The organism is Trichlorobacter sp., from assembly GCF_034008105.1.
GTDB lineage: Bacteria > Desulfobacterota > Desulfuromonadia > Geobacterales > Pseudopelobacteraceae > Trichlorobacter.
Window position 1 is genome coordinate 1 of record NZ_JAVEPN010000015.1, and the last position, 57520, is coordinate 57520.

52 protein-coding genes and 1 tRNA gene (1 of these 53 cut by a window edge) are annotated in these 57520 nt (G+C 59.8%); 34 read left to right on the top strand and 19 right to left on the bottom strand.

Annotated elements, in window-relative coordinates:
* Positions 1-89: 89 nt before the first annotated feature.
* Positions 90-461 (bottom strand): hypothetical protein, encoded by a 372-nt coding sequence (locus tag RBQ93_RS09755; protein WP_320371926.1) that lies wholly within the window; start codon positions 459-461, stop codon positions 90-92.
* A gap of 196 nt (positions 462-657) precedes the next feature.
* Between RBQ93_RS09755 and RBQ93_RS09760 the strand changes: the two genes are divergently transcribed.
* Genes RBQ93_RS09760 through RBQ93_RS09775 form a run of 4 tightly spaced genes read left to right on the top strand, consistent with a single transcriptional unit; the run spans position 658 to position 2830 of the window.
* Positions 658-978, top strand: a complete 321-nt coding sequence (locus RBQ93_RS09760) for a helix-turn-helix transcriptional regulator (RefSeq protein ID WP_320371927.1) — start codon at positions 658-660, stop codon at positions 976-978.
* 57 nt (positions 979-1035) lie between these two features.
* On the top strand, positions 1036-1314 hold the full coding sequence (locus RBQ93_RS09765; RefSeq protein WP_320371928.1) for a DUF6516 family protein: 279 nt from the start codon (positions 1036-1038) through the stop codon (positions 1312-1314).
* Positions 1315-1319: 5 nt separating this feature from the next.
* The gene (locus RBQ93_RS09770; RefSeq protein WP_320371929.1) at positions 1320-1688 is read left to right on the top strand and encodes a MarR family transcriptional regulator; all 369 of its coding nucleotides are present in this window, start codon (positions 1320-1322) and stop codon (positions 1686-1688) included.
* A 32-nt stretch (positions 1689-1720) separates the two neighbouring features.
* A complete protein-coding gene (locus tag RBQ93_RS09775) occupies positions 1721-2830 on the top strand; it encodes a 3'-5' exoribonuclease YhaM family protein (RefSeq protein ID WP_320371930.1) in 1110 nt (369 codons plus the stop codon).
* A 3-nt stretch (positions 2831-2833) separates the two neighbouring features.
* Here the strand turns inward: RBQ93_RS09775 and RBQ93_RS09780 are convergent, their stop codons facing one another.
* Genes RBQ93_RS09780 through RBQ93_RS09805 form a run of 6 tightly spaced genes read right to left on the bottom strand, consistent with a single transcriptional unit; the run spans position 2834 to position 9610 of the window.
* Positions 2834-4852 (bottom strand): AsmA family protein, encoded by a 2019-nt coding sequence (locus RBQ93_RS09780; protein ID WP_320371931.1) that lies wholly within the window; start codon positions 4850-4852, stop codon positions 2834-2836.
* 22 nt (positions 4853-4874) lie between these two features.
* Complete coding sequence (locus tag RBQ93_RS09785) at positions 4875-5189, bottom strand: hypothetical protein (protein ID WP_320371932.1); 315 nt, start codon at positions 5187-5189, stop codon at positions 4875-4877.
* The gene (gene dtd, locus RBQ93_RS09790; protein ID WP_320371933.1) at positions 5190-5630 is read right to left on the bottom strand and encodes a D-aminoacyl-tRNA deacylase; all 441 of its coding nucleotides are present in this window, start codon (positions 5628-5630) and stop codon (positions 5190-5192) included.
* The gene (locus RBQ93_RS09795; RefSeq protein ID WP_320371934.1) at positions 5627-7624 is read right to left on the bottom strand and encodes a putative bifunctional diguanylate cyclase/phosphodiesterase; all 1998 of its coding nucleotides are present in this window, start codon (positions 7622-7624) and stop codon (positions 5627-5629) included. Before RBQ93_RS09795 ends, dtd begins: the two co-directional genes overlap by 4 nt.
* Positions 7625-7627: 3 nt before the next feature.
* Positions 7628-8494, bottom strand: coding sequence for a phosphate/phosphite/phosphonate ABC transporter substrate-binding protein (locus tag RBQ93_RS09800; RefSeq protein ID WP_320371935.1), 867 nt, complete (start codon positions 8492-8494; stop codon positions 7628-7630).
* 12 nt (positions 8495-8506) lie between these two features.
* On the bottom strand, positions 8507-9610 hold the full coding sequence (locus RBQ93_RS09805) for a DUF362 domain-containing protein (protein WP_413818376.1): 1104 nt from the start codon (positions 9608-9610) through the stop codon (positions 8507-8509).
* A gap of 138 nt (positions 9611-9748) precedes the next feature.
* Here RBQ93_RS09805 and hcp point away from each other — a divergent pair, with 138 nt between their 5' ends.
* From hcp to RBQ93_RS09855, 10 genes are all read left to right on the top strand, one after another.
* Positions 9749-11353 carry a hydroxylamine reductase gene (gene hcp, locus RBQ93_RS09810; RefSeq protein ID WP_413818377.1) on the top strand — a complete coding sequence of 535 codons (1605 nt, stop codon included), beginning with the start codon at positions 9749-9751 and terminating at the stop codon, positions 11351-11353.
* 157 nt (positions 11354-11510) lie between these two features.
* Positions 11511-13193, top strand: a complete 1683-nt coding sequence (locus RBQ93_RS09815; RefSeq protein WP_320371937.1) for a Na/Pi cotransporter family protein — start codon at positions 11511-11513, stop codon at positions 13191-13193.
* A gap of 246 nt (positions 13194-13439) precedes the next feature.
* Positions 13440-14123 (top strand): winged helix-turn-helix domain-containing protein, encoded by a 684-nt coding sequence (locus RBQ93_RS09820; protein ID WP_320371938.1) that lies wholly within the window; start codon positions 13440-13442, stop codon positions 14121-14123.
* On the top strand, positions 14120-15859 hold the full coding sequence (gene pnpS, locus RBQ93_RS09825; RefSeq protein WP_320371939.1) for a two-component system histidine kinase PnpS: 1740 nt from the start codon (positions 14120-14122) through the stop codon (positions 15857-15859). The genes RBQ93_RS09820 and pnpS overlap by 4 nt, the downstream gene beginning before the upstream one ends.
* A 97-nt stretch (positions 15860-15956) precedes the next feature.
* Positions 15957-16574: a DUF47 domain-containing protein gene (locus RBQ93_RS09830; protein WP_320371940.1), complete on the top strand. Its 618-nt coding sequence runs from the start codon at positions 15957-15959 to the stop codon at positions 16572-16574.
* Entirely contained in the window at positions 16567-17568 is a 1002-nt protein-coding gene (locus tag RBQ93_RS09835; protein WP_320371941.1) for an inorganic phosphate transporter, read from the top strand. The genes RBQ93_RS09830 and RBQ93_RS09835 overlap by 8 nt, the downstream gene beginning before the upstream one ends.
* A gap of 175 nt (positions 17569-17743) precedes the next feature.
* Positions 17744-18259 (top strand): phosphohistidine phosphatase SixA, encoded by a 516-nt coding sequence (gene sixA, locus RBQ93_RS09840; protein WP_320371942.1) that lies wholly within the window; start codon positions 17744-17746, stop codon positions 18257-18259.
* Between the two features lie 4 nt (positions 18260-18263).
* On the top strand, positions 18264-19115 hold the full coding sequence (locus tag RBQ93_RS09845) for a CHAD domain-containing protein (protein ID WP_320371943.1): 852 nt from the start codon (positions 18264-18266) through the stop codon (positions 19113-19115).
* A gap of 13 nt (positions 19116-19128) precedes the next feature.
* Positions 19129-20673: a Ppx/GppA phosphatase family protein gene (locus RBQ93_RS09850; RefSeq protein ID WP_320371944.1), complete on the top strand. Its 1545-nt coding sequence runs from the start codon at positions 19129-19131 to the stop codon at positions 20671-20673.
* 3 nt (positions 20674-20676) lie between these two features.
* Positions 20677-21495, top strand: coding sequence for an RMD1 family protein (locus RBQ93_RS09855; RefSeq protein WP_320371945.1), 819 nt, complete (start codon positions 20677-20679; stop codon positions 21493-21495).
* A 16-nt stretch (positions 21496-21511) separates the two neighbouring features.
* Here the strand turns inward: RBQ93_RS09855 and RBQ93_RS09860 are convergent, their stop codons facing one another.
* The gene (locus tag RBQ93_RS09860) at positions 21512-22555 is read right to left on the bottom strand and encodes an acyl-CoA thioesterase (RefSeq protein ID WP_320371946.1); all 1044 of its coding nucleotides are present in this window, start codon (positions 22553-22555) and stop codon (positions 21512-21514) included.
* A 169-nt stretch (positions 22556-22724) separates the two neighbouring features.
* Between RBQ93_RS09860 and RBQ93_RS09865 the strand changes: the two genes are divergently transcribed.
* Entirely contained in the window at positions 22725-22919 is a 195-nt protein-coding gene (locus RBQ93_RS09865; RefSeq protein WP_320371947.1) for a hypothetical protein, read from the top strand.
* Here the strand turns inward: RBQ93_RS09865 and RBQ93_RS09870 are convergent.
* Positions 22916-23380, bottom strand: coding sequence for a methylglyoxal synthase (locus RBQ93_RS09870; RefSeq protein WP_320371948.1), 465 nt, complete (start codon positions 23378-23380; stop codon positions 22916-22918). The genes RBQ93_RS09865 and RBQ93_RS09870 overlap by 4 nt on opposite strands.
* 142 nt (positions 23381-23522) lie before the next feature.
* On the opposite strand from RBQ93_RS09870, the gene RBQ93_RS09875 reads away from it, so the two are divergent.
* From RBQ93_RS09875 to RBQ93_RS09910, 8 genes are all read left to right on the top strand, one after another.
* Positions 23523-23711: a hypothetical protein gene (locus tag RBQ93_RS09875; protein WP_320371949.1), complete on the top strand. Its 189-nt coding sequence runs from the start codon at positions 23523-23525 to the stop codon at positions 23709-23711.
* Between the two features lie 117 nt (positions 23712-23828).
* Entirely contained in the window at positions 23829-24794 is a 966-nt protein-coding gene (locus RBQ93_RS09880; RefSeq protein ID WP_320371950.1) for a phosphate ABC transporter substrate-binding protein, read from the top strand.
* Positions 24795-24874: 80 nt separating this feature from the next.
* A complete protein-coding gene (locus RBQ93_RS09885) occupies positions 24875-26800 on the top strand; it encodes an ABC transporter permease subunit (RefSeq protein ID WP_320371951.1) in 1926 nt (641 codons plus the stop codon).
* Between the two features lie 9 nt (positions 26801-26809).
* Entirely contained in the window at positions 26810-28402 is a 1593-nt protein-coding gene (gene pstA / locus RBQ93_RS09890; RefSeq protein WP_320371952.1) for a phosphate ABC transporter permease PstA, read from the top strand.
* A 21-nt stretch (positions 28403-28423) separates the two neighbouring features.
* Positions 28424-29206, top strand: coding sequence for a phosphate ABC transporter ATP-binding protein PstB (gene pstB, locus RBQ93_RS09895; RefSeq protein WP_320371953.1), 783 nt, complete (start codon positions 28424-28426; stop codon positions 29204-29206).
* A 6-nt stretch (positions 29207-29212) separates the two neighbouring features.
* The gene (phoU, locus tag RBQ93_RS09900) at positions 29213-29884 is read left to right on the top strand and encodes a phosphate signaling complex protein PhoU (protein ID WP_320371954.1); all 672 of its coding nucleotides are present in this window, start codon (positions 29213-29215) and stop codon (positions 29882-29884) included.
* Positions 29885-30027: 143 nt separating this feature from the next.
* On the top strand, positions 30028-32340 hold the full coding sequence (locus tag RBQ93_RS09905; RefSeq protein WP_320371955.1) for a sigma 54-interacting transcriptional regulator: 2313 nt from the start codon (positions 30028-30030) through the stop codon (positions 32338-32340).
* A 211-nt stretch (positions 32341-32551) separates the two neighbouring features.
* Positions 32552-32734: a ribbon-helix-helix protein, CopG family gene (locus RBQ93_RS09910; protein WP_320371956.1), complete on the top strand. Its 183-nt coding sequence runs from the start codon at positions 32552-32554 to the stop codon at positions 32732-32734.
* Positions 32735-32826: 92 nt separating this feature from the next.
* Here RBQ93_RS09910 and RBQ93_RS09915 read toward each other — a convergent pair whose 3' ends face one another.
* From RBQ93_RS09915 to RBQ93_RS09925, 3 genes are all read right to left on the bottom strand, one after another.
* Positions 32827-34347, bottom strand: a complete 1521-nt coding sequence (locus tag RBQ93_RS09915; RefSeq protein ID WP_320371957.1) for an Rne/Rng family ribonuclease — start codon at positions 34345-34347, stop codon at positions 32827-32829.
* Between the two features lie 17 nt (positions 34348-34364).
* Positions 34365-36845 (bottom strand): TIGR03960 family B12-binding radical SAM protein, encoded by a 2481-nt coding sequence (locus RBQ93_RS09920; protein ID WP_320371958.1) that lies wholly within the window; start codon positions 36843-36845, stop codon positions 34365-34367.
* Positions 36846-36910: 65 nt separating this feature from the next.
* Positions 36911-36997 (bottom strand) — tRNA-Leu (locus RBQ93_RS09925).
* 132 nt (positions 36998-37129) lie between these two features.
* Between RBQ93_RS09925 and RBQ93_RS09930 the strand changes: the two genes are divergently transcribed.
* Positions 37130-37366 (top strand): hypothetical protein, encoded by a 237-nt coding sequence (locus RBQ93_RS09930; protein WP_320371959.1) that lies wholly within the window; start codon positions 37130-37132, stop codon positions 37364-37366.
* On the opposite strand, the gene RBQ93_RS09935 is transcribed toward RBQ93_RS09930, so the two are convergent.
* The 7 genes from RBQ93_RS09935 to dnaA form a co-directional block, all read right to left on the bottom strand.
* Entirely contained in the window at positions 37282-38289 is a 1008-nt protein-coding gene (locus RBQ93_RS09935) for an NAD(P)H-dependent glycerol-3-phosphate dehydrogenase (protein WP_320371960.1), read from the bottom strand. The two genes, RBQ93_RS09930 and RBQ93_RS09935, sit on opposite strands and share 85 nt — an antisense overlap.
* Entirely contained in the window at positions 38280-39863 is a 1584-nt protein-coding gene (locus RBQ93_RS09940; RefSeq protein ID WP_320371961.1) for a hypothetical protein, read from the bottom strand. The genes RBQ93_RS09935 and RBQ93_RS09940 overlap by 10 nt, the downstream gene beginning before the upstream one ends.
* 12 nt (positions 39864-39875) lie before the next feature.
* Positions 39876-42422 (bottom strand): DNA gyrase subunit A, encoded by a 2547-nt coding sequence (gyrA, locus tag RBQ93_RS09945; protein ID WP_320371962.1) that lies wholly within the window; start codon positions 42420-42422, stop codon positions 39876-39878.
* Between the two features lie 18 nt (positions 42423-42440).
* On the bottom strand, positions 42441-44840 hold the full coding sequence (gyrB, locus tag RBQ93_RS09950) for a DNA topoisomerase (ATP-hydrolyzing) subunit B (RefSeq protein ID WP_320371963.1): 2400 nt from the start codon (positions 44838-44840) through the stop codon (positions 42441-42443).
* Entirely contained in the window at positions 44837-45919 is a 1083-nt protein-coding gene (gene recF, locus RBQ93_RS09955) for a DNA replication/repair protein RecF (RefSeq protein ID WP_320371964.1), read from the bottom strand. Before recF ends, gyrB begins: the two co-directional genes overlap by 4 nt.
* Positions 45919-47037, bottom strand: a complete 1119-nt coding sequence (gene dnaN / locus RBQ93_RS09960) for a DNA polymerase III subunit beta (protein ID WP_320371965.1) — start codon at positions 47035-47037, stop codon at positions 45919-45921. Before dnaN ends, recF begins: the two co-directional genes overlap by 1 nt.
* A 250-nt stretch (positions 47038-47287) precedes the next feature.
* Complete coding sequence (gene dnaA / locus RBQ93_RS09965; RefSeq protein ID WP_320371966.1) at positions 47288-48640, bottom strand: chromosomal replication initiator protein DnaA; 1353 nt, start codon at positions 48638-48640, stop codon at positions 47288-47290.
* Between the two features lie 411 nt (positions 48641-49051).
* Here dnaA and rpmH point away from each other — a divergent pair, with 411 nt between their 5' ends.
* The 10 genes from rpmH to RBQ93_RS10015 all read left to right on the top strand — a co-directional run.
* The gene (rpmH, locus tag RBQ93_RS09970) at positions 49052-49201 is read left to right on the top strand and encodes a 50S ribosomal protein L34 (protein WP_320371967.1); all 150 of its coding nucleotides are present in this window, start codon (positions 49052-49054) and stop codon (positions 49199-49201) included.
* A 21-nt stretch (positions 49202-49222) separates the two neighbouring features.
* Entirely contained in the window at positions 49223-49573 is a 351-nt protein-coding gene (gene rnpA / locus RBQ93_RS09975) for a ribonuclease P protein component (RefSeq protein WP_320371968.1), read from the top strand.
* A complete protein-coding gene (gene yidD, locus RBQ93_RS09980) occupies positions 49573-49785 on the top strand; it encodes a membrane protein insertion efficiency factor YidD (RefSeq protein WP_320371969.1) in 213 nt (70 codons plus the stop codon). Before rnpA ends, yidD begins: the two co-directional genes overlap by 1 nt.
* A 23-nt stretch (positions 49786-49808) precedes the next feature.
* Positions 49809-51401, top strand: coding sequence for a membrane protein insertase YidC (gene yidC / locus RBQ93_RS09985; RefSeq protein ID WP_320371970.1), 1593 nt, complete (start codon positions 49809-49811; stop codon positions 51399-51401).
* 10 nt (positions 51402-51411) lie between these two features.
* Entirely contained in the window at positions 51412-52785 is a 1374-nt protein-coding gene (mnmE, locus tag RBQ93_RS09990) for a tRNA uridine-5-carboxymethylaminomethyl(34) synthesis GTPase MnmE (protein ID WP_320371971.1), read from the top strand.
* A gap of 32 nt (positions 52786-52817) precedes the next feature.
* Positions 52818-54695 (top strand): tRNA uridine-5-carboxymethylaminomethyl(34) synthesis enzyme MnmG, encoded by a 1878-nt coding sequence (gene mnmG / locus RBQ93_RS09995; RefSeq protein ID WP_320371972.1) that lies wholly within the window; start codon positions 52818-52820, stop codon positions 54693-54695.
* Complete coding sequence (gene rsmG, locus RBQ93_RS10000) at positions 54692-55342, top strand: 16S rRNA (guanine(527)-N(7))-methyltransferase RsmG (protein WP_320371973.1); 651 nt, start codon at positions 54692-54694, stop codon at positions 55340-55342. The genes mnmG and rsmG overlap by 4 nt, the downstream gene beginning before the upstream one ends.
* Before the next feature lie 228 nt (positions 55343-55570).
* A complete protein-coding gene (locus RBQ93_RS10005; protein ID WP_320371974.1) occupies positions 55571-55969 on the top strand; it encodes a YbgC/FadM family acyl-CoA thioesterase in 399 nt (132 codons plus the stop codon).
* A complete protein-coding gene (gene mqnC / locus RBQ93_RS10010; RefSeq protein ID WP_320371975.1) occupies positions 55966-57009 on the top strand; it encodes a cyclic dehypoxanthinyl futalosine synthase in 1044 nt (347 codons plus the stop codon). Before RBQ93_RS10005 ends, mqnC begins: the two co-directional genes overlap by 4 nt.
* A 5-nt stretch (positions 57010-57014) precedes the next feature.
* Positions 57015-57520: the 5' end (the start) of a ribonuclease D gene (locus RBQ93_RS10015; RefSeq protein ID WP_320371976.1), read on the top strand. The gene runs 631 nt beyond the window's last position; 506 of the gene's 1137 nt are visible here — the first part of the coding sequence; it begins with the start codon at positions 57015-57017; its stop codon lies off the right edge, out of view.

Sequence of the window (57520 nt, forward strand, 5' to 3'; positions counted from 1 at the left end):
CAGCCAAGGCGCGGGCACGAGGATATCGCAACCCCAAGAATCTGATTACCATGGCCTACATCATTGCAGGCAAGCTCAGATTCAACTCGCTATACCCTCAACCCACTTGAAACGACGAGGAACCTTGTGTTATTGGTAGCGTACTCCATGCTGATATCCAAAGTCAGCGTTTCTAGCGGCTTGGATCGCAGGCCAAATCTAACCCTGTTGTCATAAGTCATGGAATGATCGATTCCGGGATAATCTGCTAGTCGCTCGTTAAGCTTGTTGTATCCAACCACAAGACTGTAATCACCCCAAACCGATAACCACTTGCCGATCTGGCTGTCTCGGAGCTGCTGTGTCAATGGTTTTAGCTCGTTAGCTGGTTCGACAATTCCGGTACTGCTATTGGCATACAACTCAGTGGACAGCAAATAACAGAGCGCAACAGTTAGTGTGATGTGTTTGAATATGGCCATCTGCAACTCCTTATAGGTAGCTGCAAATTTCGCAGCAATTCACTTTTTGCTAACTTAAATAATGAATGAGATACCTAAAAACTAACTCAAAGTCACCACAAAATAATAATTTGTTAGATTTCATCTATAATAAACTAATAATTTGTCGGTTATAGAAAAAGCCCTTCGCGCCAATCATGGCTTGCGGAGGGTGGATATGGATACGACCAAGAAACTTTTCGGTGCCAGAGTGAAGGAGTTGCGCAAAATACGCGGGTTGTCACAGGAGCAACTATCAGAGCTGGTTATGGTAGACCCAAAATACATCAGTTTTATCGAATGCGGGCGTAATACTCCCTCATTTGAAACCATGGAAAAGATCGCAATCGCCCTGCAGGTAGAGATCAAGGACCTGTTCGAGTTTCAGCATCTGCAAGCGGGTGGGGTAAAAGAGGGAGAATTGGAACAGTTGCTGGCCGGGGCTGATGAGGAGAAGCGCAAGACCTTGCTGAAGATCGTCAGGGCGGTAGTGAGATAGGGGTTGCTGAAGTCGGCCAGCTATGTTATTAGACAACATATAGCCTGCGAGGTGTAAGTGGGGACTGCCAGAGAGATCATCAGATACCGGAAAGAGAAGAATGGTCGGATCATTGAGGTGGTGATCTGGCACCTTTCCGAATCGGTTGCAGGTAGTCTGCACCCTTTTAAATATCGCCTGTACTGTGGTTTAACTGACGGCACCTGCATTGTCCGTTACGATAATGAGCGCGGCAAGGGTGATCACCGGCATGTCGGACCGGTGGAAGAGACCTATCGCTTCACCACCCTGCGCAAGCTGGTGGAAGATTTTGAAGCGGATGTGGAGAGGATGTGATCGTTATGAAAGCAAAACGTGACTTAAAAATCGGCATAAAAAGTGACAGCGAATTTTTCGATGAGTTAAAGCTGATTGCCGACCGGCTTGATGACGGTTGGTTGCCAGAAAAGACGATCGAACGGCTCTATTTTGATAACCTGCCCATGCTGCTCAAGCATCTGACACCGAAACGGTTCGAACTGCTGACAGAACTACGCCGCATGGGACATGCCAGTATCAATGCATTGGCAAAGCACCTCCACCGCCAGTATCGCAACGTGTTCGATGATGTAAAGGCCATGGAGCGTCTGGGCCTGGTTGAAAAGGATGCCAGCGGTCATTTTTACGTGCCATGGGATGAGATTGACGCCACCTTCCGCTTGGCAGCCTGACAGCTCAACATTTTAAAAACGAAAGAGCCACCATGCCCAAACAGTACCTCGCCGACCTGAAGGATAGAGACGTCGTTGAATCGGTGTTCATGGTCAAGGAAAAGACCATGGCCATGGCCAAGAACGGCAAGCCCTACATGAACCTGAAGTTCATGGATAAGAGCGGCGAGATGGACGGCAAGCTGTGGGATAAGGTGGACGAGCTGGACAAGGCCTTCCAGAAGGGCGACTTCGTGCAGATCCGTGGCACGGCCTCGCTCTACATGGGCAAGATGCAGCTGGTGGCTAAGGAGATCAGGCGGCTGGAGGAGGAGGGGGTTGATCTGGTTGATTTCGTGCCGGTCTCAGCAGTACCACTGGCTGAGATGAAAAACGAATTGGCCCATCAGGTGGCATCACTGACCAACCCGCACCTGAAAGCGCTGATGGAAAGCTTCCTGAGCGACGAGCAGTTCATGGCCGGTTACTGCAAGGCCCCGGCTGCCAAGGGGATGCACCATGTCTATCTGGGGGGGTTGCTGGAACACTCCCTGGCGGTGGCGCGGCTGGTGGACGCGGTGGTGCCGCTGTATGCCGGTCTAAATCGCGATCTGCTGCTGGTGGGGGCGCTCTTGCACGATGTCGGCAAGGTGGCCGAGCTGTGCTACGAGCGGGCCTTCGAGTACACCGACGAGGGGCGCCTGATCGGCCATATCAGCATCGGCGTGGAGCTGCTGAGCGAGCGGATCGCCACGCTTCCCGGCTTTCCCCGTGAGCTGGCCCTGCTGCTGAAGCATATGCTGCTCTCCCACCACGGCCAGTATGACTACGGCTCCCCCAAACGGCCCAAAACGGTGGAGGCCACCGTGCTGCACTACCTGGACGACATGGATTCCAAGATCAACGGCATCCAGGCCCACATGGCCCGCGATACTGCCCAGAATAGCCGCTGGACCGGCCACCACCGGCTCTATAATCTGTACTTCTTCACCGGCAACGGCAACGATCAGCAGGAAGAGCTAAACGCCCTGGCCGAACCGCTGGCCGCGGCTGCCCCCGAGCAGGACAAAAAAGAGCCGAAGCAGGCCTCGCCTAAGGCCGGCTTCGGCAATCAACCGTTCGCTGCGCTGCAGAGCCTGCAGCTGGCTCCCGAAGGAGAGTAAGCCCTACCTGCCGAACAGTCCCTTCAGCCCCTGCTCCAGCAGCTGCTTTTCCGGCCGCGGCTGGCCCTGCTTGTCCTTCAGCAGCCGTCTGCTCAGCTCTTCCTGCAGCTTGCCCTTGAGATGCTCTCCGGCCTGGGCGCTGTCGAGGGTGAAGCGGGGCGAGCCGACCGTACCCACCACCTTGAGCGGCAGGATACCCCAACCCTGGCTGTCGGTCAGGAAACGTCCCGCACTGCCCCGCACCACCTGACCGGTGATGGCCGGCGACAGACGCAGATCGAGCCCCATGGCGATGCTCTTGTCAAAGCCGGCGGTGCCGCTGGTCTTGAACTTGGCATCGCTGCCGTCCAGGGCCGAATTGAGCGTCACAATCCCACCCTTAATAGCGAAATCCCCCGCGTAGCGACTGAAACGCAGGATACGCAGCGCATCGGCCTTGAGATAGCTGGCCAGTTGCGGCATGAAACCACTGCCGGTCAGCTTACCGTCGCTGATGGCAAAACTGCCGTTACCGCCCAGGTTGCGTTTGATCGCCTCGGGCTGGGTGCCGCTGCCCTGCAGTTGCGCCGTCAGCACCATGCTGCCGAAGGTGCTGCCGCTGGCCTTGGGAGCAAAGGCGGAGACCAGCTGGTCGGCCTGCACCCCCTGCACCGTCAGTTGGGTGCTGTAGCTGAAGCCCTTGACCCCCAGGTTGACCCGGGCCGTGTCGCTGAAGCTGCCGCCGGCCAGGCCCCCTTTTAGGCTATCCACCGTCAGCAGGTTGTCGGCCAGCCGCCATGACAGCGACGGTTTGCTGATGGTCAGGGTACGGAAGAGCAGGCTGTTAAGCGTGACCGTGCCGTTGGCAACCAGCGGCAGGTTGAGCGGCCCTGGCTCAGGCTTGGCAACGGCCTTCGGTGCTGCGGACGGGCCGGCCAGCGCCGTCGATCCGGCTGGTGCCGCCGTTGCCTTGGCCTTGGCCGGCAGGAGCTTGTTCAGGTCCAGCGTGTCGCCGCTGACCGCCACGCTCAACTTGATCGGCTTGGCCAGCAGGTTGGCGGCCTTGAGGCCGATGGCCAGCTTTTGTTCTTTGACGGTCAGGGTCAGTCCCTTTGATTCAAGACTGTCCTTGCCCAGCAGCAACTGGCCGCCAATGCTGGGGCGCTGACCACCGGCGGTCAGCTGCATGGCGTTGAGCGTAATCTCGCCCCCCTGCAGCAGTTCTTTGGGCTGCTTGGTAGCGCCGGCCAGCTTCAGGTTCAGCTCCATGCCGCCAGCCAGATCGAATCTGGTGATCTTCTCAGCCAGTGAGGGCGGCAGGCCAGCTGCCAGTTTGCTTAGATCCTTGGCGATCAGCCTGGCAGCCAGGGCCACCGTGGGACCGCTGCCCACCGCGGTGGCGGTACCGGACAGATCGAACTGCATGCCACCCGGCAGGGCCGCCTGCAATGAGATCGGAAACGTGCCATCCAGCGAGATCTGCTGCGCGCTAAACTGGATGGCGCTGATCTCGGCCTGATACGGCTTACCCCCCAGCCCCTTGCGGTCGTCAAAGATCAGCCGACCGTCGCTGACAACCACCTCGGAGACAGACAGATCGATCGGACTCTTGGCCTTGGGTTCCGCCGGTGCCGCCGGCGGCTGCTTCTTGACCAGCAGATCGCTGAAGTTGAAGCTGCCATCGGCATTGCGCACCACCCGCACCAGCGGTGATTCAAGACGGATCTGCTCAATCTCGACCCGTTTGCGCAACAGCGGCCAGAAGCGATAGTCGAGCCGGATGGCCCCGGCCTTGACAAACGGCTCGCTGCCTTCGCGGTCCAGCACCACCAGATCGTGCAACCGGATACCGGAAAAGATACTGACCGAGACATCACCCAGGCTGACCTGACGGTTGATGGCGGCGGAGATCTTGGGCAGCACGGTCTTTTTAACCAGTTCCGGCGAAATGATCAGCTTGACCAGGATGGTCAGACCAACCAGCAGGGCCACGACAATGCCAGCCGAAACGCCGGCGATCTTGAGCAATTTCTGACGGTTCATACTAATCTCCTTCTGTGGGCCATCAACGGGCTGCCGGCGGCTTGACGTCTGCAGGCGCCGGCTGGCTGCGCTGCTTGGTGAAGTACGGGTCGTTTTGGGCCTTGTCCACCAGCGACACCGCCAGTAATACCCCCAGCAACAGGGCCACCCCGGCGCTGATCCGCTGGCGCGTAGAACCAAAGGCCAGTGGCAGCACGGCACAGCTTACCGACAGGAAGGCCATACCGAACCCGGCCGTGGGTGAGCCGATCAGGCCTGCGCCAACCAGCAACAACCAGGCCAGCCAGAAGCCGCCGCTGGCTGCCGCCTGTTTCAGACTGCCAAGCTGCATACGCATCTACCTCCGTTCCAGGATAAAGGTTACCGGGCCGTCGTTAACCAGCGCCACCTGCATATCAGCCTGGAAGATGCCGGTCTGCACCGGTACCTGCTGCCGCCGCAGGGCGTTAACAAAAAAGTCGTACAGCCGCTTGCCCTCCTCGGCCGGGGCCGCACTGTCAAAGGAGGGGCGGCGCCCTTTGTCACAGGTGCCGGCCAGGGTAAACTGCGATACCGCCAACAGCGCGCCGCCGATGTCAATCAACGAGCGGTTCATCTTTCCGTCGTCATCCTCAAAGATACGCAGACCGACGATCTTTTCCGCCAGCCAGTCGGCCGCCGCCTCGCTATCGCCCTTTTCGACCCCCAGCAGCACCATGATCCCTTGCCCGATCTGACCGACGACTGCACCATCCACCGTCACCGAAGCCGAGCTGACCCGCTGAATCACGGCTTTCATGGCTTCTTCAGCCAGGGGGCCAGACTGCTCAGCTGGTCCGGTTCAACGGCCGGCGAATAGAGGAAGCCTTGTCCCTCATGACAGCCCCAGGATTTAAGCGCCGTTGCGTGGCGCTCCTGCTCGACCCCCTCGCCGATCACGGTCAGACCCAGAGTACGCCCCAGATCAACCACCGCCTGGGCCACCATGGCCGCCCGCGAGGTGGTACCGATCTCCTGCACAAAGGATTTGTCGATCTTGAGCCGGTCGATCGGCAGCCGGTGCAGATAGGAGAGCGAGGAAAAACCGGTGCCGAAGTCATCGATGGCGATCGAAACTCCCAGGTCCCGCAGCTGCTGCAGGGTCTCCACGGCCCGCTCGGTCTCCTGCAGGATGTAGCCTTCGGTGATCTCCAGCTCCAGGCAGTTGGCCGGCAGTCCGGTATGATCCAGTGCCCGGCGCACCAGATTGACGATGTCGCCACGCTGAATCTGCAGCGCTGACAGGTTGACCGCCATCCGCTGCAGGCCCAGCTTTTCGGTACGCCACTGCTGCATCTGGGCGCAGGCGTCGAACAGTATCCACTCTCCCAGCGGGATGATCAGGCCGCTCTCCTCGGCAATCGGGATGAACTTGGACGGCTTGACCAGGCCAAACTCCGGGCTGCTCCAGCGGGCCAGCGCCTCCACCCCCACCGCGGTATCGCTGCTGAAGTCGATCTGCGGCTGGTAGTGCAGTCGCAATTCGCCCCGTTCAACGGCCCGCCGCAGCCGTGATTCCATCGAGACCCGCTCCCGCAGTGTGGTGGTCTGCTCCCGGGAGTAGAGACGGTAGCCGCCGCGTCCCGACGCCTTGGCGCGGTACATGGCGGTGTCGGCGTTGCGCAGCAGCTTGGTGACATCGTCGCCGTCCTGGGGGAAAAAGCAGATGCCGATACTGGCGGCCAGGAAAAACTCATGCTGCTCGCAGGATAACGGCGCTGCCAACGCATCCAGCACTGATTGAGCCAGGTCGATGGCCTCCTGTTCGTTGCTGAGCTGCTCGATCAGCACACAGAACTCGTCACCACCCAGGCGGGCGATCAGGTACTGATCCTTGAGCACCATCGTCAGGCGGGCCGCCACGTCCCGCAGCACACAGTCACCCACCTGGTGGCCATAGCTGTCGTTGATATTCTTGAAATGATCCAGGTCCATGAACAGCAGCGCCACCTGGCTCCTCTCCTGCCGGGCAGCCTCAAGGGCCTGACCGCAACGCAGGTCAAACAGGGTCCGGTTGGGCAGGCCCGACAGCGGGTCATGGTGGGCCTGAAAGGCGAGTTCCTGCTGAATCTGCTGTAATTCCACAAACTGTGAACGCAGGCTGGTGGACATCTCGTTAAAGACCTGGGCCAACCGGCCAATCTCATCATTGCCAGGGATAGAAACCGTTACTTCCATATCACCGGCCCCCACCCGCTGGGTTGCCTGCTCCAGCTTCTTGAGACGGCGGGTCAGCAGGGTACCCAGCCCCAGTCCGGTCAGTGCGCTCAGCAGGATACCGGCACAGGCCACCGGAATACCCCGCGCCAGTAGCAGGTCGGTACGGTCAACCAGCTCCTGGCGGGAAAACTGAACCGCAATGCTGCCTAACTGTTCAGTGGCATTCTCGATCCGCTTGACCTTCCAGAGCAACGGTAACGTGTCGACCATCGCGGGGTTGCTGTTCCCCAGATCCTGGGGGGTGGTGCTGGCCACCACCCGGCCGGTCTGATCCAGCAGCATGACCCGCTTGATGTGGGGAGCGTTGGTGAAGGGGGTGATGAAGAGCTGAAAATCGGCCGGTTCATTGGTCAACAGGGCGTTACGGCCCATCTCGCTGATCAGGCCGAGAAACACCTCTTCACGGGTCACCAGCTGGTTAAGGTCGGACTCACGGCTGGCACTGAAGGTGTGCCAGAGCTGCAGGCTTAAGACCAGCAACTGAAACAGAAACACCACCAGGGCGATGCGGTATTTGAGCGACAGACGCACCATCGGTCAGTATCCGAGCTGTTGCATGATACGCCGTGCCTGGTTGTAGTCACGATCGGTGACCGGCTGGAAATAGCGGCCTGGTGTGGCGCTGCCCGGATCAATGAACAGGGCCCGCAGCTTGGGATCCATGGTTTCCAGTTTGGTGGCGATCAGGCTCTTCTTAATCCGCTCGCGATCAGCTGCCGGAACCCGCTTGTGAACGGCGAACAGGGCATGGGTGATGGTCTGAGAACGCCCGATATGCTGCAACTTGAGCCCCAGCTGAGCCTCAAATACCCGGGCCGCCGGGGCGCTGGTGGCGCAAGCATCCACGCTGCCGATCTGCAGCTGCTGCAGACAGGCCAGATGGTTGGGGAAGTTGCGGATCGTGATTTCATCAGGTCTGATGCCTGCCTGCTGCAAGGCCGCCCGGGCCAGATAGGTAACCGAGCCGGTACTGGGGGGCGTTCCTATCTGCTTGCCGCGCAAGTCTGATAGCCGCTTGAGCGGCGACCCCTCCTTGACTGAAAATTCAGCATACAGTCCTTCGGTTCTGGCAACCAGCGGTTGATACCCGATGGCCTGGCCAAATTGAACATAATCAAAGGGGTGAATATGGACGATGTCGAACTTCTTTTCTTTCAGCGCCGCAATAAAGGCATCATAGGTCGGGGTGACCCGAAAGCGGACCGGCTTGCCGAGCTCACGGGACAACTCCGCCGCAATCGGCGCGAAGATCCCCTCCAGGTTGCCGGTGGGTAAGAAGGGAAAGACCGCCAGGGTGTACTCACGGGGAGCCGGGCTGGACGGCGTTGCAACGGCGCGAGCCGTGCCAACCTGCAGGCAACACAACAGACATCCCAGCAGCAGGGTAACGATACGACGGTCCATACAGTTCTCTCCCTACAGCTTCACCAATTCGTAGCTGCGGCTGCCCAGGCCGACCTTTTCGGCATGCTCCAGTTGCACCTGCCAGGGGATCTCGGGCCAGACGCCGTGGAACTTGTCGCCCCCCGGCTCATGGCCACTCTTCAAGGCCGAATCCTGATTACCCCGCGCTGCATTGACCAGATCGGCGCAGGCCTGATCCAGGGCCACCGGATCGGTGGAGGCACAGATGCCGATGTCGTTCACGATCGGCGCGTCGCAGTGGCCGTAGCAGTCGCAGGCCGGCGAAACCTGGGTGATGAAGTTCACAAAGACCAGCTTACCCTGCTTGCCCGCCACCGCACCCAGGGCGTATTCGGCCATCTTCTTCATCACCAGGTCGGCGGCCTCGTTCCACTGGATGTTGATCGCCTTGACTGGGCAGACCGTGATGCAGCGCGAGCAGCCGGCGCACATGTCGGCGTCGATCAGCGCCTTGCCGTCAACCATGGCAATGGCGTCGTGGGCGCAGGACTTCAGGCAGAGCCTGCAGCCGGTGCAGTGCTTGGCCGATACCACCGGCGCCACGGTGGAGTGCTGCACCAGCTTGCCCTTGCGGGAGGCGCAGCCCATGCCCAAGTTCTTGATGGCGCCGCCGAAGCCGGTCAGTTCGTGGCACTTGAAGTGGGACAGCGCCACCAGGGCGTCGGCCTCCACGATCTCGGTGCCGATGTAGACCTCTTTGAGCAACTGACCCGCGATCGGCACCGTCACCTCGCTCACCCCCCGCAGGCCGTCGCTGATGATCAAAGGCGCGTTGACCACCGCGTAGGCAAAGCCGTTCTCGATGCCGCAAGCCAGCGCCGAAACCGCCTCTTTGCGCTCGCCGGGATAGAGGGTGGAGGAATCGGTCAGAAACGGCTTGGCACCCAGTTTTTTCAGCTCATCCACCACCCGCCGGGCAAAGATCGGCCGGATAAAGGCACTGTTACCCTTCTCACCGAAGTGGATCTTGACTGCGGCCAGGTCACCCTCGACCACCCGTTGCGCCAGACCGCACAGGGCCAGCAGCTTGGTGATCTTATCGAACAGGTTTTCCTTGTGACTGGCCCGCATATCGGCAAAAAACACCTTGGCCATGATTCCCTCCCTAAAAGCGCACTTTTTTTGACCACGGTCATGCAATTGGTCGAAACGCTGCTATACTCTCCATACCATACAAACGTCCAAAACGCATCTCTCTGGATGCCACTACCAAAGGAGGATTAGACTATGAGCATGTTCTGTAACCAGTGCGAGCAGGCCGCCAACGGGACCGGTTGCAATATTTCCGGCGTCTGCGGCAAGAAACCCGAGGTAGCCACCCTGCAGGATCACCTGATCTACGGCCTGAAGTCGCTGGCCCTGTACGCCGACAAGTTGGGCCGCGACAAGGAGATCGACCGCTTTACCATCGAAGGCCTGTTCACCACCGTCACCAACGTCGACTTCGACCCGGCCGTGATCGGCCAGCTGATCCAGCGCTGCTACCAGCTGAAAGAAAAGGCCAAGGCCGCCTGCGCCACCAAGGGCATTACCCTGTCCGGCCCGGTTGCCGACTGGAAACCGGCCGCCGATCTGGCCGGCATGATCGCCCAGGGTGAGCAGTATGGTATCAACAGCCAGCACGTTAACGAAGATATCCGCTCCACCATCGAGATCCTGATGTACGGCCTGAAAGGCATGGCGGCCTACATGGATCACGCCATGATCCTGGGCAAGAGTAACGACGAGGTAATGGCCTTCTTCCAGAAGGCGCTGGCCGCCACCACCGACGCCTCCTTAGGCCTGATGGACTTCGTGGGTCTCTGCATGGAGTGCGGCAAGCAGAACCTGACCACCATGGGCCTGTTGGACGCCGTCCACAACGAGACCTACGGCAGCCCGACCCCCACCGCCGTCAACCTGGGCACCAAGGCCGGCAAGGGGATCCTGGTCACCGGCCACGACCTGAAGATGCTGGAAGAACTGCTCAAGCAGACCGAGGGCAAGGGGATCAACATCTACACCCACGGCGAGATGTTGCCGGCCCACGGCTACCCCGGCCTCAAAAAATACCCGCACCTGGTGGGCAACTTCGGCGGCGCCTGGCAGGATCAGGCCAAGGAATTCCCCCACTTCCCCGGCGCGATCATCTTCAACACCAACTGCATCCAGCGCCCGGCCGATTCCTACAAGGACCGCCTCTACACCTGGGGTCTGGTGCAGTGGCCCGACGTCAAGCATATAAGCGGCTGGGACTTCTCCGAGGTGATCAACAAGGCCCTGGCATGCCCGAGCCTGCCGGAAAACCCGGGCCAGGAGATCCTGGTGGGCTTCGGCCACAACGCCGTACTGGGCGTGGCCGACAAGGTGATCGCCGCGGTCAAGGCCGGCCAGATCAAGCACTTCTTCCTGGTGGGCGGTTGCGACGGCGCCAAATCGGGCCGTAACTACTACACCGAGTTTGCCGAAAAGGCCCCCCAGGATACCGTCATCCTGACCCTGGCCTGCGGCAAGTACCGTTTCAACAAGCTGGAGTTCGGCGACATCGGCGGCATCCCGCGCCTCTTGGATGTGGGCCAGTGCAACGATGCCTACTCGGCGATCCAGATCGCCGTGGCCCTGGCCAACGCCTTTGAGTGCGGCGTCAACGACCTGCCGCTGTCGCTGGTACTCTCCTGGTACGAGCAGAAGGCCGTCGTCATCCTGCTGACCCTGCTGTCGCTGGGTATCAAGGATATCCGCCTGGGACCCTCACTGCCGGCCTTCATCACCCCCAACGTGCTGAACTTCCTGGTGGAGAACTTCAACATCATGCCGATCACCACGGCTGAGGAAGACCTCAAGGCGATCCTGGGCTAAGCGCTCCAGACGCACAAACGGCAGCAACAAGGCGGGCAGTCCCCAGTGGGGGCTGCCCGCCTTTGCGTCTGCAACAAAACCGATGCTTTACAGGACTGTTGCATAACGGTAACATACACCCCCTTGGTATGCATCTATTCACGTATAAGGTCGGGCAATGATCGAACCATTCAAGATGACGTATACAGCCCTAGGCGGACTTGGTGTCTTCGTCCTCGGCATGAAGTATCTCTCCGACAGCCTGCAAATGCTTTCGGGCGGCCTGATCCGTAAAGCAATTGCATCAATGACGACCAACCGCTTCCTCGCGGTGCTGGTCGGCATTTTTGTGACCTGCTTTGTCCAGTCGTCCTCAATCACCACGGTCATGGTCGTCGGTCTGACCAACGCCGGCCTGATGCACTTGACCCAGGCCATCGGCGTCATTCTTGGGGCCAACATCGGCACCACCATTACCGGCTGGATCCTCGCGATCCAGGTCGGCAAGTACGGTCTGCTGCTGATTGCCCTGGGCGTCTTTCCGATGCTCTTTTCGAAAAACGATACCATTTCCGGCATAGCCAAGGTGCTGGTGGCCCTCGGCCTGATCTTCTTCGGCCTTGAGATCATGAGCGATGCCTTCAAGCCCCTGCGTAAAGACGAAGGCTTCATGAACCTGATGCTGGCACTGGATGGCCGCACGCTGCTCAGTGTGCTCGGCTGCGTGGCGATCGGCTGCCTGATGACCATGGTGGTGCAGAGCAGTTCCGCCATGCTCGGCATCACCATCGCCCTGGCAACAACCGGAGCGATTCCCCTCTACACGGCCATTGCTCTGGTCATGGGCGAAAATATCGGCACCACCATCACCGCCCAGTTCGCCGGCATCGGCGGGTCCATTACCGCACGCCGCGCCGCCATGGCCCACACCGTCTTTAACGTGCTGGGAGTCATGATCATCGTCACCTTCTTTTCAACCTATGTCGAACTGATTGAAAGATTCGTGCCGGGCGAGGCCGGGTTTGCCGATGCCCAGGGGACCTACCCCTACATTGCCGCCCATATCGCCATGGCCCATACCGCTTTCAACGTCACTGCCACCCTGGTAATGCTCCCGTTTCTCGGTCAGCTGGCAAAGCTGGTGACCAGGCTGGTACCGGAACGGGAAGGGGCGGCGCGGGGCGCCTTCAAATATATCGGGTCGCCCGGCACTATTCCGGTCTCCATGGGTATTCCGATGGTCTTTGAAGAACTCAAGCGGATGCAGGCCCGGGTACACAAGGCCCTGCGTCACGCCGGCAGCTATCTGCAGCAAGACCTGAAAGGCCGTGACCGTTTCTACCGCAAGGTGACGGCGCTTGAAGATGAAACCGATATCATGCAGCATGAGATCACCACCTTTGTCGTCACCATGATGCAGGCAGGCAGCGCCAGCAACAGCCAGTCAGATCGCGCCTACAGCTATGTACGAGCCGCCGATGAACTGGAATCGATCGCCGATTACGCCGCTTCGCTCTGTTCGTACATGAAACGGCTTACCAAACATGAACTCGACTTCAGTGAGGAGGCCTGGAAGGACCTGCACCATTTCCACCGCGAGGTTTTTGCCTTTTTCATGCTGGTCAGCACTGATTTCAAAAGCCCAGATACCGTCAGCAACACCAAAATCTATGACGAGGCCCATCGCCTGAACGACCTGGCCGATGAGATCCGCAACCGGCACGTACAGCGGATGAAGTCAGGTTGCTGTGGCGCGCTGCCTGCCCTGACCTTCAGCGACATGGCGGTCGCCCTGCGACGGATCAAGAACCACACCGTCAACCTGCACGAGGCGCTCTATGCGAAGCCTCCGGCATCCTGATGCAGACACAGCACCTCAGAACGGGAAGGTTGCTGTTTCCGTCACACCAGTGCTTGCCGACTGCTGGTGGCATGTGGTGACCGCACGGTCTAGATCAGAGGCTGTCTCCAGAGCGGGGGCAGCCTTTTGGTTATGGCGCCACAAAGCAGTTGCCTGCATGTAACAAGGCTGTAACGTTTTGCTGGTAGCGTAACGACCTGGAATACGCTGCCTGAAACAGGCTGTGCGACGCAGGAGTATGACCGCATGAAAAAAATACTGATCGTGGAAGATGAGAAGGACCTGGCAGATCTGCTGGCCTTCAACCTTGAAAAAGAAGGCTTTCGGCCGCTATGCGCCCTGACCGGCCCTGACGGCCTGACACTGGCCCGCGAGGAACTGCCGGATCTGATCCTGCTGGACCTGATGCTGCCCGGTATGATGGGCACCGAGGTCTGCACCGCACTGCGCCGGGAACCGAAGACCGCCGCCATTCCGGTGCTGATGCTGACCGCTCGCGGCGAGGAGATCGACCGGGTGGTCGGTTTCGAGGTGGGGGCCGACGACTACATCGTCAAGCCATTTTCAATGCGCGAACTGCTGTTGCGGGTGCGGGCCATCCTGCGGCGCAGCAGCCACGAGCCTGAATCGGCCGCGCTGCTACAGGCAGGCCCGCTGACTATCGATATCGAGCGACACCAGGTGCTGCTTGAAGGCCAACCAGTGGAGCTGACCGGCACCGAGTTCAAACTGCTGCAGTACCTGGCCGAGCGGGTGGGGCGGGTACTGGGCCGCGAACTGCTGCTGCAGCAGGTCTGGGGCTACAACTATGTGGGCGACACCCGTACCGTGGACACCCACGTCACCCGGCTGCGGGGCAAACTTGGCCCGGCCGGCGAGATGATCAAGACCGTGCGCGGCTTCGGCTACAAACTGGAGATTACGCCATGACCTTTCGCTGGAAGCTGTTTCTTTCCTATGCCCTGCTGTCGCTTATGATGGCCGGCGCCCTCTACTTCCAGACCAACCGACTACTGGAAGGGCGGCTGGTGGATGAAAGCCGCAACCACCTGCTGAACGAGGCCCGGTTGGCCCGCATGACCTACCAGCACCTGCACACTGGCCAGCACCCCCAACGGATAGCCGAGCAGCTGGGCAGCGCCACCCGCTCGCGGGTAACCCTGATCGCCGCCGACGGACGGGTGCTGGGCGACTCTGACGTGCGTGACGACCAGGTGGCCAGTCTGGAGAACCACCGCAGCCGACCCGAGGTGCAGGAGGCGCTGGCCAGCGGCAGCGGCAGCACGCTGCGCTATTCTGAGACGCTGCGGGCAACCATGCTCTACGTGGCGGTGGCCAGCAGCGCTGCTGACGGCGTGGTGCTGCGGCTGGCCCTGCCGCTGGAATACCTGGACAGCGCCAAACGCTCACTCAACACCCTGCTGGGAGGCGCTGGCGCTGCTTTGCTGGTGCTGGCCCTGATCTTCTCGGCAGCATTATCCAACCTGACCGCACGTCCGCTGCGGGCCATAGCCGAGGCAGCGGCGCGTTTCGGAGCCGGCGAGCGCGGCGTGCGCATGCCAGCACAGGGCAGCGACGAGATCGGCTACTTGGGCAAGGTGCTCAACGAGATGGCCGAACGGATCGAGGGCCAGGTACAGACCCTGGCCGGTGAGCAGCGTCGGCTGGATACCATCCTGCGCGGCATGGGCGAAGGGGTGATGGTGCTTGACTCCCAGGGGGTAATCACCCTGGTCAACCCCGCCTTTCGCCGTCAGTTCCAATTGAGCGGACAGGTGGAGGGTCGTCCCCTGGCCGAGGTCTGCCGGCATCCCGACCTGCTGGAGGCCCTCGAAGAACATCAGCAGAGCGGCGCCGAAGTAGTGCGCGAGGTGCACCTGCAGCTGCCTGAGCTGGTGCTGTCCACCCACTGGGTGCCACTGGGCGACCAGCAGGGTGCGGTGGCGGTCTTCCACGACATCAGCGACCTGAAACGGATAGAAGCGGTGCGACGCGACTTTGTGGCCAACGCCTCCCACGAGTTGCGCACACCGGTGGCGGTGATCAAGGGCTACGCCGAGACCCTGCTGGACGGTGGTCTGCAGGACGCCGGGCGCAGCCACCAGTTTGTGCAGATCATCGCCAGCCACGCCGAACGGCTGACCAACCTGATCAACGACATCCTGACCCTCTCCAAGCTGGAATCCAAAGAAACGGCGCTGGAACGCCACCCGTTTGACGTCTGCGGCCTGATCCGCAAGGCGGGCTTGTTGATGGGAGAGCACGCGCGGCAGCAGGGCATCAACCTGGTTATTGACTGCCCTGAACAGGGGTTGCCCAAGGTGCCGGCTGATCACGGCCGCCTGGAGCAGGTGCTGCTCAACCTGCTGGATAACGCCATTAAATACACCCCCTCCGGTGGCACGGTGACCATCGCGGCCGAGCAACGTGGTCAGCAAGTGGCGCTGGTGGTCAGCGACACCGGTGTCGGCATCCCGGCCAAGGACCTGCCACGGATCTTCGAGCGCTTCTACCGGGTGGACGAGGCTCGCAGCAGGGAACAGGGCGGCACCGGCCTGGGACTGGCCATCGTCAAGCATATCGTGCAACTGCACGGCGGCGAGGTGCAGGTCAGCAGCGAACCGGGCCGCGGCAGCCGCTTTACGGTCCTGTTACAGCAGGCCTGACCACAAAACTGTTGCAGTAAACCGTCTGTCTCAGTAAGGTAGCCCGGTTGTAACATGAGCGTTACAACCGGGTTATTTTGTAGATCAGGAGACAGACATGTTCGGATTGATTCCCAAGGATGAAAAGTTTTTCGAGATGTTCCGCGAGATGGGCACCATCATCACCGAAGGTGCCGAGGCCCTCTGCGAAATGATGAACGACTTCAGCGACCCGGTGGCCAGCCAGCGCAAAATCAAGGATATCGAACACAAGGGCGATCACCAGACCCACGCCATTATCAACAAACTCAACAAGACCTTTGTCACCCCCTTCGACCGTGAAGACATCTACGCCCTGGCCTCCGGCCTGGACGATATCCTGGACCTGATCGATGCCTCGGCCCAACGGTTCGTGATGTACCGGGTCGACGCCCCCACCCCGGCCGCCAAGGAACTGGCCGACATCATCCTGCGCTCCTGTCAGGCCGTGGAATGCTCGCTCAAGCACCTGGGCGGCAAAAACGAGGATATCTGTTCCTGCTGCGTCGATATCAACGCCCTTGAGAACGAGGCTGACCGGGCCTGCCGCGAGGCGATCAGCAAGCTGTTTGATGAGGAGCAGGACCCGATCCAGCTGATCAAGTGGAAAGAGATCTACGAGACCCTGGAAAAGGCCACCGACAAGTGTGAAGACGCAGCCAACGTCCTGGAAAGCGTGGTCATGAAAAATGCTTGATCTGTCGCTTGTGTTGCTGATCCTGGTGATTGTTGCGGCCCTGGCCTTCGACTACATCAACGGCTTCCACGATACCGCCAACGCCATTGCCACCTGTGTCTCCACCCGGGCCCTGTCGGTCAAGGCTGCCATCCTGATGGCCGCTTTCTTAAACTTCGCTGGCGCCATGGTCTCCACCAAGGTGGCCACCACCATCGGCAAGGGGATCGTGGATGCCAGCAGCATCACCCAGATGGTGGTGCTGGCCGGCGTGATGGGGGCCATCATCTGGAACCTGATCACCTGGTACTACGGCATGCCCTCCTCATCCTCCCACGCCATCATCGGCGGCATCATGGGGGCCGTGATCGCCCATTCCGGCCCGGCCTTGCTGCATTGGCAAGGTCTCAAAAAGATCGTGCTGGCGCTGGTGCTCTCACCCATCGTGGGTACTATCATCGGCTTCATCTTCATGGTGATCGTACTCTGGATCTTCCGCAACCACAGCCCAGGGCCCCTCAACAAGGGTTTTCGCAAACTACAGGTGGCATCGGCCGCCTTTATGGCCTTCTCCCACGGTTCGGCCGATGCCCAGAAATCGATGGGCGTCATCACCATGGCGCTGTTGTCCTACGGCCTGATCCCCAGCTTTGAGGTGCCGACCTGGGTCAAGATCGCCTGCGCCGTGGCCATGGCCTTAGGGACCGCCGCCGGCGGCTGGCGGATCATCAAGACCCTGGGCCGCGACTTCGTCAAGCTGCAGCCGGTGCACGGTTTCTGCGTCGAGACCGCCGCCGCCAGCGTTATCATGGGCGCCGCCACCATCGGTATGCCGGTCAGCACCACCCACGTCATCACCTCCTCCATCCTGGGGGTCGGCATCTCCAAACGGCTGACCGCCGTCAACTGGGGCGTGGCCTACCGTATCCTCTGGGCCTGGGTGCTGACCATTCCCGCCTCGGCCCTGATGGCCTTTATCACCTATCAGGGCCTGACCCCCCTGTTCGGTAAATAGCCGCAGTAATCGGACGGCAACCCCGTGTTGCCGTCCGTTCGTTCCCTGCCACTTCCCACCCGTTTTTGCCCCTCAAGGTTTGCTACAATTCCGTTACAATGCCATCACACACTTGATTCTGCCCGACTCTGCCGTACACTTACGGGAGGTGTAGAGTCTGGCCGAGGAGGTGTTCATGCAACTTTATCTGGTACGACATGCAGAGGCAATCGAACGCAGCGAAGGGCTGGCCGAGGAGCTGCGTCACCTGACCCGACGCGGACGCAAGCAGGCCGCCAAACAGGCCAAACGGCTCAAAAAGAACAGGCTGCGCCCCGGCCTGATCATTACCAGTCCGCTGATACGGGCGGTGCAGACCGCCGAGTTGCTGGCCGTTGACATCGGCAAGGAGACCGTTGTGGCAGCAGATGCCTGCCTGGCCGCCGGAGCCGATACGGATGCGGTGATGACCCTGCTGCGTGGAGCCGCCAACAAGATGTCGATCATGCTGGTGGGGCACGAGCCGCAGCTTTCCGCGCTTGCGGCACAGCTGCTGGGGTATGAACATGTCGCCCCGCTGGCAAAGGGTAGTTGCCTGGCACTTTCCTGGCGCCCCGACAAACCGGAACGCCCGGCAGCTTTTGACTGGTACATCGAGCCCGGCAAAAAGCTGGTCACCTCGGCCCGCAAGGCGCTGCTCAGGCCAGCCTGATACCATGGGCACCATCGCCCTGCCTGCAGCCCGACTGCTGCTGGAGCGCCTGGAACAGGCACTGCATGACCAGTGGCGCGAACTGCTGCAACAGCGGCAGCTGGTGCTTGACCAGTTCGAGGCTGAGGCGATTCACGACCTGCGGGTTACCAGCCGCCGCTTGCGCACCATGATCGAGCTACTGGCCCCCCGGATCGGCCAGGACCAGGTACGGCGTCTGCGGCGTCCGGTCCGACGGCTGACCCGTGAGCTGGGCCAGCTACGCAACCTTGACGAGGCACACCACTACCTGAGCGGGCTTGAGGATGACGGCCTGACGCCACTGCTGACGCAGCTGGAGCAGCAGCGCCGGCAGGAGCACAGACGGATCAGGCGTCTGCTAGCGGAGCTGCCGCACAAACGCCTGCACAAGCTGCTTGAGCTGGCTGGCCAGCAGCTGCACACCCCGGAAACAGCTGCGCCGCTTGAGGTGGTCAGCTGGCTCGCGGATCGCAATCTGACGCTGTACCGTCCCATCCACCAGCTGCTGCAGTTGCCGGAACTTGCCGAACGGGCAGAAGAGCGGCATACTCTCCGTATCGCTGTTAAAAAATGGCGCTATTTCAACGAACTGCTGGCGCAGTTGTGGCTACGGCGGAACGACCGGCAGGTGGCCTTGCTCAAGCGCTATCAGGGGCTGCTGGGGGAGCTGAACGACCGTGAGGTTTTTCTGGCCTTGGTCAAGGGAGCATCCGGGCTTGAACCGCAGGTGCGTGAACGGGTTACGCTGGTGATCGCTGCCCAGCACCGGCAGCTGATCAACGATTTCAAACAGCTGCTGAGCCAGCAGCCACTAAGGTACCAGCTGCAAATCTAAGAGAGGGAACGTAATGAAAAACGAGCGTCTGGCCGCCATCGACATCGGCACCAACTCCATCCGCTGCATCGTGGTCGAGGCCTCCAAAAACGGCACCTACCGCATCCTTGATGACGAAAAGGAAACCGTGCGGCTGGGGGAAGGCATCGCCTCCTCCGGCGCCATCAGCAATGCCGCCATCACGCGGGCCGAACAGGCAGTCAGCCGCATGGCCAAGCTGGTCAAGGGCCTGGGTGTCAAGGGGGTCGAGGCGGTGGCCACCAGCGCGGTGCGCAGCGCAAGCAACGGACCGGACCTGGTGGCACGGCTGGAGGCGATCCTGGGGGTTGCGATCCAGGTGATCAGCGGCGAAGAGGAGGCCGGACTGGCGGCCCAGTCAGCCCTGCGCAATTTTGATATGCAGGGTCAGCGCTACGGTGTACTGGATGTGGGCGGCGGTAGCGTCGAGCTGACCTCGGCCCAGGGACAGCTGGTGGAAGAACACTACTCCCTGGAACTGGGGGCGGTGGTCATGACGGAGCGCTTCCTGAAAAGCGACCCGATCAAGGGCAGCGAGATGGAGAAGCTGCGGCGCCACATCCGCGCTGAACTGAAAAAGCGGTTTGGCGGCGGCAAGCTGCAGCTGCCGGTGCTGGTGGGCTCGGGCGGCACCATCACCGCCATCGCCCAGATGGTATTGCAGTACCGCCGCGAAGAACTGCCTTCTGTGCATGGCGTCACGGTCTTGCGTACCGAGGTGGTGCATATCCTGGCCATGCTGCAGCGCAAAATCCTGGAAGAACGCAAGACCCTGCCGGGGCTCTCCCCGGATCGGGCCGACATCATCGTGGCCGGTGTAGCCCTGGTGGACTGCATGATGGACTACTTCGGCGCCAACTCCCTGCTGGTGAATGGCCGCGGTATCCGCGAAGGGGTGATCCTGCAGGCACTGCAACGTCACGGCCTGGCCCGCCAGACATCAAACCACCGCACCTGGCGCGATGCCGTACTGGAGTTCGGCCATAGCTGCCAGATCGAGGAAGGGCACGCCCTGCAGGTCTCTCGGCTGTCGCTGGCGCTGTTCGACGACCTGGCCAAACCCTGCAACCTGAAGAAACGTGAGCGGGTGGTCCTTGAAGCGGCGGCCCTGCTGCACGACTGCGGCGCATGGATCAGCTACGAGAGCCACCACAAACACTCCTACCACCTGATCCGCCACGCCGACCTGTTTGGTCTGACCCCCCGTGAGCGGGAACTGGCGGCGCAGATCGCCCGTTACCACCGCAAGGCGCTGCCCAAGAAAAAACACGAGCCGTTCCAGAAGCTGTCCGCCAAGGAGCAGGGGCTGGTCAGCCGGCTGGGCGGCATCCTGCGGCTGGCCGATGGCCTGGACCGACGCCGCTGCAGCGCGGTAGAGCAAATCAGCTGCCAGCTGCAAGACCGGGTTGCCCGGATCGGCCTGAGCGGCTCCGACGACCTGGTAGTGGAGGTGTTTGGCGGCAGCGCCAAGAAAGAACTATTCGAGAAGGCCTTTGATCTGCAGGTAGTCTTTGCGGTGCAACCGGAGGCCAGGGGGTAAACGATGCAGCCGACCCGTTTTACGGCCTTTGCGCTGGATGGCGAACTGGAGCTGAACCGGCTGGCCGGCCGGCTGAACATCAGCCGCAAATACCGCTGGGAAGAGCCGATGCGACTCAACCCGGTCACCCTCACCCCCAGCACCGACGGCGACAGCCTGCAGGTCTACCTGTATTCCTTTGGCGGCCTGGTCTTTGTGAATGGCGATGACGAGCTGGTGGGACGTTTTCTGGAGGGGATCGGCCACTACGCCGAGACCCTCAAAGGCAGACCCCAACTGCGCTACCGTGAGGAATACCGCCTGGAGATCGAGCCGCAGCGGCCGGCGTCGATCAGCAATGATGCCGCGCTGCTGCCGGCCTTCAGTCAGGTCAGTCAGGATATCATCTGTCTGGTGCTGGCCCAGTCGGTGGCCCTGGAGCGGATCGAGGAGCGCACCGATGCGGTGCTGGACGAGGTGGAGGGGCTGATCGCCCAGCTGAAAAAGGGCAAGCTGGAACTGCCGGACCGTGATCTGGCCCGGCTGGCCTCCATCGTGCTGGGCTTCAAGTACGCCTCAGTGGCCCAGATCATGGTGTTGGACAAACCGGACATCACCTGGGACAACGCCGAGGCCGAGCGCTTCTATCTGACCATGGCCGGCCTGTTTGAGCTGCGGCCCCGCTACCAGGAGATCAAGCATAAATCCGAGACCCTGTTGGATGTGAACGAGGTCTTTACCAGCCTGTCCCACGCCCGCCGCTCGGCCCGGCTGGAATGGATCATCATCCTGCTGATCGCCTTCGAGATTGTGATGACCCTCTGGGAGAAATTCTGGGGTTGATCTTCGATACGGCTCGCTACAGCAGCGTGTAATGCTGCTGCATGGCGCGGTGGCTGCGGTAGGCGGCCAGGTAGCGCGCATCCTCGGCATAGGTGCCGGGATAGATCGGCGGTACCGGCTGGTGCCGCTGTTCACGATCCACATTCACAAAGGTAAACAGGCAGGAGTTGGAGAGCGCCTTGCTGGTACGATCACGGCTGATCCGCTCAATACTGGCCTCAACACAGATAAAACTGTCGCAGGTGTAGACCACCCGGCAGGTGTAGTGCAGCTTATCCCCCAACCGCACCGGATGAAAGAAGTTGATCCGGTTGACCGCCGCGATGATCGGTCGGTGCGGCGCGATCAGCTCGGCGCAGATCGCTGACAGTTCGTAGGCCCGGCGGATGATGTAACCGCCGAAGATACGATGGGGCACATACTCCTGCTCCGGGTACATCCGCTCCCAGCCATCCACCACCAGCCGATCCGCCTTTACCCCGTTAAAGCCCGCTTCATCCTGAGCCGTATGCAACTGTTGTAGCAGCTGATACTCTTCGCGGCTGGGCGGTTCCTGCTGGGCTGCCTGCTGCTGCCGGTACTGTTCCCGTTCCTGGAGCGACTTTTCGGCCCGGCGCCGTTCCAACTGGTCCTGATACTCCAGCGGCGGCAGGGTCCGGCTCTCCTCGGCCGCCTCACCGCCGCGTGCCACCATGGTGAAGTAGCAGGAGGCGATATGGGTAGCCGGATCGCCGACATGCTCCACCCGCATCCCCACCACCATCGATGAGCGGCCCACATGATTGATCCGCGCATCGATCTGAATGTCCCGACTATTATCGACCACATGACGCACAATGATGTTGTCGATAGCGGCAGTCACCACCTTGGCGTCGGGGTGGGCGCGGCGGGCGTAGCCCAGGGCCACCTGTTCGGCCATGATGTCCAGATCTTCCAACAGCAGTCCGAACCTGAAGTTGCCGACAATCGGTTCATCAACCACCAGATAACGCCGTTGAGCCGCCGGATCGGTGGCCAACGGGATCGTTTTGTAAAGCGAGGTCTGCTGAGGTGTCGTCATGATCTGCCTCCGTTGGGGTACAGACATACCGCCTGACTCTCGTGTCTTCGCCATCTCTTTGTAACGCAACCGTCGCACCGCAGCCATCTTGATCAATTAGTATCTGAGTAAGAAGCCGTAAAACAGATTACCACCCGGAAAACCGTTCCAATCAGTTTTGGAGAAAGCCATGGCAACCACCAGCATTACTAAGGAAAAAGAGGCCCGCATGCAACGCTCTCGCACCATCCTGGCCACACAACAGCGACCGGTCAGCTACAGCTGGGAAGAATTCATCACCCGTCTGGCACAGCTTGATGACCCCAGGCTGCGGACGTTTGGCCAGCAAGAGCTGGCTAAACTTTCCCGGCAACAGCGGAGCTAGGCACCTTGCTTAAGACGTTGGCGGTACTCCTCATAGTCAGGTAACACCCGGTCATAGCAATCATGGATCAGGCTTGACGAAATCATAAAATCAGCCGTGGAGCGGTTACAGGCCACCGGGATATTCCAGACCACCGCGATCCGCAGCAGCGCCTTGACGTCCGGGTCGTGGGGCTGCGGCTCCAGCGGATCCCAAAAAAAGATCACTAGATCGATCTCACCCTCGGCGATCTTGGCGCCGATCTGCTGATCCCCTCCCAGCGGGCCACTCTGTAGCCGGGTCACCGCCAGACCCAACTCCTCCTGTACCAGGCTGCCGGTGGTACCGGTGGCACACAGGTCATGTTCCACCAACACAGCCCGGTTATAACGAGCCCACTCCAGCAGATCCCGCTTCTTGTGATCATGGGCCACCAGCGCGATCCGCTTGCGTCCCTGCATCTCAACAGTCTTGTAGTTCATAATCCCTCCTCGTCTGCACGCCACAATACCGTCCTCTCGTAGCAAGTTCAACCCTGTTGCCCGGTTTTAAGGCTGCTGTCACCTGTTTGCAACACGGGCAGGCTAGATTGGCGCTGCACAACGGCATGAAAGGAGCTTAGCCATGAAATTCAGAACGCTTGATGATTATTACACCTGGACCTGCGACTGGTGCGACAGCGACAACCGGACCCTGTGGGTACGGGTGGCACAAGGCGACGTAATCTGTGGCGCCTGCCACCGGACCAACAGCGATATCTCTTCATCCGTTGCACCCCAGCCACTGCACCGGATGATGGCCGGGTTGTGTTGACCGGCGGGTCATTTCACCCAGATTTTCCCAACCTGTAACCTGATTGTCACACTGTGGCCGTATGGTGCAAGTACTGAACTGATTATCTAACCAACCATCTCATTGGAGGACGTACCCATGTTGAAAACGACGATCCTGGCAGCTGTCGCCACCCTTTGCATCACCACCGCGGCCCAGGCCGAGAAAGTAACGGTCGATGCCAAACTGCCCAGCTACAAGGCCACCTCGGGCGTATCCGGCAACCTGAGCAGCATCGGTTCCGACACCCTGAACAACCTGATGACCTACTGGGCTGAAGGCTTCAAGAAGAAGTACCCCAACGTCAACATCCAGATCGAGGGCAAGGGTTCCTCAACCGCACCGCCGGCCCTGATCGCCGGCACCGCCCAGCTGGCCCCCATGTCCCGCGAGATGAAGGGCAAGGAGATTGAAGACTTCGAGAAGAAGTACGGCTACAAGCCGACCAAGATCGGCGTGGCCCTGGACTCGCTGGCCGTGTTTGTCAACAAGGACAACCCGATCAAGGCCCTCTCGCTGGATGAGGTGGATGCCATCTTCTCCAAGAACCACAAGCGTGGTCTGGCCGATATCGCCACCTGGGGTCAGGCAGGCGTAACCGGCCCGCTGGCTGCCAAGCCGATCTCACTGTTCGGCCGTAACTCCGCCTCAGGCACCTACGGTTACTTCAAGGAGCACGCCCTGAACAAAGGCGACTTCAAGAGCACCGTCAAGGAGCAGCCCGGTTCCGCCTCGGTGGTGGAAGGGGTGGCCAAGGATGTCAGCGCCATCGGCTACTCCGGCATCGGCTATGCCACCTCCGGCGTGAAGGCCCTGGCACTGTCCGACAAGAAGGGCGGCACCATCTACGAGGCCAACTACGCCAACGTGCTGTCTGGCAAGTACCCGCTCTCCCGGATGCTCTACATCTACGTCGCCAAGAAGCCGGGCGAGCCGCTGCCCAAGGTGGTGGAAGAGTTCCTGAAGTACGCCCTGTCCAAGGAAGGCCAGCAGGTCGTGGTTAAGGACGGCTACGATCCGCTGCCGGCAGCTGCCGCAGCCAACCAGCTGAAGGCACTGAAGTAACCTGCTGAAAACAGTAGCTGACAGGGGTGTGGCCGACGCCACACCCCTGCTTGTATCTTAACGCCCGACTAGGATTCAACATGCCGAAAGCAACTGTAGACACATCTCGCCGCAATGACCGCCTGGCAGCCTGGCTGATCAAGGGCTGCGGCCTGTTGGTGATCGTGGCCGTGATCGGGATCCTGCTGCTGATCGCCAAGGTGGCCCTGCCGCTGTTTTTTGCCCCCAGCGCCGAACGCCTGGCCCAGGCACCGACCGAGTTTTCTGATGGCGTCAGTGTTGAGCGGGCTGCCGTCAGCCAGACACGCCAACTTGACGATAGCGGCTCCATCACCGTGCAACTGGTGGCCGGCAACCAGCTGGCGGTACAGCGCAGCAGCGTTGCAACCGATATCCTGGGTAACGAGGCCCGCAGTGAACAGCAGTATCGCCTGAGCGACCCGCTGCCCGGCCCGATAACCGTCTTCTGGTTGGGACGCAAAGGTCAAAATCTGTATGCCGGCACCGACAACGGCTGGCTGGTGCGCTGGGACCTGTCCGCTGAGGGCGAAGGACGGCTGGTGGATACGGTGGAGGCATTCAAGGACCACCGCCGGATAACCGCCCTGACCACGCTGCTGGGTGACAACTCACTGGCGGTGGGTGATGCCCAGGGCGGGGTCACCACCTGGATGCCGGTCACCACCCCCGGCAGGGGTGAAGACAAACAACTGACCCTGATCCACCGTCTGCCCAGCAGCAACGGTCCGGTTAGCCTGCTGTTGGCCTCGCCGCGGGACAAGTCGCTGGCCGCCATCGACAGCCACGGCACCATCCGCCTGGTGCATATGACCACCGAACGGCTACTGCTGACCCTGAAGGCGGCCATGCCGGTCGAAAGCGCCAGTTTCGTGGATCGTGGGCGTCAGCTGGTGGTTGCCGGCGCCGATGGCACACAGGTGGCCTGGAAGCTGTCCGTTCCCCATCCGGAGACCTCGTTGGGCACCCTGTTCGGCAAGGTCTGGTATGAGGGCTACAGCAAACCGGAGTATGTCTGGCAGTCCTCAGCCGCCACCGACGATTTCGAGCCCAAACTGTCGCTGGTGCCGCTGATCTTCGGTACCTTCAAGGCCACCCTGTTCGCCATGCTGTTCGCCGTGCCGCTGGCCCTGTTCGGCGCCCTGTACACCAGCCAGTTCATGGCCCCCAGCCTCAAGGGGCGGATCAAGCCGGCGGTGGAGATCATGGCGGCGGTGCCGTCGGTGGTAGTCGGCTTCCTGGCCGGCCTGTGGCTGGCGCCGCTCTTGGACACCCACCTGCTGGGCCTGTTCCTGGCTGCCCTGCTGGTGCCGAGCATGCTGCTGCTTACGATTATTGCCTGGCGACCACTGGCGGAAAACACCCGTATCGGCCGCCGGCTGAAGGGTTACGAATTTCTGGGGCTGTTGCCGGTGGTGGTGCTGGGGTTGTGGCTGTCCGGCCAACTGGCACCGCTGATCGAGGCCACCCTGTTCGGCGGCGACCTGAAACAGTGGCTCTACTCAGTGCTGGGGGTGCGTTATGACCAGCGTAACAGCATCGTGATCGCCATTGCGCTAGGCTTTGCGGTGATTCCGATCATCTTCACGATTGCCGAGGACGCACTCTCCAATGTGCCCCGCAACCTGTCGGCCGCCTCGCTGGCCCTGGGTGCCAGCCGTTGGCAGACCGCCTGGCGGGTAGTGCTGCCCTCTGCCCTGCCGGGCGTCTTCTCGGCCATCATGATCGGCTTTGGCCGGGCGGTGGGCGAGACCATGATCGTGCTGATGGCCACCGGCAACACGCCGATTACCAGCTGGTCGCTGTTTAACGGCCTGCGCTCGCTGGCAGCCAACATCGCAGTGGAGATCCCTGAGGCCCCGCTGGGGGGCACCCTCTATCGCACCCTGTTCCTGTCGGCAGTGCTGCTGTTTGTGCTGACCTTCATCATCAACACTGCGGCAGAGCTGCTGCGGCAGCGTTTCCGCAAAAAGTACGGGAGATATTAAGGGTATACCGTGAAAAATTACTTCAAACGTGGCGAACCGATGGTCCTGGTGTCCGGCGCAACCCTGGCCGTGATCCTGTTCATGACTCTGACCCTGATGGCGGTGATTCTGGGTAATTCCCTGGGTTATTTCTGGGTCAAGGGGCTGGTGCGCCTGCAACTGACTGACGGCAGCCTGGTGATGGGCCAGCTGACCGACACTGAGCGCCACGCATTGACCGACGCCAAGCGGCAGCAGCTTAAGGTGGGCAACCGCGACCTCTATGCCCAGGACTTCCGTTGGGTGGACGAAGCTGAGATCAGCGGCCGTGATATTCCTGAGGATGCCTATCTGTTGGAGCGCCGCGAACACGGCAACTTCTTTGGGTTCCTCAAGGAGCTGAAGGACATCAACGGCGCACCGGTTGCCGCTGACCACGCCAGCCTGCTGAAGCTGCACCGCGAGGTGCTTACCCAAAAGGAAGATCTTGCGCCGATCAAGAGCGAGATGTCCCGCCTCAACCAGGCCTCGGAGCGGCTGCGGCTCAAGATTCTGAAGCTGGAGTACCACGATGCCGAGGCCAACAGCGCAACCATCGCCCGTCTCAGTGAGCAGCGCGAACAGCTGACCGTGGCCTTTGATCAGCTGCTTGAGCAGCTCAACCAGCGTCAGTCCGTGATTAACCAGGCCAGCGCTGTCTTCAGTGACGCCAACGGCACCACCAAGGAACTGGCGCTGCAGGAGCTGGTGCGGATCTACCAGCCCAACCGCATGTCGGTGGTCGCCAAGGCAGGGGCCTATCTGGTCAAGATAAAGGAACTGCTGCTGGATGACCCCCGCGAGTCCAATACCGAAGGGGGGCTGTTCCCGGCCATCTTCGGCACCGTCATGATGGTGCTGCTGATGTCCGTTTTCTCGCTGCCCTTCGGCGTGATCGCCGCCATCTACCTGCGTGAGTATGCCAAAGAGGGCAAGCTGGTGCAGCTGGTGCGGATCGCGGTCAACAACCTGGCCGGGGTACCCTCCATCGTCTACGGTGTGTTCGGCCTGGGCTTCTTCGTCTACGGCATCGGCGGCTCGCTGGACAAACTGTTCTTTCCCGAGCGGCTGCCGACCCCGGTCTTCGGCACCGGCGGTATCCTCTGGGCCTCGCTGACCCTGGCGCTGTTGACCGTGCCGGTGGTGATTGTGGCCACCGAAGAGTCGCTGGCCTCGATTCCCAAGGGAATCCGCGAAGGCTCGCTGGCCTTGGGGGCCACCAAGTTCCAGACCCTGACCCGCGTGCTACTGCCGATGGCCACACCCGGTATCATGACCGGTCTGGTGCTCTCCATGGCCCGTGCCGTGGGCGAGGTGGCGCCGCTGATGATGGTGGGGGTGGTCAAGCTGGCCCCCACGCTCCCCTTTGACGGCCAGTTTCCCTTTTTTCACATGGACCGCAAGTTCATGCACCTGGGGTTCCATATCTTCGACGTCGGTTTCCAGTCCCCCAACGTGGAGGCGGCCAAACCGATGGTCTATGTTACCACCCTGCTGCTGCTGTTGATCGTGATCGCCGCCAGCAGTCTGGCGATCCGTTTCCGCAACCAGATGCGGCGCAAGTACACCAGCTCGCACTTCTAAACCATAAAGGAACAGATGACGATGAGCCCTGAATCTGAAGTAACCAGCAGACAACCGATTGTGACCGTAGAGAGCCTGAACCTGCACTACGGCGCTGCCCATGCCCTGAAGGATATCTCCCTGTCGGTGGCCCGCAACCAGGTGACCGCCTTCATCGGCCCCTCAGGCTGCGGCAAGTCCACCTTGCTGCGCTGCCTGAACCGGATGAACGACCTGATTGACTCGGTCGCTATCTCCGGCAGCATCAAGCTGGACGGCCAGGAGATCACCGGCAACGCCACTGACGTGATCTCGCTGCGACGCAGGGTGGGAATGGTCTTTCAGCAATCCAACCCGTTTCCCAAGTCGATCTATGAAAACATCGTCTATGGTCTTCGGATCGCCGGGGTTAAAGACAAGGCGCTATTGGACGAGACCGTTGAAAAGAGCCTGAAAGGCGCCGCCATCTGGGACGAGGTCAAGGACCGGCTGCATGAATCGGCCCTGGGGCTGTCCGGCGGTCAGGCCCAGCGGATCTGCATCGCCCGGGCCATTGCCACCAACCCGGAGGTGATCCTGATGGACGAGCCCTGTTCTGCCCTCGACCCGCTCTCGACCCTCAAGATTGAGGAGTTGATTGACGAGCTGAAAGAACAGTACACTATCGTCATCGTGACCCACAACATGCAGCAGGCGGCCCGGGTTTCCGATGCCACCGCCTTTTTCTATCTGGGCGAACTGATCGAGATGGGCGAGACCAAGAAGATCTTTACCAACCCCGAAAAAAAGCAAACTGAAGACTATATAACAGGAAGGTTTGGGTAATTAACTATGGAACGACAGCATATCAGCGCAGCCTTTGATGCCGAGCTGCACGACCTGCGGCAGCGGATTCTGACCATGGGAGGTCTGGTGGAGGTGATGATTGCCGACGCCATCAAGGCCCTGGTGGAACGGGACACCCCGCTGGCCGAGCGGGTAATCGCCCAGGACCACCTGGTGAACGGCCACGAGGTGGCCATTGATGAAAAGTGCCTTGAGCTGTTGGCCCGTCGCCAGCCGGCAGCGCGGGACCTGCGCTTCATCACCCTGGCCTTAAAGATCGTCACCGACCTGGAACGGATCGGCGACCAGTGTGCCAACCTGGGCAAACGGGTGCGGGAAATCAATACCGAACCACCCTTGAAGCCGTACATCGATATTCCCCGCATGGCCCACTGGGCCTCGGTCATGGTCAAGGAGTCGCTGGACGCCTTTGTGCGCGGTGACGACGAGCTGGCCATCAAGGTCTGCCAGGATGATCAGATGGTTGACGACCTGAACCAGCAGATACAGCGCGAGCTCTACACCTTTATGCTGGAGGACCCCAGCACCATCAGCCGTGCCATGAAGCTGACCTATGTCTCGAAATCATTGGAGCGGATTGCCGACCATGCCACCAACATTGCTGAGATGGTGATCTTCATGGTCAAAGGCAAGGATATCCGCCACACCATCGCCTAACTATTCAATATAATTATATTTTGTTTGCATCATTGGGGGCCTGGCGCCCCCTTTTTTTGTGAATACAGAATGGTGTGCCATTTTTAGCACACTTTTTTAATGATTGTCTGTATGATGGCTCAAGCATTGCGCAAGGAGCCGTCATGGAACCGATTGTTACCTATAAAGAACGCTGTCGCACCTGCTATTCCTGCGTCCGCACCTGCCCGGTCAAGGCGATCAAGGTCGATAGCGGCTATGCCGAGATCATCTACGAACGCTGTATCGGCTGCGGCAACTGCCTAAACTGCCCCCAGAAGGCCAAGGTGATCGTGGACCGGATGGTCAAGACCCAAGAACTGCTGGCCTCGGGCGACCCGGTGGTGGCGGTGCTGGGCTGTTCCTTTCCGGCCTTCTTCCATAACTACACCCCTGGCCAGCTGGTGGCTGGCCTGAAAAGCCTCGGCTTCCACGAAGTGCATGAGGGTGCCTACGGCGCACGGCTTGTCGCACCACACTATGCGCGGGCCATCGCCGATGCCGAGCAACCGCTGATCTCCTCCCATTGCTCGGCGGTGGTGGACCTGATCGAGCGCCACTACCCCAAGCTGTTGCCCAATCTGGTACCGGTGGTCTCCCCCATGATGGCCATGGCGCGCTACATCAAGGAAAACCTCGGGCCCGAGACCAAGGTGATCTATCTCAGTACCTGTATCGCCGCCAAGTTCGAGATCCAGTCACCAGAGCTTGCCGGGCTGGTGGATGTGGTGCTGACCTACAGCGAGATCGAACTATTCTTCCGCCGGCGCGGCATCAACCCCACCGTGCTGACCGAGGCGGCCTTTGATGGCATTGACCCCCAGCACGGACGCATGTTTACCCTTTCGGGCGGACCGTTTCGCGCCCTGGACATTAAAACCGATTTTCTGGATACTGAGACCGTTTCCGGCGAAGGAGAAGTACATACCCTCGACATCGTGCGCGACCTGGCTGCCGGACGCATCAAGCCGCGCTATGTAGACCTGCGCTTCTGTGATGGCGGTTGTGTGGACGGTCCCGGTAAAAACCGCGAGCTGACCCTGATCTCCAAACGCAACCTGATCATTCGCTACAATAGCAGCACGATTCCGTACCGCACCGCTGCCCACTATCAGGATGCCCAGCCACCCCAGCAACTAACCCGCAGCTTCAGCGACAAGTCGCGCCGGCTGCCGGCCCCCAAGCCTGATGATGTCCGCCGTATCCTGCACTCCACCGGCAAGTTCACCCAGGGCGACGAGCTTAACTGCCGGGCCTGCGGCTACAACAGTTGCCGCGAACATGCTGTGGCGGTCTTTCAGGGCCTGGCCGATCTGGGAATGTGCCTGCCATTCAACCTGCGCAGCATGGAAGAGGACCGGGGCCGGTTGATGCAGAAGTACGAGCTGGTGACCCGCGAGCTGAACAAGCAGTTGGGCGAGGATATGATCATCGGTGATGACCGTGATAACGACGAGGTGGTGGCCCTGATCCGGCAAGTGGGGCCAACCCCCACCACAGTGCTGATCCGTGGCGAGACCGGGACCGGCAAGGAATTGACCGCCCGGGCCATCCACCGCCTGAGCGCACGGGCCGACAAGCCGTTGGTGACGGTCAACTGTACCACCCTGACCGATTCCTTGCTGGAAAGCGAGCTGTTTGGCCACAAAAAAGGCGCCTTTACAGGTGCCATAGCCGACCGCAAAGGTCTGTTCGAGGCAGCCGATGGCGGCACCATCTTCCTGGACGAGATCGGCGACATCACCCCCAAGCTGCAGGCCGAACTGCTGCGCCTGCTGGACCAGGGCGAGGTGCGACCGGTAGGCGGCACCAGCGCCAAGCGGGTCGATGTGCGCCTGATCGCCGCCACCAACAAGGACCTGGAGGCCGGCGTGCGGGACGGCTGGTTCCGCGAAGATCTCTACTACCGCCTGAACGTCTTCACCATCCAGCTACCGCCGCTGCGCGAGCGTGAGGACTCGATCCCGATCCTGGCCCGCCACTTCCTGGGTAAGGCCCGTAAAAAACTCAACAAGCCACTGGACGGCATTGAAGAACGGGCCCTGGCCGCCATGCGCCACTATCGCTGGCCCGGCAATGTGCGTGAGATGCAGAACATCATCGAGCGGGCCGCCGTTCTGACCCAGGACGGCGTGATCAGGCTGGAAAACCTGCCGTCGGTCTTCCGCGACATCTACGGCGAGCGGGCCGGCGCACTGCCTGGGGTGCGGCGCACCTCCTTCAAGGCAGAACGTGAAACCCACTTGGGACGACTGGAACGGAACCTTATCCTGCGCTACCTGGAGGAATCAGGTGGCAACGTCTCCAAGGCTGCCCGCCTGGCCGAGGTGCCGCGACGCACCTTTTACCGTCTACTGGAGCGCTACGGCATCACCCTGCAACGCTCCCTGTCCAAACAGCCTGCATCCGACAGCGGGAGCCAACCGAACGTTCTATAATAGTGTATACTTTTGTCTAAAGTGTGTCATTCGAGACACACTTTACACACTCATTTAATGCATGTTTTTATTGCTCATAAAAAAAACAACGTATTTTCAGCGGTTTGTTGTATACGACTTTTTTGGCACGCTATTGGCAATAGTTAGATACCAATCGCACCTTATTATCTACGGCATCTACTAACCAATAGCGAAAAAAGGAGAACAAACCATGGGCAGAATGAGAGAGAACCCCCGCTACAACGTGATCTCGATGCGCGTCAGCGACGAAGAGCGTGAGCAACTGGAAAGCCTGGTGCGCCGGACCCACAAGAGCGTGTCCGACATCATGCGCGAGGCGATGGAGGTCTTCACCCTGCAGCTTGAGCGTCAGGAGATGCGCAAGGCCGCCTGATCAAGTAACCAAGCCAACATCACAACGAGAAACGGCGCGGGAAGATTCCCGCGCCGTTTCTCGCTTCAAAAGGCCCCTGCACTGAGCCGCAATCAGTTAATTACCACCTCGAACTGCTCCTGGTGAAAGCCCGGCTTGGCCCGCACGGTGACCCGCTTCTTGAAGATCTTCTCCAGCTCCTCCAGCCCCCGCCGCTCCTCGTCATACAGCAGATCAGCCACCTGGGGATGCACGGTCAACAGCACCTTGGTGCCGCGAATATCCAGCATCTCACGCCGCAGCTCGCGGAAGATCTCGTGGCAGACGGTGGTCTTGGACTTGACATAGCCACGCCCCTCGCAGTAGGGGCACGGTTCGCACATCATCCGGCCGATGCTCTCCCGCACCCGCTTGCGGGTCATCTCCACCAGGCCCAGCTCAGAGATCTTGAGGATGTTGGTCTTGGACTTGTCACTCTTGAGCGCCTCATCAAGGGCCGCGTAGACCTTCTCCCGGTTGACCTCCTTCTCCATGTCGATGAAGTCGATGATGATGATGCCGCCGATGTTGCGTAGCCGCAGTTGGTAGGCCAGCTCCTTGACCGCCTCCAGGTTGGTCTTGAGGATCGTGTCTTCCAGGTTGTGCTTGCCCACAAAGCGGCCGGTATTGACGTCAATCGCGGTCAAGGCCTCGGTCTGCTCGATGATGATGTAGCCGCCACTCTTCAGCCAGACCTTGCGCCCCAGGGCGCGGCTGATCTCCACCTCCAGGCCGTAGTGGTCGAAGATCGGCTCTTCATCGTCGTACAACTCCACCGACGACTTGAGCTTGGGCATAAAAGTGGTGATGAACTGCACGATCCGGTCGTGATCAGGCTTGGAATCTACCACGATCCGCTTGACCTCGTCGGTGACGATATCCCTGACCACTTTCGGCACAACATCCAGATCGGCATGGATCAGGCTGGGGGCGCCGGCCTTGTCCTTTTTCCTGACCACCTCGTCCCAGATCTTGGTCAAGTACTCAATGTCTGACGTGATCTCCTCTTCGCTCTTGCCCTCAGAGGCGGTGCGCACGATGTAACCTGAACCGGCTTGCTTCTTGCGCTCCACAATCTCCCGCAGGCGCTCCCGCTCCTCCTCTTCCTCGATGCGGCGCGAGATGCCGATATGCTCCACGGTGGGCATGTAGACCAGGTGTCGTCCCGGCAGGGAGATGTGGGCCGTGATGCGGGCCCCTTTGGTGCCGATCGGCTCCTTGGAGACCTGTACCAGCAGTTCCTGGCCCTCCTGCAGCAACTCCTCAATCGGGTGCAGCGCCTTGTAATCCGGCTGGGCGCTGTCATGGTCATCGCCGTTGCGGTCGTCCTTCTTGGCATCGTCCAGCAGGCTTTCGTACTCATCCAGCCCATCAAACACATCTGCCACGTAGAGAAAGGCCGCCTTTTCCAGCCCGATATCCACGAAGGCGGCCTGCATGCCGGGCAGCACCCGCACTACGCGTCCCTTGTAGATGTTGCCCACAATCCCCTTTTCCCGGGTCCGCTCGATATAGAGTTCGGCGATGGTGCCGTTCTCGATCAGGGCGATCCGGGTTTCCTGGGCCGTCACATTGATGACCAGTTCCGATGCCATGGTGCCTGTACCTCTATCTATAAAGTAAAAATCGTTTCTAGTTTTTCGATGCGGCAGTCCTTCAAGGTCTCCACCGGGACGCCGGTAACGGCAGCTGCCACCTCCACCGCCTTGCCGCGGCCGATGACCATCTCGAGCATACTACCACAGGCGCTCAAAGAACGCACCTCCTGGCGCAGATCGAACTCCTGACGCTGTTTTTTCTTCTCACGCACCAGCAGCCAGGAGGAGTGTGCCATAAATTGCACAACTTGCTGCGCAAGCAGGTCAGCATTGTAGTTATGCAGCGTCACCCGGTAACGGGTGGCATCGATCAGCACCGACAATGACTCGGTCTTGAGCGGCATCTCCTGCGCATCAAGTATGGTGATGCCGGGTGGCAGCACCCGGTTCAGGCGCTCTTGCGCCTCGGCGGGCCCCATGGCGTTCACATAGATATCGAGATATTCGGCCTCGGATTCGACCCCCACCGAGGTGGCCGTGGCAAAGGAGAAGCGGGGGTGGGGGTGAAAGCCTTGTGAAAAAAGGACTGGCAGGCCTGCCCGGCTGACCGCCCGGGTAAACAGGTTGATCAACTCAAGGTGACTGAGCACACTGATCTTGTCCCGCTTGCAAAACCGCATCCGCAGCCGCCGGTGTTCTGGCTCGGCCTCGGCCACCGTCGCTGGCGGCGCCAGCGACAGCTCGGACGTTACCAGGTGGTTGGTTACCTGCTGAAAGTCGCAGACACCGCAGCCCGAGCAGTGCCCGTTGCGGCAATCCTCGGTGGCCGCCTCTGCCAAGGCGGCGCGATACTCCTGCAGCAGAAACGGTTTACCGACGCCGCTGTCCAGGTGCTCCCACGGCAGCAGCTCGTCCTGATCCCGCTCACGCAGGTACCACTCGGCATCGACCCCACACTCGGCAAAGGCCTGTAGCCAGCGGTTAAGCGAGAAATGCTCGCGCCAGCCGTCAAACTGGCAACCCAGTTGCACTGCGCGCTCGATGACCGGCCCTAGACGCCGGTCACCCCGGGCGATGACCCCTTCCAGAAACGACAGCTCAGCCTCCTGATATTTGTAATTCAGCTTGCGACGCCTCAACTCATCCCGCAGCAGTGCCTGCCGCTCACGGGTCTCCTCCAGGGTCAGTTGCCGCTGCCATTGGAACGGGGTGTGGGGTTTGGGCACAAAGGTGCTGACCGCCACGTTCACCTCGCCGTGGCTGCCCACCTTGCGAGCCTGTTGTTTGACCTGACGCGCCAGGTCGGCGATGGCCAACAGGTCGTCGCGGGTCTCGCTGGGCAGGCCCATCATGAAGTACAGCTTGATCAGGCGCCAGCCGGCGCCGAAGATATTGGCCGCCCCCTCAAGCAGGTCGGCTTCGGTGATCCCCTTGTTGATCACCCGCCGCATCCGTTCGCTGCCGGCCTCCGGGGCCAGAGTGAAGCCGGTCTTGCGTACCTTGCGGATTTCGTCGATCAGCTCGGGGGTCAGGGTGCCCACCCGCAGCGACGGCAGCGACACCGCTACCCGGCTGGCGGCATACTGCTGCATCAGGGTTTGCAACAACGGCCCAATGCAGCTGTAGTCGCCGGTGGAGAGCGACAGCAATGAGATCTCGTCATAGCCGCTGGCCTGCAGCGCGGTCTGGATCAGCTGCTGAATCTGCTCCGGCGAACGCTCCCTGAGCGGACGGTAGATGTAGCCGGCCTGACAGAAACGGCAGCCGCGGGTGCAGCCGCGGGCGATCTCCACCGCCACCCGGTCATGGACGGTCTTCATAAAGGGAATGATCGGCTGGTCAGGGAAGGGGGCCTGTTCGAGATCGGTTACAAACCGCCGCCGCACCCGTTCGTAACCGGCCTTAAGCGGTCTGATGGCGGCAATCCGTCCGTCGGCCTGATAGTCGCTCGCAAACAATGAGGGGATGTAGATGCCGTCGATCCGGGCCAGGCGCTCCAACAGTTCGGCCTTGGAGCTGCCTCCATCCCGTTTCCACTGCCGCAGTGCCTCGGCGATTTCCACCACCGCCTGCTCGCCGTCACCGAGCAGCACGGCATCCAAAAAGGGGGCCAACGGTTCGGGATTGTAGGCGCCGGGCCCGCCAGCGATCACCAGCGGAAAACCGCTGTCGCGCTGGTCGGCCCGCCAGGGAATGCCGGCCTGGCTCAACATGGACAGGATATTGGTACAGGAGAGTTCATACTGGAGGGTGAAGCCGACCAGGTCGCAGGATGCCAGGGGGGTGCCGGTCTCCAGTGTGGCCAGCGGTTCACCTGCGGAGGTCATCAAGGCGGCCATGTCGGGCCAGGGGGCATAGACCCGCTCGGCGGCCACCCCCTCCAGATCGTTCAAGATCCGGTAGAGAATCTTGAGACCCAGGTGGCTCATCCCGACCTCGTAGACATCGGGGAAGGCCAGGGCGATCCGCAGCTCAGCCTGTGGCTTGACCACTGAGCCCATCTCGCCACCCAGGTAGCGGGCCGGTTTTTCAACATCCAGCAGATTTAGTGGCATCGCAGCACCTTTACGGATAAAAGAAAAGCCTTCGAAGGTCTCTTCGAAGGCTTTGTCTTCTTGATTGGTGCCCAGGACTGGACTCGAACCAGCACACCCTTGCGAGCACAAGAACCTGAATCTTGCGTGTCTACCAATTCCACCACCTGGGCAAGGAACAATTCTATTAACACCACCTCATGCCGATTGCAAGAAAAAAATGCTTACCTGAGCAGTCTCGACCAATCTGACATTTCCTGTCAGGTCGTTGTGCTAGCCTGAAAACAACTTCAGGAGGTAGGGGTATGATCGAAGCAATTGTGATACTGGGCGGGGTTATCGTGGCAGCGGGAATGGTCTGGACGGTGGCCGACCTGCTGCGGGACAGCGGCATTGAACCACGCCACCTGACCTGCCGGGCACGGCAGGCAGCAGAACGGTCGGTTACCCGAGCTGATCAGGCCTGCTCGGCCTTCAGATCGCGCGACATCAATTCCAGCACCGCCTGCCGGGCCGGCTTGTCGCAATGCAGGATCTCGTAGACCTTGGCGGTGATCGGCATCTCGACACCCAAGCGTGCTGCCAGGGCATTAACCGATGCGGCGCTCTTGACCCCCTCGGCCACCATCCGCATCTCGGCCATAATGTCAGCCAGCTTCTGGCCCTGGCCCAGCTTCATGCCCACGGTACGGTTGCGGGACAGGTCGCCGGTGCAGGTCAGCACCAGGTCGCCCATGCCGGCCAGCCCGGCAAAGGTGCCATCCTGGGCACCCAGCGCACGTCCCAGCCGACGCATCTCAGCCAGGCCGCGGGTGATCAGGGCGGCCCGTGTGTTGTGGCCGAAGCCCAGTCCGTCGGCAATGCCGGCGGCGATGGCGATCACGTTTTTAACCGCCCCTCCTAGCTCCACACCCACCGGATCATCGCTGGAATAGACCCGAAACACGTTGTTGCTGAAGGCGGTCTGCACGGTCTGCGCTGCAGCCTGATTACGTGAACCGGCCACGATCAGCGACGGCAGGTTGGCTGCCACCTCCTTGGCAAAGGTGGGGCCGGACAGGGCCACATAGCGCTGCAGGGCCTGCTCGCCCAGCACCTGGGCAACTATCTGCGAGACTGTGCTGAGGGTCTCCAACTCGATCCCCTTGGAGGCGTTCACCAGCAGGCAGTCTGGCCCCAGGGCCGGCGCCAGCTGCCCCAGGATACCGCGCATGACCTGGGTTGGCGTCACCAGCAGCACCAGTTCGCAACCAGCCACCGCCGTTGACAGATCGTTGGTGAAGCGTAAGGCCGGATGCAGCGCTACGTCCGGCAAAAAGAGATGGTTGACCCGCGTGGCCTGCATGCCGGCCACCAGTTCCGGTTCATAGGCCCACAGACAGACCTCATGGCCGTTGCCGGCCAGCACCTGCGCCAGGGCCGTACCCCAACTGCCTGCACCGATCACCGCGATCTTCATTCCCACTCCTCGTCATCAAACTGCTGCTGCCGGCGTGGATCAAAGCCCTCATCAAGGGATTGGCGGGCCAGCTCGATGCTGTCCAGGGCCAGCCGCCTGACAAAGGGATGTCGCACCAGTGGTAGTGGCGCACCGACCAGACTCAAGGAAACGGCCAGCACCCGCTGCACCAGCTCTGGAGCAGCAGTACACTGCTGCATCAGGTCGGCGGTCAGCAGCAGACGGCGCAACAGGCCCAGCTTGTTCGGCTCAATCAGTTCGTTGCAGAATCGTTCCAGAAACGGTTCCTGCTGATCTGGCGCCCGCTTGAGCAGCGGTTCACCGTCACTGCCGAGTGCTTCGGCCAGTTCGTACACCAGCGGGTCGGAATAGATCCAGCCCTCGAAAAACGGCTCTTCCAGCAGCTTTTCACTCTCCCCCAGGTGCGAGGCTAACCGCTCCACCAGGCCGTCCAGCAGCTCCGCCTCAAAGCTGGGCAGGTACTGCTCGGGCCGCAGATCAACCGCACCCAGCAAGTGCCGGCCGGCATACAGGTCCGGTGGCAGGTAAAAGTTCTGTTCAATGCTCTGCTGGGTGGCGTCCTTGAGCAGGCTCACCAGATAGGGCAGCCCCACCGGGAACATCCCCTCGTCGGCATTAACCTCATCCAGATAGTCGTCGTGCTCTTTGCGATTCTGGAAGCGGGTCTGCACGGCATGCAACACCCCCTCACCATCGCCAAGCTGCAGCACCAGCGCCGCCAGGCTATCATCCGGCAACAGCCAGGAGAACCAGATCGTGCGCACACCGTAGCAGTCCACCGGCGACGATTGTGTGGTGATCAGCTCCGTGCCGGCCGCGAAGACCGCCGGCAGCGGTTCTGCTTGACGGATACCGAGGAAACCCAGCCGGCGGATGCTGCGTTCGATCCGCTCCGCAAGCCCCTCCACCACCAGAAACTGCAGCTGCTGTAGCACCGCCAGGGCACAGCCGTGGCGCAGGCTACCCAGTGTCTCAACCGCCAGTCCGGCCACCTCGGCGTACTCGAAGTAGGCCAGCATCCGTAACAGGGCTGCCGCCTGAGGACCATGATCAGCACGAGCACCCAGGCGGCGTATCAGTTGACTACGCAGCACCTCATCGGCATCCAGAAAACGATCCATGAAGCGGACCAGTCCCCAGGGACCTTCGCTGAGACAGGTATCCAGGAAGCTGTTCAGCGTGCCGCTGGTCAGGTCTGCCCGCGCAAAGGGCGGCGAGGAGACGTCCACCCCGTAGTCCTGCAGGATCTCCAGCAGGGGAATCCGGCCCTCATCCCCCAGATCACGGCGCTTGAGGGTCAACGCCACCAGCTGGTCCAGCCAGGTGGTGGCATCGAAAAAGTCAAGCATGCAGGTATAGCGGTAGAGCTGCTCCCGGTCCTGTTCGTGCCACAGCCGCCGTACCAACGGGGGCAGGGCGCGGCGGCCGGCCTTCTGCAGCCGACGGCCTATCCGTTCCAGTTGATCGCGGGTCAGGCTGTCCCGTTTCAGGAAATCCAGCAGCCGCACGATGCGCCGGCGCTCCCGGCGGGAGCTATCAAAACTGACAACTCTGGGCATGATCGTGGGGCCTTACGCCTGCTCCTCGCTCCCTTCGTCATCATCTTCATCGCTTTCTGCCAGCTTGGCCACGGCCACGATCTTTTCCTGATCCTCGGTCACCATCAGCCGCACCCCTTGGGTGTTGCGACCGATCACCGAGAAGCCGGAGACCGGCACCCGCAGGATCTTGCCCTGATCGGTGATCACCATCAACTCATTGTCGTCGGCCACCTGCATCACGTCCACCACCATGCCGTTGCGCTCGCTGGTCTTGATGGTGATCAACCCCTTGCCGCCCCGGCTCTGGTCACGGTACTCATCCAGGTCGGTCCGCTTGCCGTAACCGTTTTCGGTGACGGTGAAGATGGTGGAGCCGGTGGCGGTGGGATCCACCACCTCCATGCCGATCACCACGTCGCCATTCTCAAGGTTCATGCCACGCACACCGCGGGTCACGCGGCCCATCGGGCGGGCGTCCTCTTCGCTGAAACGGATCGCCTTACCGCAGCGGGAGGCCAGGAAGATATCCTTGCTGCCGTCGGTCAGAGCTACGGCGATCAGCTTGTCCCCCTCGTCCAGATTGACGGCGTTGATGCCGGTGGTACGGATATTGACATACTCCATCAGCGGCGTCTTCTTGACCACGCCCTGCTTGGTGGCCATGAACAGGAACAGATCATCGCGGTTCAAGTCCTTCACCGGCAGGATGGTGGTGACCTTCTCGCCGTCCTGCACATTGACCAGGTTAACCACCGCCTTGCCCTTGGTGGTGCGGCTGCCCTCGGGGATCTCATAGACCTTGATCCGGTAGACCCGGCCCATGTCGGTGAAGAACAACAGGTAGTCTTTGGTGGAGGCGATGAACAACTGCTCCACGAAATCCTCTTCCTTGGTCTTCATGCCGGTCTTACCCTTGCCGCCCCGGCGCTGGGCGCGGTAGAGGTCCACGGCGCTGCGCTTGATGTAGCCGGAGTGGGAGACCGTGACCACCATCTCGGCGTCCTCGATGGTGTCTTCCAGGGAGATCTCGGCGGTACGGTCGATGATCTCGCTGCGGCGCTTGTCGCCGAACTTGTCCTTGATCTCGGTCAGTTCGCCGACGATGATCTTCATGATCTCCTGATCGGAGGCCAGAATCTCCTTCAACCTGGCGATCAGCCGCATGATATCTTCGTACTCCTGCAGGATCTTGTCCCGCTCCAGGCCGGTCAGGCGCTGCAGACGCATCTCCAGAATCGCCTGGGCCTGCTTCTCGGACAGCTGCACGCCGGGCCGGAAGGTCTGCTGATCCAGCGGCGCGATCTCCAGCTTCTTCAGGAAGACCGGATCGGAGAACCAGCCGGCCATCAGGCCCTGCTTGGCCTCTTCCGGGTTCTTGGAGGCCCGGATCAGCTCGATCACCGCATCCAGCCAATCCAAGGCAATCTTGAGGCCCTCCAGGATATGGGCCCGGGCCTCGGCCTTCTTCAGTTCAAACAGGGTACGCTTGGTGACCACCTCACGGCGGTGCTCCACAAAGCACTGCATCATCTCCACCAGCGACAGCACCTTGGGCCGGTTGTGCACGATGGCCAGCATATTGATGCCGAAGGAGGTCTGCATCTGGGTGTGCTTGTAGAGCTGATTTAAGAGTACCTCGGCGTTCTCGTCCTTTTTCAGGTCGATCACGATCCGCATGCCGTCGCGGTCCGATTCATCCCGCAGGTCGCTGATCCCCTCCACCTTCTTTTCCTTGACCAGCTCGGCGATGCTGGTGATCAGGCGGGCCTTGTTGACCTGGTAGGGGATCTCGGTCACCACGATCGACTGGCGGTCCTGCTTCTTGCTGGTCTCCACATGGGCCTTGGCCCGGATCTGGATGATGCCGCGGCCGGTGGCGTAGGCGTCCAGGATCCCCTGACGGCCGTAGATGGTGCCGCCGGTGGGGAAGTCGGGGCCCGGCACCAGCGCCAGCAGCTCCTCGAAGGTCAGGGCCGGATTGTGGATCAGGGCGATGATCGCATCGGCGATCTCGCACAGGTTGTGTGGCGGGATGTTGGTGGCCATGCCCACCGCGATGCCGGCCGAGCCGTTCACCAGCAGGTTGGGGAACTTGGAGGGCAGCACCGCCGGTTCGGACAACGACTCGTCGTAGTTGGGGGTGAAGGGGACGGTCTCTTTCTCCAGATCGGCCAACAGCTCCTGGGTGAGCTGTTTCATCCGGATCTCGGTGTACCGCATGGCAGCCGCGCTGTCGCCGTCCACCGAACCGAAGTTACCCTGGCCATCCACCAGCAGGTAGCGCAGGGAGAAATCCTGGGCCATCCGCACGATGGTGTCGTAGACCGCGGTGTCACCGTGGGGGTGGTACTTACCGATCACGTCACCGACCACGCGGGCCGATTTTTTGTAGGGCTTGTTGTAGTCGTTGCCCAGGTCGTGCATGGCGTACAGGCAGCGCCGGTGCACCGGCTTCAGGCCGTCCCGCACATCGGGCAGGGCCCGTCCGATGATGACCGACATGGCGTAGTCCATGTAGGACCGCTTCATCTCGTCTTCGATATTGACCGCTATCTTCTGGCTTGCGTGTTCCTGCATGTGATCTGTCCCTTAACCTTAGATGTCGAGGTTGACGACATTCAGTGCGTTCTGTTCAATAAAATCGCGTCGCGGCTCCACCTGATCGCCCATCAACACGGTGAAGATCTCGTCCGCCTCCACCAGATCCTCAATCTTGACCTGCAACAGGGTCCGGTTTTCCGGATTCATGGTGGTCTCCCAGAGTTGCTCCGGGTTCATCTCACCGAGACCTTTGTAGCGCTGGATGTTGAGACCCTTCTTGGCGTATTCCAGGAACCAGACCAGCAGCTCCTCATGGTTGTCGGTGGCCAGAAGCGGCTTGCCTTCCTGCTCCAGGAAGGCCTGACCGCCGGCCATGGTCTCGCAGACCTTGCGGAAGTTTTCCATCAACAGCAGATACTCGTGGCTGGCCAGCACCTTCAGGGTCTGGCTGTCCAGCAGGTGGCGCACGTTGCCCAGGCTGAAGTTAATCCGCTCCTCCTCCAGCTGGTAGTCGGCGTCACCGGCCAGTTGCTTCATCTGCTCCAGATAGGGCGCAAACTGGCTCAGCTCCTCCAGATCAGCCGGTACGCCGGCCTTGAGCATCAACGGCAGCAGCTCGGCGGCGATACCCTTCTTGACCACCTTATCCAGGATGGCGCGGTGCTCGATGAACTGTCGGATCACCGGGATAATCTGCGAGCCTTTATAGACCCGCTCGCCTTTTTCCAGCTTGAGCGTCAGTTCTTCGGCCCCCTCCTCCAGCAGGAACTGCTGCAGGGCCTGCTCGTTCTTGAGGTACATCTCTTTCTTGCCCCGCTTGACCTTGTAGAGGGGCGGCTGGGCGATGTAGAGATGGCCCCGCTCGATCAACTCCCGCATGTTGCGGTAGAAGAAGGTCAAGAGCAGGGTCAGGATGTGGGAACCGTCCACGTCGGCGTCGGTCATGACGATGATCCGGCCGTAACGCAGCTTGGCGATGTCGAAGTCGTCCTTGCCGATGCCGGTGCCCATGGCGGTGATCAGGGTGCGGATCTCCTGCGAGGCGATCATCTTGTCGAAGCGGGCCTTCTCCACGTTCAGGATCTTGCCCTTGAGCGGCAGGATGGCCTGGAACTTACGGTCACGTCCCTGCTTGGCCGAACCGCCGGCCGAGTCGCCCTCCACCAGGTACAGTTCGCACTGGGCCGGGTCCTTCTCCTGGCAGTCGGCCAGCTTGCCCGGCAGGCCGCCCAGGTCCATGGCCCCCTTGCGACGTACCGTCTCGCGGGCCTTGCGGGCCGCTTCCCGGGCACGGGCCGCCTCGATTGACTTGTTGAGCACGTCCTTGGCGATCTTGGGGTTTTCCTCCAGGTAGGTCGCCAGCTTCTCATTCAACAGCGACTCCACATAGCCCTTGACCTCGGAGTTGCCCAGCTTGGTCTTGGTCTGGCCCTCGAACTGCGGCTGGGGGATCTTGACCGAGATCACGGCCGTCAGGCCTTCTCGCAGGTCGTCGCCCGAGATGGCCACCTTCTCCTTCTTGAGCAGGTCGTTGGTGGCGGCATAGCTGTTCATGGTACGGGTCAGGGCCGCCTTGAAGCCGGCCAGGTGGGTGCCGCCCTCGTGGGTGTTGATGTTGTTGGCAAACGAGAAGATCTTCTCGTCGTAGGAGTCGTTGTACTGCATCGAGATCTCGATCTCCACGCCGCCCTTTTCTCCCTTGACGTAGATCGGCTTGGCGTGCAGGGCGCTCTTGGCCCGGTTTAAGTACTCCACAAACGAGTTGATGCCGCCTTCGTAATAGAACTCGTGGGACTTGCCCTCGGCCCGTTCGTCGGTGATGGTGATCCTGACCCCGGCGTTGAGGAAGGCCAGCTCCCGCAGCCGCTGTGACAGCACGTCAAAGGAGAATTCGGTGGTCTCGAAGATCTCCTCGTCCGGCATGAAGGTGATCTTGGTGCCGCGTCGCTTGGTCTCGCCGGTTGCCTCCAATGGCGCCTGGGGCTCGCCGCGGCGGTAGGACTGCCGCCAGATCTTGCCGTCACGCCGAATCTCCAGTTCCAGTGTCTTTGAGAGGGCGTTGACCACCGAGACACCCACCCCGTGCAGACCGCCGGAGACCTTGTAGGAGTCGTTGTCAAACTTGCCGCCGGCATGCAGCACGGTCAACGCCACTTCGGCCGCCGAGCGGCCCTCGCTGGGGTGCATGTCGGTGGGGATGCCCCGGCCGTTATCGACCACCGTCAGCGAGCCGTCGGTGTTGATGGTGACGACAATCGTGTCGCAGTGTCCGGCCAAGGCCTCGTCGATGGAGTTGTCCACGATCTCGTAGACCAGGTGGTGCAGACCTTGGGCGGCGGTTGAGCCGATGTACATGGCCGGCCGCTTGCGGACTGCAGAAAGCCCTTCCAGGACCTTGATACTCTCGGCGCCGTAGCCGGACGCCTCTGGGATGTTCTGATCGATCTCGCTCATCTGGGTACACTTCCCTCGTACGTCAATGTGCCGGCATCCACCCGATACAGGCTGCTCTGCTGCAGCATACCGGGGTCGATGCCGACCGTGGTGGTGGTAGTGATCACAACCTGCACCTGCCGCTGACGCAGGAAGTCCAGCAGGTTGTGTATCCGCTCCCGATCAAGCTCGGAGGCGATGTCATCCAGCAGCATCAGCGGCGGTTCGCCGAAGGTCTGCTGCAGATGGTCCAGTTCAGCCAGTTTAAGGGCCAGCACAAAGGACCGTTGCTGTCCCTGGGAGCCGAAGGTCTTCAGATCGTGGCCATCAATCATAAACGCCAGATCGTCACGGTGGGGTCCGCGTCCGGTGGTGCCGCGACGCAGGTCTGTGACTCGACACTGCTCAAGCTGCTCCTGAAACCGGTGGTCGCTGTCCGGTGCATAGGCCAGCTCCACCGTCTCACGACTGCCGGCTAGCCGCTGATAGTGCTGTTGTACCAGTGGCAGCAGCTGCGCTACGTACTGGCGGCGGTGTTCCATCAGCCGTGCACCGCTGGTCACCAGCTGTTCGCTCCAGACATCCAGTCCGTCGGTCGTACCGCACCGCAACAGGGCGTTACGTTGCTTCAGGGTACGGTAATACTCGTGGTAATCCCGCAAAAAGGTGGCCTTACCGGTGTACAGTGCCCGATCGAGATAGCGGCGCCTGGTTTCAGGTCCCTGTTTGACCATGGCGGTGTCGTCGGGTGAGAAGACCACTGCTGCCAGCTTGCCATGCAACTCTGCGGCCCGCTGGACCGGCTTGCCATCCACGGTTACGCGCCGTTGTTTGCCCGCCAGCTGTACCTTGATTTCACTGGCAACGCTGCCAGTCAGCACCTGACCGGTAACAACCGCAGTATCCATCCCCTGCCTGATCAGATCGGGCGTCTTGACGTTGCGAAAGGAGCGTCCAGTCCCCAGCAGATAGATCGCCTCCAGCAGATTGGTCTTACCCTGGCCGTTCAGTCCGTGCAGCAGGGTTATCTGGTTGCTGGGTCGCAGCTCGGCAGCGGCCAGGTTGCGGTACTGCTCAAGCCTGATGCCGGTCAGCAGCACTAGAGCCTCATCGGCATGATCACCGCCAGGAAGGTGTCCCCCTCATCCGGTGTAATAATGGATGGTGACAGCTCATTCTTGAATTTCATCAGCACCTGTTCGCTTTCGCAGACCGACAGTACGTCCAGCAGGTAGCGAGCATTGAAGCGTACCGAGAACGGCTCGCCACTGTAGCTCACCTCCAGCTCCTCCATGGCATCGCCCAATTCCGGGTTACTGGAAGAGATCTTGACCCCGTTGCCGTCGATCTCCAGCATGATCCCCTTGAACTTCTCGCTGGAAAGGATTGCCATCCGTCGCACAGCGTGGATCAGGTCTTCGCGCTTGGCCTTGACGTGTTGGTCGTTGGTAGCAGGAATCACCCGGGTGTAGTCAGGAAATTCACCGTCCACAAGTCGCATCACCAGGGTAGTGTCGCCTTTTTTGAGCACAGCACTGCTATCCACAAAACCGAATTTGAGCAGTCCATCACCTTCATCGGTGATTTTCTTGATCTCGTAGATACCCTTTTTCGGCAAAATAACACCCTTCAGCAGTTCAGGATTGGCCTTGCCGCTGAAATCGCCCGACGCGATTGAGAGCCGATGGCCATCGGTGGCTACCATCTTCAGCAACTGACCCGTATCACTGCTTTCCACCCGGGTAAAGATGCCGTTGAGGTTGTATTTGGTTTCGTCGTTGCAAATGGCGTACGAGGTTTTCTCGATCATGGTGCGCAGTAGGGCTGCCTCCAGCTCCAGTAGCTGCTCATCCTTGACCGTAGCAACTGCAGGAAATTCATCCGGCGACAGACCGACGATATTGAAACGGACCTTGCCGCAGGTAATCTCGACCCAGTCGTTGTCCTTGGTGCTGAAGCTAATCTCCTGGTTGGGCAGTTCCTTGACAATCTCATACAGTTTTTTGGCGCCCACCGTGATCCTGCCATCCCGCTCCACCTTGGCCGGATAACTGCTTTTAAGGCCTACTTCCAGATCGGTGGCAACGATGGCGATACTATCGCCACTTGCCTCGATCAGCACGTTGGACAGGATCGGCATCGACGTCCGTTTTTCGACAATTCCCTGGACCTTCTGCAACGCCTTGAGAAAGCTTTCCCGGTCAATCCTGAAATTCATATCCGTGCTCCTTTGCTGTGCATGGCGGTCTGCTTATCATTTCTTTTGTTTATTAAAGAAAGAAACCTTTTGTTATTATTATTAGTGCTGTGGAAACTGTGGGTTGTTCCTAACCCCTTGCAGTAGTTACCAAAATCAGTTTGCTTTGCTGTTGATGCTGCTGTTGGTAACGCGGCCTTTTTCCACAGGCAGTGATCTGTCCACAGCTATCCCCAGCTTGTTCAACAGCGTCTGGTGACAAGTTACAGATTCACTGCAAGATAGTGTTGCGAATCGTTTCGATTGTGCTGGCCAACTGTGGATCTTCGCCCAGCAAGCGATCGATTTTTTTGGTGGCGTGGATCACGGTCGAGTGATCTTTGCCACCAAACCTGCTGCCGATATCCGGATAGGAGGCGCTGGTCAGATCACGACAAAGCCAGATAGCCACCTGTCGCGCCTGCACAAACGTCTTGAGCCGTTTATCTGACTTTAGGTCCGCCACCTTGAGATTAAAGTGATCCGCCACGTTCTTCTGGATCAGTTCTACCGTGATCTCTTTACGTTTATCTACCAGGATATCCTTCAGGTTGTCCTTAGCCATGGCCAGGGTGATCGGGATATGCTGCAGACTGCTGTAGGCTCCCAGCCGGATCAGCATCCCCTCCAGCTCCCGTATATTGCGGGTATCACTGGATGCCAGAAAGTAGGCCACTTCATCAGGCAGGTTAATCCGATTCAGTTCAGCCTTCTTTTTGAGAATAGCCATCTTTGTTTCAAGGTCCGGCGGCTGTATATCGGCGATCAGGCCCCATTCAAAACGTGAACGTAGCCGTTCCTCCAGGTTGGGCATTTCCCGCGGGAATTTGTCCGACGTAATCACGATCTGCTTATGCGATTCATACAGTGAATTGAAGGTATGAAAGAACTCTACCTGGGTCCGCTCCCGTCCGGCAATGAACTGAATATCATCGATCAGCAGTACATCTACTGAACGGTAGCGCTCCCGAAAATCTTCCATCTTATTGAGCCGAATAGAGTTTACCATTTCGTGCATGAACTTTTCTGCTGAGCAGTAGCAGACCCGAGTCTCTGGCTTCTGGGACAGAATCTGGTGTCCTACCGCATGCAGCAGATGGCTTTTGCCCAGGCCAACGCCGCCGTAGATAAACAGCGGGTTGTAGGTAATGGCGGGATTGTTGGCTACTGCCAGCGCGGCGGCGTGAGAAAACTGATTGCCCGAGCCACTGACAAACTGGTCAAAGGTATACCGCGGATTGAGTGGTGTTCCGTCCCGCTCAGCCTGGGCAGGCCTCGGCTCTCCTCGCAGCGGTTTCGGTGCCGTCGGACTAGTCTCTTCTACTGGCTGTGGCAGGGGTGTCTCATCTTCCTTAATGGTCACCGCGATGGCGAGGTTTTTTTCTGCAGTGATCGAGAGGGCACTGTTAATCAGATCCAGGTAATTGTCTTCCAGCCATTCCTTGAAAAACTGGTTCGGTACACAGACCACGACGTTGTTATTCTCGGTGTGACTATATTGGATCGGTTGGATCCAGTTGATATAGTTTTGGGGAGGAATAACCCTTTCGAGGTTGGTCGCAGTCTGTGTCCAGACAGTTTGCATGATATCTTTCTTGGAGGAAGGCATAGTTGTCAAATGGTACCTTGATGCTCATGTTGGTTGCCAGTGGCGCTATCAACACCCTGTGCAGGGGATATTTTGCTTGTCACACTGGTGAGTTCTGCTGTTCTTGCCAGCTTGTCCTGTCCGTGTTTATCAACAGGTATATCAACACCTGTTGATAACGCTATAATTGAATAATATTGATATTATAGGAGTGAGTTGGGTCCGTTTTAGGAGGTCTTCTCATAGGGTCAGCACCTTAGCAGACCCCCCCCCTTTTTTCAATGCTTAAAACGGGGCGCTGAGTATAAAAAACACTTGACAGAAGGCCGCTGTTCTGATTAATACTCTCGTTCCCATATCTGTATCGATAGTGGGCTGAACCATATTTTTACTTTCTGGAGCAGAGCCGTGAAAAGAACCTTTCAACCCAGCAATACTTCTCGTAAACGGACCCACGGGTTCCTGGTGCGTATGTCGTCAAAAAATGGTCGCTTGGTGATCAAGCGTCGTCGCGCCAAAGGCCGCAAGCGCCTGGCAGTGCAAATCGCTTCCAAGTAATCTTCATTGCGACATACAGTCGTGCCATCAGCACGCGCAACGTATCCAAAGGCTGCTCGTCTTTTGCGGCGGCCAGAGTTTACCAGACTCTCGGCTGGCCGGCCCGGTTTTTCCGGACCGGCCTTCTTGGTTGTCTGGCAGCACAATCAGTATGGATTCCCTCGTCTGGGGGTAACAGCCAGTCGTAAAGTAGGAGGGGCTGTTGTGCGCAACCGAATCAAGCGTCAGGTCCGCGAATTTTTTCGTCAGCATCGCCACGGTCTGCCTGCAGTTGACGTGAACGTGATCGTACGAAGTCGTGCAGCTGCGCTGGATGGCTCAGCATTGTGCGCCGAGTTGCAGCGCGCCTTTCAGCGGATTGGTAGCTGCTGATGGTGTCCAGGCTGCTCATGTTCTTTATTCATGTTTATCGCCGTCTGATCTCTCCGGTCTTGCCTCCATCGTGTCGCTTTTACCCCACCTGTTCCGCTTATGCCTTGGAGGCAATTCGCCGGTATGGTCCCTACAAGGGTTCATACCTGTCATTGCGTCGTTTGCTCAAGTGTCACCCTTGGCATCCAGGCGGCTTTGATCCCGTAATCTGACTACTTGCCGTACTGGAGCCTGTATGGAAAAACGTACTATTATTGCTATTGTGCTTTCTGTTGCGGTCTTTTATCTGTTCTCGTTTTTTATGGGTCAGCAGAAGCCAGCTGACACTTCAGTACAGCAACCAGCAGGCGTACAGGGTGCATCTTCATCTCAGCAGCCACTTGCTCCGGTTGTAGCTCCCGCTGCAGCGGCTCCTGTTGTTCAAGTCGCTGATGCCCAATTGGTAAAGGTCGATACACCGCTGTATGAAGCTGTCTTTACTACAGCTGGAGGTGCCCTCAAGAGTCTTACCCTCAAGGGGTATCGCGAGAAGAACGCCGCTGACGCCAAGTCAGTTGTGCTCGTCGCTACCGCAGATCCTTCGCTGCCGGTTGGTTCAACCCGTGGCGCCGGTTTTGCGTTGCATCCGCAGGTTCTGTACGGTGTTGATAACAAGCAGCTTTCGGTTGCAGATGGCCAAAAGCAGCAACTGGTCTTTACCCATGTCTCCCCCCAAGGGTATGTCGTTCGCAAGGTCTACTCGTTTGATGCTGCCCAGTATGGCATTGGGCTCGCAACACAGCTGATCAACAACTCGCCTTCACCACTGGTCGGTTCGCTGCAGCAGATCATAACCGCACCTTCCGAGATCAAGGAGAAGGATAGCCGCTATGAGACCTACGGCTCGACGGTTTTCGCCGACAACTCGTTGCAGACCGACGCCCCCAAGGAGTTTGACAGCGCTGTTAAAAAGTATGACAAGCTGGTTCAGTGGGCCGGTATCACCGATAAGTATTTCCTTATTGCGCAACTGGCTGATAACGGCAGCGTGGCCAATGTCGAGATCAAGAAGAACCAGTCCGGTTTCATCGAGTCAGTGGCTACATCGCCGGCCTTTACGGTTTCGTCAGGCCAGTCAGTCACTGTCAGCCACACGTTGTTCATTGGTCCCAAGGATATCGATATCCTGAAGGCGCAAGGCTCCTCCCTCGAGCAGTCCCTTGACCTGGGTTGGTTCACGGTGCTTGCCAAGCCGATGCTGCACACACTCAAATTCTTTTACACCTACATCCCCAATTACGGTGTTGGTATCATCTTCATCACCATCATCCTGAAGATCATCTTCTTTCCGCTGACCCACAAGAGTTACAAGTCGATGAAGGAGATGGGCAAGTTGCAGCCCAAGATGGCTGCGCTCAAGGAAAAGTACAAGAACGACCGCGACGCCATGAACCGTGCCGTTATGGAGTTGTACCGCGACCACAAGGTAAACCCCTTGGGCGGTTGCCTGCCAATGCTGGTTCAGATCCCGGTCTTCTTTGCCCTCTATAAGGCACTGATGTTCTCCATCGAGTTACGCCATGCGCCGTTCATGCTCTGGATCACTGACCTGTCCGATAAGGATCCGTACTATGTTACGCCGATCATCATGGGCGCCACCATGTTCATTCAGCAGAAGATGACCCCTTCTACCATGGACGAGATGCAGCAAAAGATCATGCTGGCCCTGCCAGTGGTCTTTACTTTCATGTTTCTTAACTTCCCGTCCGGCCTGGTGTTGTACTGGCTGGTCAACAACATTCTGACTATCGGCCAGCAGATGTATATCAACAAGCTGGTCAAGGAATGACAGGTGGCCGATGTATCTTGCTGATACCATAGCCGCCATCGCAACCCCGCAGGGCTGCGGGGGCATCGGCATTGTACGGGTCAGTGGCCCTCGTGCTGAACAGATCGGGCTGGCGGTTTTTTGCGCTAAACGCGGCGGTGGCTTTGACAGCCACCGCCTTTATTATGGCCGCTTGATCAATCCGCTTGATGGCTCGACAATTGACGAGGGGATGGCCGTTCTGATGCGTGCCCCGCGCTCATACACCCGCGAGGATGTGCTGGAGCTGCACTGCCATGGCGGTTATCTGGTGGTGCGCTCAGTTCTGCAGGCCTGTGTTGCTGCTGGCGTCCGCCTGGCCGACCCCGGCGAGTTTACCAAGCGAGCCTTTTTAAACGGCAGGATTGATCTTTGCCAGGCAGAATCGGTGATTGATGTCATCAACAGCCGTACCGATGCCGCGCTCTCGCTTGCCCAGCGTCAACGGGAAGGGCTGCTGGGTCGTGAACTGGACTCAGTGCGTCAGCTGATAGTCGAGGCCCTGGCGATTCTGGAGGCCCATATCGATTTCCCAGAAGACGATATCGACCCGGCCTCCTATGCCTTGATTTACGATCGCGTCACCGCCGCCCGCAACCAGATCGTCCGTCTCATGGACAGTTTCCGGTACGGTAAAGTGTTGCGAGAAGGGGTGTCGGTCCTGCTGGCCGGCAAACCCAATGCCGGCAAATCCAGTCTGCTGAATGCGCTGGTCTGTGAAGACCGTGCTATCGTCTCTGCGGTACCCGGCACCACCCGTGACATGATTGAGGAGATCGTTACGGTTAACGGTCTGCCGCTGCGGATCATTGATGCCGCCGGTATCAGGCGCCACCATGGCGACGAGCTTGAGCAGGAGGGGATTCGGCGTACGCTTGGCAGGCTTGCAGAGGCCGACCTTGTTTTGTTTCTGGCCGATAGCAGCCGGCCCTTTGATGCCGACGATCATGAGATTCTCTCTGCTCTGGCAGGCCGCCCGTATATTACGGTGCTTACCAAAACTGACCTGTCTCCACAGCTGGATAGCCAACTGTTGCCGGCTTGCAATGATCTCGTTTCGGTCTGCAGTAAGACCGGCGCCGGCCTCGAGCTCTTGCGCGCTACCTTGCATCGGTACTTCATGGTTGATGCGCCACCACTTTCTGATGATCTGGTTGCTATCTCCAATGTCCGTCACCAGGATGTTTTGGCGCGGGCGGTCTCGTCGTTAGCACTGTTTGAACAGCATAGGCAGTCTGCCTTGTCTCCGGATCTGCTTGCCGTCGACCTGCGTGACGTCCTGTCCGCCATTGGTGAGATAACTGGTGCTACAACCCCGGACGCGGTACTTGATCTTATTTTTTCAAGCTTTTGCATTGGCAAGTAGTCAGATGTTTCACGTGGAACATGGGTGGCGGTATGCATTGTTACGATAAACAGTATGACGTGATTGTGGTGGGCGCGGGACATGCCGGCTGCGAAGCGGCCCTTGCCGCTGCGCGCATGGGGTGCCAGACGCTGCTGCTCAATATGAGTCTTGACGGCATGGCGGTCATGTCGTGCAATCCGTCGATCGGCGGATTGGCCAAGGGGCACTTGGTGCGAGAAATAGATGCGCTGGGTGGCGAGATGGCCAAAAATATCGACGCCACGGGAATCCAGTTTCGGGTATTGAATACGCGGAAGGGGCCTGCGGTCAGGGCGTCGCGGGCACAGGCTGACAAGCAGCTCTACCGGTTGCGTATGAAGCGGGTGCTTGAGGGGCAGCAGGGCCTGGACTGCAAGCAGGGGGAGGTCACGGCGCTGTACCTTGAGCAGGGGCAGTTGCGGGGTGTGGATACTCGCAGCGGTCTGCGTTTTTTGGGCAAGACCGTGGTGCTGACCACCGGCACCTTTATGCGGGGTCTGATCCATATCGGCTTGACCAGCTTCCCGGGGGGCAGGGCAGGAGATCAGCCCTCTGTTGGCTTGTCGGATCAGCTGCAGGAACTTGGTTTTGAGGTGGGGCGGCTGAAAACCGGAACGCCTGCCCGTCTTGACTGTCGCACCATCGATTTCAGCAGGCTTGAGGCTCAGCCGGGTGACGATCCGCCCCAACCGTTTTCATTCTCCACCGAGCGGATCACCATGCCGCAGGTGCCCTGCCATATCGCCTACACCAACGAGCGTACCCATGAGATCATTCGCGGGGGGCTGGATCGCTCTCCACTTTATTCGGGGGTGATTGAAGGGGTTGGCCCGCGCTACTGTCCGTCCATTGAGGACAAGGTAGTGCGCTTTCCTGACAAGGAGCGCCACCAGACCTTCATCGAGCCGGAAGGTTTGGACACGGTGGAGGTGTACCCCAGTGGTATGTCCAGTTCGCTACCGATCGATGTGCAGATCGCCTTCTATCGTTCGATGGAGGGCCTGGAGCAGGTGGAGCTGATGCGGCCGGCCTACGCCATTGAGTATGATTACGTTAACCCGGTGCAGTTGCATGTCACGCTGGAGACCAAACTGGTTGCCAATCTGTTTCATGCCGGACAGATCAACGGCACCTCTGGCTATGAAGAGGCAGCTGGCCAGGGGTTGTTGGCCGGCATCAACGCTGCTCGACGGGTGCAGGGACGTGAGCCGCTGGTGCTGGGCCGCCACGACGCCTATATCGGCGTCATGGTCGATGATCTGGTGACGCTGGGTACCAAGGAGCCGTACCGGATGTTTACCTCGCGGGCCGAATACCGCTTGCTGTTGCGCGAAGATAACGCCGATCTCAGGCTGCGTGAATTGGGCCATGCCATCGGGTTGGTGCCGGACGAACTGTACGCCGGATTCTGCCGCAAGCGCGAAGCTATTCACGCTGAACGCGAGCGTGTGGCGCTGACACGACTCAGTATAAACGAGCAGGAGCGGGACTGGTTGCAGCGGCATGGTTGTAGTGAGGTGCAGAAGGGCACAACGCTGGAGCAGTTGCTGCGACGTCCCGGGATTGGCTATGTTGAGCTGGCCGAAATTGACAGCGTCGTCCATGATCTTGCCGCTGCAGTGCGCGAGCAGGTGGAGATTCAGGTCAAGTACCAGGGCTACATCGAGCGCCAGGAAGAGCAGATCGAGCGGTTGCGCAAGATGGAGGCGGCACAGATACCCGTAGACCTGGACTATGCCGATCTGCAGGGATTGACGCCTGAGGTGCGTGAAAAGCTGGAGCGGTTCCGGCCGGGAACGCTGGGCCAGGCCTCGCGCATACAAGGGGTTACACCGGCGGCGTTGGCGATACTGTCGGTGGCACTCAAAACGGGTGCCCGACAACCATGAATGTAAAGCTGCTGCAGGAGGGGGCCAGGTCGCTCGGAGTTGAGCTCAGTGGTCAGGCCGTGGGGCGGTTGGAACAATACATGGGTGAGCTGCTGCGCTGGAACCGGTCAATTAATCTGACAGCCATAACGCAGTCTGACGAGATCATTGCCAAACATTTTGTGGACTCCATGAGCATCGTGCCGCTGCTCAGGCCGCACGAGCATCTGCTGGATGTCGGCTCCGGGGCCGGGCTGCCCGGGCTGGTGGTGGCGATGCTGCGGGATGACCTGCCGATCACCAGCGTTGATGCCGTTGACAAAAAGGTGCGCTTCCAGCGGCATATCTGCAGGTTATTGACGCTTGACCAGGTTGAGGCCATACATCAGCGGGTGGAGCGACTGGCAGAACAACGACCCGGTCAGTTTGATCTGGTCTCCTCACGGGCCTTCCGTGACCCACTTCGCTTCATGCAGCTGGCACATCCTCTGGTGCGGCCTGGCGGGAGGCTGGTGGCCATGGTGGCAAACACCGGCGGTATAGAAGAGTGGAACATGGAGCAGTGTGCGTGTGACCATGGCTTCCGTTTGCTCGAAATGCGTAGCTACGAACTGCCTCGACAGCTGGGGGCACGAAAACTGGTGGTCTTCGGCCGTAACCCGCTATAGTTACGCAACTCTAGCGGGCGATGCGCAGAAGGGGCTCTGAGCCCCTTTTTTGGCGCTGCGCAAACCAAGGGCCCGGTAGCGGGTTAAAATCGATTGTGGTGCATTTTTGTGCGCCAAACGTGATTTGTCATCTCTGTGGGTATGAACCGGGCTGCTGATGGCGAAGCGGGTTGCCATGCCGTGTCTATCTGCAGTACAGTGGTCCGTCAAAAGTCAAAGAGGATACCAATGCTGTTGCGCGTCTATTACGAAGACACCGATGCTGCCGGGGTGGTCTACCACTCCAATTACCTCAACTATTGTGAGCGGGCCCGCACCGAATATCTGCGTGAGCGTGGCTGGTCGGTGGCCGAGCTGGCCAGCGACGGGGCGGTCTTCCCGGTGGTACGGATGGAGATCGATTTCAAGGCACCGGCCCGACACGATGATCTGCTGCAGGTCATCACGACACCACTGCGGGTGGGTGGATCATCCTTTGAGTTGCGCCAGCAGGTACACCGTGCATCCGACGGTAAGCTGCTGGTGGAACTGCTGGTGACGCTGGCCTGTGTGACGCCCCAACTCAAGGCGCGTCGAATTCCCGCTGGGGTGCGAGCAACACTAAGCGCTGAGGTGTCCGCTGCATGAACAGAGCGCCAGAAACCATAGACCGCGCACAAGCGCTGGAACTGCTCGTACACGGTGATCTGCTCCAGCTGGGCAAGTGGGCGGACGCCATCAGGCGACGCTTGCATCCGGATAACCGGGTCACCTTTGTGGTGGACCGCAACGTCAACTATACCAATGTCTGCGAATCCCGCTGTTCGTTCTGCGCCTTTTACCGCGATATCGAGGCAGCGGATGCCTATCTGCTGGATTACGAAGCCATCTTTGCAAAGATCGCGGAACTGGTGGAGCGGGGCGGCACGCAACTGCTGATGCAGGGCGGCCTACACCCCGAGATCGGTATAGAGTACTTCGAGAATCTGTTCCGCGAGATCAAGCGGCGCTTTCCGCTGGTACAGAACCATTCCCTGTCGCCAGCCGAGATCTGCCACCTGGCTGACCGGCATACGCTCAGTATCACAGAGGTTTTGAGCCGCCTCAAGCTGGCTGGACTTGATTCCGTGCCGGGCGGAGGGGCCGAGATCCTGGTGGACGAAGTGCGTCAGAGCATCTCGCCCAAAAAGATCGGCTGGCAGCGCTGGGGTGAGGTGATGCTGACAGCCGCTGCATTGGGTATGTCCACCACCGCCACTATGATGTTTGGCAGCAAAGAGACCCCGGAACAGATCGTTGAACACCTGTTCAGGGTGCGAGCGATGCAGGAGCAGGGTGGCTCCTTCACAGCGTTCATTCCCTGGACGTACCAGCCCGGAAACACAGAGCTAGGTGGAGAAACCGCCACAGGCGTCGAATATCTGAAGGTGTTGGCATTGTCGCGGATCGTGCTGGATAACATCGCCAGCATCCAGGCCAGCTGGGTGACCCAGGGAGCCAAGCTGGCGCAGGTGGCGCTGTTTTTCGGCGCCAACGACCTGGGTGGCACCATGCTGGAGGAAAACGTGGTGGCCGCTGCCGGTTGCAGCTTCCGCATGTCGCAGCAGGAGATGGTTGAGTTGATTCAAGGCGCCGGCTTCAGGGCGGCGCAACGTGACACCGGCTACAGAATCGTGAAGGAGTTTTGAAGCGGATGCCAGGCTACACGCTGATTGAATGCGAACGAAAACTGTCTGAAGTCTGCCACGGGCTGCGAGATGAGCCTGAACTGGCCCTTGATCTTGAGGCCGACTCGCTGCACCACTACCGTGAAAAGGTCTGCCTGCTACAGCTGTCCACCCGCAGCGCCACCTGGTTGATCGATCCGCTGCTGGTAAATGATCTGGCACCGCTCGGGTTACTGCTGGCCGATCCTGAGCGGCTGATCGTGTTTCATGGCGGCGATTACGACATCCGTTCGCTGCACCGCGATTTTGGTATCAGTGTCGGCCGTATGTACGACACCATGATCGCAGCTCAGTTCATAGGACTCACTGAGTTTGGACTTGCCGCACTGCTGCGCAGCCACTTCGGCGTTGAGCTGGACAAACGCTTCCAGAAGGCTGACTGGAGCCAGCGTCCGTTGACCGCTGACATGGCCAACTACGCCGCCCATGACACAGCCCACCTGCTGCAGCTGGCTGATAGCCTGCGTGCAAA

Bases quoted from the DNA above. Each gene is read 5' to 3' on its own strand.
- RBQ93_RS09910 (WP_320371956.1), top strand. From the start codon at position 32,552: ATGGGCAGAATGAGAGAGAACCCCCGCTACAACGTGATCTCGATGCGC.
- RBQ93_RS09855 (WP_320371945.1), top strand. From the start codon at position 20,677: ATGCAGCCGACCCGTTTTACGGCCTTTGCGCTGGATGGCGAACTGGAG.
- RBQ93_RS09870 (WP_320371948.1), bottom strand. From the start codon at position 23,380: ATGAACTACAAGACTGTTGAGATGCAGGGACGCAAGCGGATCGCGCTG.
- yidC (WP_320371970.1), top strand. From the start codon at position 49,809: ATGGAAAAACGTACTATTATTGCTATTGTGCTTTCTGTTGCGGTCTTT.
- RBQ93_RS09850 (WP_320371944.1), top strand. From the start codon at position 19,129: ATGAAAAACGAGCGTCTGGCCGCCATCGACATCGGCACCAACTCCATC.
- gyrA (WP_320371962.1), bottom strand. From the start codon at position 42,422: ATGCAGGAACACGCAAGCCAGAAGATAGCGGTCAATATCGAAGACGAG.
- phoU (WP_320371954.1), top strand. From the start codon at position 29,213: ATGGAACGACAGCATATCAGCGCAGCCTTTGATGCCGAGCTGCACGAC.
- RBQ93_RS09940 (WP_320371961.1), bottom strand. From the start codon at position 39,863: ATGCCCAGAGTTGTCAGTTTTGATAGCTCCCGCCGGGAGCGCCGGCGC.
- RBQ93_RS09875 (WP_320371949.1), top strand. From the start codon at position 23,523: ATGAAATTCAGAACGCTTGATGATTATTACACCTGGACCTGCGACTGG.
- RBQ93_RS09775 (WP_320371930.1), top strand. From the start codon at position 1,721: ATGCCCAAACAGTACCTCGCCGACCTGAAGGATAGAGACGTCGTTGAA.
- RBQ93_RS09830 (WP_320371940.1), top strand. From the start codon at position 15,957: ATGTTCGGATTGATTCCCAAGGATGAAAAGTTTTTCGAGATGTTCCGC.
- RBQ93_RS09800 (WP_320371935.1), bottom strand. From the start codon at position 8,494: ATGGACCGTCGTATCGTTACCCTGCTGCTGGGATGTCTGTTGTGTTGC.
- RBQ93_RS10005 (WP_320371974.1), top strand. From the start codon at position 55,571: ATGCTGTTGCGCGTCTATTACGAAGACACCGATGCTGCCGGGGTGGTC.
- RBQ93_RS09795 (WP_320371934.1), bottom strand. From the start codon at position 7,624: ATGGTGCGTCTGTCGCTCAAATACCGCATCGCCCTGGTGGTGTTTCTG.
- pstB (WP_320371953.1), top strand. From the start codon at position 28,424: ATGAGCCCTGAATCTGAAGTAACCAGCAGACAACCGATTGTGACCGTA.
- RBQ93_RS09805 (WP_413818376.1), bottom strand. From the start codon at position 9,610: ATGGCCAAGGTGTTTTTTGCCGATATGCGGGCCAGTCACAAGGAAAAC.
- RBQ93_RS09860 (WP_320371946.1), bottom strand. From the start codon at position 22,555: ATGACGACACCTCAGCAGACCTCGCTTTACAAAACGATCCCGTTGGCC.
- mnmE (WP_320371971.1), top strand. From the start codon at position 51,412: ATGTATCTTGCTGATACCATAGCCGCCATCGCAACCCCGCAGGGCTGC.
- rsmG (WP_320371973.1), top strand. From the start codon at position 54,692: ATGAATGTAAAGCTGCTGCAGGAGGGGGCCAGGTCGCTCGGAGTTGAG.
- RBQ93_RS09815 (WP_320371937.1), top strand. From the start codon at position 11,511: ATGATCGAACCATTCAAGATGACGTATACAGCCCTAGGCGGACTTGGT.
- RBQ93_RS09865 (WP_320371947.1), top strand. From the start codon at position 22,725: ATGGCAACCACCAGCATTACTAAGGAAAAAGAGGCCCGCATGCAACGC.
- RBQ93_RS09845 (WP_320371943.1), top strand. From the start codon at position 18,264: ATGGGCACCATCGCCCTGCCTGCAGCCCGACTGCTGCTGGAGCGCCTG.
- hcp (WP_413818377.1), top strand. From the start codon at position 9,749: ATGTTCTGTAACCAGTGCGAGCAGGCCGCCAACGGGACCGGTTGCAAT.
- RBQ93_RS09770 (WP_320371929.1), top strand. From the start codon at position 1,320: ATGAAAGCAAAACGTGACTTAAAAATCGGCATAAAAAGTGACAGCGAA.
- dnaN (WP_320371965.1), bottom strand. From the start codon at position 47,037: ATGAATTTCAGGATTGACCGGGAAAGCTTTCTCAAGGCGTTGCAGAAG.
- RBQ93_RS09820 (WP_320371938.1), top strand. From the start codon at position 13,440: ATGAAAAAAATACTGATCGTGGAAGATGAGAAGGACCTGGCAGATCTG.
- mqnC (WP_320371975.1), top strand. From the start codon at position 55,966: ATGAACAGAGCGCCAGAAACCATAGACCGCGCACAAGCGCTGGAACTG.
- RBQ93_RS09780 (WP_320371931.1), bottom strand. From the start codon at position 4,852: ATGAACCGTCAGAAATTGCTCAAGATCGCCGGCGTTTCGGCTGGCATT.
- RBQ93_RS09785 (WP_320371932.1), bottom strand. From the start codon at position 5,189: ATGCGTATGCAGCTTGGCAGTCTGAAACAGGCGGCAGCCAGCGGCGGC.
- RBQ93_RS09880 (WP_320371950.1), top strand. From the start codon at position 23,829: ATGTTGAAAACGACGATCCTGGCAGCTGTCGCCACCCTTTGCATCACC.
- RBQ93_RS09930 (WP_320371959.1), top strand. From the start codon at position 37,130: ATGATCGAAGCAATTGTGATACTGGGCGGGGTTATCGTGGCAGCGGGA.
- RBQ93_RS09915 (WP_320371957.1), bottom strand. From the start codon at position 34,347: ATGGCATCGGAACTGGTCATCAATGTGACGGCCCAGGAAACCCGGATC.
- RBQ93_RS09920 (WP_320371958.1), bottom strand. From the start codon at position 36,845: ATGCCACTAAATCTGCTGGATGTTGAAAAACCGGCCCGCTACCTGGGT.
- RBQ93_RS09885 (WP_320371951.1), top strand. From the start codon at position 24,875: ATGCCGAAAGCAACTGTAGACACATCTCGCCGCAATGACCGCCTGGCA.
- dtd (WP_320371933.1), bottom strand. From the start codon at position 5,630: ATGAAAGCCGTGATTCAGCGGGTCAGCTCGGCTTCGGTGACGGTGGAT.
- RBQ93_RS09835 (WP_320371941.1), top strand. From the start codon at position 16,567: ATGCTTGATCTGTCGCTTGTGTTGCTGATCCTGGTGATTGTTGCGGCC.
- dnaA (WP_320371966.1), bottom strand. From the start codon at position 48,640: ATGCAAACTGTCTGGACACAGACTGCGACCAACCTCGAAAGGGTTATT.
- gyrB (WP_320371963.1), bottom strand. From the start codon at position 44,840: ATGAGCGAGATCGATCAGAACATCCCAGAGGCGTCCGGCTACGGCGCC.
- RBQ93_RS09760 (WP_320371927.1), top strand. From the start codon at position 658: ATGGATACGACCAAGAAACTTTTCGGTGCCAGAGTGAAGGAGTTGCGC.
- RBQ93_RS09905 (WP_320371955.1), top strand. From the start codon at position 30,028: ATGGAACCGATTGTTACCTATAAAGAACGCTGTCGCACCTGCTATTCC.
- sixA (WP_320371942.1), top strand. From the start codon at position 17,744: ATGCAACTTTATCTGGTACGACATGCAGAGGCAATCGAACGCAGCGAA.
- mnmG (WP_320371972.1), top strand. From the start codon at position 52,818: ATGCATTGTTACGATAAACAGTATGACGTGATTGTGGTGGGCGCGGGA.
- RBQ93_RS09755 (WP_320371926.1), bottom strand. From the start codon at position 461: ATGGCCATATTCAAACACATCACACTAACTGTTGCGCTCTGTTATTTG.
- yidD (WP_320371969.1), top strand. From the start codon at position 49,573: ATGGTGTCCAGGCTGCTCATGTTCTTTATTCATGTTTATCGCCGTCTG.
- pnpS (WP_320371939.1), top strand. From the start codon at position 14,120: ATGACCTTTCGCTGGAAGCTGTTTCTTTCCTATGCCCTGCTGTCGCTT.